The 43,643-nt window shown below is 38.8% G+C and carries 39 protein-coding genes (1 of these 39 running past the window's edge); 12 read left to right on the top strand and 27 right to left on the bottom strand.

Annotation, left to right across the window (positions count from 1 at the left end):
- Positions 1-206: 206 nt before the first annotated feature.
- From GVV19_RS02515 to GVV19_RS02500, 4 genes are all read right to left on the bottom strand, one after another.
- A complete protein-coding gene (locus GVV19_RS02515; protein ID WP_159645259.1) occupies positions 207-3,701 on the bottom strand; it encodes an InlB B-repeat-containing protein in 3,495 nt (1,164 codons plus the stop codon).
- A gap of 267 nt (positions 3,702-3,968) precedes the next feature.
- Positions 3,969-4,256: a hypothetical protein gene (locus GVV19_RS02510; RefSeq protein WP_159645256.1), complete on the bottom strand. Its 288-nt coding sequence runs from the start codon at positions 4,254-4,256 to the stop codon at positions 3,969-3,971.
- Between the two features lie 143 nt (positions 4,257-4,399).
- The gene (locus tag GVV19_RS02505) at positions 4,400-4,939 is read right to left on the bottom strand and encodes a phosphatase PAP2 family protein (RefSeq protein WP_159645253.1); all 540 of its coding nucleotides are present in this window, start codon (positions 4,937-4,939) and stop codon (positions 4,400-4,402) included.
- Positions 4,939-5,586, bottom strand: a complete 648-nt coding sequence (locus tag GVV19_RS02500) for a metal-dependent transcriptional regulator (protein WP_159639861.1) — start codon at positions 5,584-5,586, stop codon at positions 4,939-4,941. Before GVV19_RS02500 ends, GVV19_RS02505 begins: the two co-directional genes overlap by 1 nt.
- 134 nt (positions 5,587-5,720) lie before the next feature.
- Here GVV19_RS02500 and GVV19_RS02495 point away from each other — a divergent pair, with 134 nt between their 5' ends.
- The 4 genes from GVV19_RS02495 to GVV19_RS02480 all read left to right on the top strand — a co-directional run bounded on the left by GVV19_RS02495 (position 5,721) and on the right by GVV19_RS02480 (position 8,808).
- A complete protein-coding gene (locus GVV19_RS02495; protein WP_159645250.1) occupies positions 5,721-6,380 on the top strand; it encodes a metal-dependent hydrolase in 660 nt (219 codons plus the stop codon).
- 12 nt (positions 6,381-6,392) lie between these two features.
- Entirely contained in the window at positions 6,393-6,875 is a 483-nt protein-coding gene (locus GVV19_RS02490) for a hypothetical protein (RefSeq protein WP_159645247.1), read from the top strand.
- A 61-nt stretch (positions 6,876-6,936) separates the two neighbouring features.
- Positions 6,937-8,007, top strand: coding sequence for a 3-phosphoserine/phosphohydroxythreonine transaminase (gene serC, locus GVV19_RS02485; RefSeq protein ID WP_159645244.1), 1,071 nt, complete (start codon positions 6,937-6,939; stop codon positions 8,005-8,007).
- A gap of 249 nt (positions 8,008-8,256) precedes the next feature.
- Positions 8,257-8,808 carry a helix-turn-helix domain-containing protein gene (locus GVV19_RS02480; RefSeq protein ID WP_159645242.1) on the top strand — a complete coding sequence of 184 codons (552 nt, stop codon included), beginning with the start codon at positions 8,257-8,259 and terminating at the stop codon, positions 8,806-8,808.
- Positions 8,809-8,884: 76 nt separating this feature from the next.
- On the opposite strand, the gene GVV19_RS02475 is transcribed toward GVV19_RS02480, so the two are convergent.
- The 7 genes from GVV19_RS02475 to GVV19_RS02445 form a co-directional block, all read right to left on the bottom strand.
- Positions 8,885-9,436 (bottom strand): hypothetical protein, encoded by a 552-nt coding sequence (locus GVV19_RS02475; protein ID WP_159645239.1) that lies wholly within the window; start codon positions 9,434-9,436, stop codon positions 8,885-8,887.
- A 56-nt stretch (positions 9,437-9,492) separates the two neighbouring features.
- On the bottom strand, positions 9,493-10,131 hold the full coding sequence (pyrE, locus tag GVV19_RS02470; protein WP_159639873.1) for an orotate phosphoribosyltransferase: 639 nt from the start codon (positions 10,129-10,131) through the stop codon (positions 9,493-9,495).
- Complete coding sequence (pyrF, locus tag GVV19_RS02465; protein WP_159645236.1) at positions 10,131-10,814, bottom strand: orotidine-5'-phosphate decarboxylase; 684 nt, start codon at positions 10,812-10,814, stop codon at positions 10,131-10,133. Before pyrF ends, pyrE begins: the two co-directional genes overlap by 1 nt.
- A gap of 131 nt (positions 10,815-10,945) precedes the next feature.
- Positions 10,946-11,449 carry a bifunctional pyr operon transcriptional regulator/uracil phosphoribosyltransferase PyrR gene (gene pyrR / locus GVV19_RS02460; protein WP_159634721.1) on the bottom strand — a complete coding sequence of 168 codons (504 nt, stop codon included), beginning with the start codon at positions 11,447-11,449 and terminating at the stop codon, positions 10,946-10,948.
- A 1,017-nt stretch (positions 11,450-12,466) separates the two neighbouring features.
- Complete coding sequence (locus GVV19_RS02455) at positions 12,467-13,807, bottom strand: APC family permease (RefSeq protein ID WP_159645233.1); 1,341 nt, start codon at positions 13,805-13,807, stop codon at positions 12,467-12,469.
- A 14-nt stretch (positions 13,808-13,821) separates the two neighbouring features.
- The gene (locus GVV19_RS02450; protein ID WP_159639879.1) at positions 13,822-14,940 is read right to left on the bottom strand and encodes a cation diffusion facilitator family transporter; all 1,119 of its coding nucleotides are present in this window, start codon (positions 14,938-14,940) and stop codon (positions 13,822-13,824) included.
- Positions 14,941-14,947: 7 nt separating this feature from the next.
- Positions 14,948-15,787 (bottom strand): VOC family protein, encoded by an 840-nt coding sequence (locus GVV19_RS02445; protein ID WP_159645230.1) that lies wholly within the window; start codon positions 15,785-15,787, stop codon positions 14,948-14,950.
- Between the two features lie 169 nt (positions 15,788-15,956).
- Here GVV19_RS02445 and GVV19_RS02440 point away from each other — a divergent pair, with 169 nt between their 5' ends.
- Genes GVV19_RS02440 through GVV19_RS02430 form a run of 3 tightly spaced genes read left to right on the top strand, consistent with a single transcriptional unit; the run spans position 15,957 to position 17,676 of the window.
- Positions 15,957-16,340 carry a hypothetical protein gene (locus GVV19_RS02440; RefSeq protein WP_159634733.1) on the top strand — a complete coding sequence of 128 codons (384 nt, stop codon included), beginning with the start codon at positions 15,957-15,959 and terminating at the stop codon, positions 16,338-16,340.
- Positions 16,337-16,768, top strand: a complete 432-nt coding sequence (locus GVV19_RS02435; RefSeq protein WP_159639883.1) for an NfeD family protein — start codon at positions 16,337-16,339, stop codon at positions 16,766-16,768. Before GVV19_RS02440 ends, GVV19_RS02435 begins: the two co-directional genes overlap by 4 nt.
- Before the next feature lie 5 nt (positions 16,769-16,773).
- Positions 16,774-17,676: an SPFH domain-containing protein gene (locus GVV19_RS02430; RefSeq protein ID WP_166082607.1), complete on the top strand. Its 903-nt coding sequence runs from the start codon at positions 16,774-16,776 to the stop codon at positions 17,674-17,676.
- 42 nt (positions 17,677-17,718) lie between these two features.
- On the opposite strand, the gene GVV19_RS02425 is transcribed toward GVV19_RS02430, so the two are convergent.
- Together GVV19_RS02425 and GVV19_RS02420 are read right to left on the bottom strand one after the other, a co-directional pair.
- Positions 17,719-18,132, bottom strand: a complete 414-nt coding sequence (locus tag GVV19_RS02425; protein WP_159634739.1) for a Fur family transcriptional regulator — start codon at positions 18,130-18,132, stop codon at positions 17,719-17,721.
- 2 nt (positions 18,133-18,134) lie between these two features.
- The gene (locus tag GVV19_RS02420) at positions 18,135-18,755 is read right to left on the bottom strand and encodes an IMPACT family protein (protein WP_236261680.1); all 621 of its coding nucleotides are present in this window, start codon (positions 18,753-18,755) and stop codon (positions 18,135-18,137) included.
- Between the two features lie 107 nt (positions 18,756-18,862).
- Between GVV19_RS02420 and GVV19_RS02415 the strand changes: the two genes are divergently transcribed.
- The 3 genes from GVV19_RS02415 (at position 18,863) to GVV19_RS02405 (ending at position 21,426) form a co-directional block, all read left to right on the top strand.
- Complete coding sequence (locus GVV19_RS02415; RefSeq protein ID WP_159645227.1) at positions 18,863-19,717, top strand: DegV family protein; 855 nt, start codon at positions 18,863-18,865, stop codon at positions 19,715-19,717.
- Between the two features lie 57 nt (positions 19,718-19,774).
- Positions 19,775-20,629 carry a DegV family protein gene (locus GVV19_RS02410; protein ID WP_159645224.1) on the top strand — a complete coding sequence of 285 codons (855 nt, stop codon included), beginning with the start codon at positions 19,775-19,777 and terminating at the stop codon, positions 20,627-20,629.
- 110 nt (positions 20,630-20,739) lie between these two features.
- The gene (locus tag GVV19_RS02405) at positions 20,740-21,426 is read left to right on the top strand and encodes a response regulator transcription factor (RefSeq protein WP_159634751.1); all 687 of its coding nucleotides are present in this window, start codon (positions 20,740-20,742) and stop codon (positions 21,424-21,426) included.
- A 52-nt stretch (positions 21,427-21,478) separates the two neighbouring features.
- Here GVV19_RS02405 and GVV19_RS02400 read toward each other — a convergent pair whose 3' ends face one another.
- Genes GVV19_RS02400 through GVV19_RS02375 form a run of 6 tightly spaced genes read right to left on the bottom strand, consistent with a single transcriptional unit; the run spans position 21,479 to position 29,567 of the window.
- Positions 21,479-22,441 (bottom strand): type I phosphomannose isomerase catalytic subunit, encoded by a 963-nt coding sequence (locus GVV19_RS02400; protein WP_159645222.1) that lies wholly within the window; start codon positions 22,439-22,441, stop codon positions 21,479-21,481.
- On the bottom strand, positions 22,438-23,343 hold the full coding sequence (locus GVV19_RS02395; RefSeq protein WP_159645220.1) for an ROK family protein: 906 nt from the start codon (positions 23,341-23,343) through the stop codon (positions 22,438-22,440). The genes GVV19_RS02400 and GVV19_RS02395 overlap by 4 nt, the downstream gene beginning before the upstream one ends.
- 2 nt (positions 23,344-23,345) lie before the next feature.
- Positions 23,346-24,227 (bottom strand): ROK family protein, encoded by an 882-nt coding sequence (locus tag GVV19_RS02390; protein WP_159645218.1) that lies wholly within the window; start codon positions 24,225-24,227, stop codon positions 23,346-23,348.
- A 4-nt stretch (positions 24,228-24,231) separates the two neighbouring features.
- Positions 24,232-25,608, bottom strand: a complete 1,377-nt coding sequence (locus GVV19_RS02385; RefSeq protein WP_201288183.1) for a glycoside hydrolase family 1 protein — start codon at positions 25,606-25,608, stop codon at positions 24,232-24,234.
- 1 nt (position 25,609) lies between these two features.
- Complete coding sequence (locus GVV19_RS02380; protein WP_159645214.1) at positions 25,610-28,276, bottom strand: alpha-mannosidase; 2,667 nt, start codon at positions 28,274-28,276, stop codon at positions 25,610-25,612.
- Position 28,277: 1 nt separating this feature from the next.
- Positions 28,278-29,567 (bottom strand): glycoside hydrolase family 125 protein, encoded by a 1,290-nt coding sequence (locus tag GVV19_RS02375; RefSeq protein ID WP_159645212.1) that lies wholly within the window; start codon positions 29,565-29,567, stop codon positions 28,278-28,280.
- 173 nt (positions 29,568-29,740) lie between these two features.
- Between GVV19_RS02375 and GVV19_RS02370 the strand changes: the two genes are divergently transcribed.
- On the top strand, positions 29,741-30,796 hold the full coding sequence (locus tag GVV19_RS02370) for a LacI family DNA-binding transcriptional regulator (protein ID WP_159645210.1): 1,056 nt from the start codon (positions 29,741-29,743) through the stop codon (positions 30,794-30,796).
- A gap of 8 nt (positions 30,797-30,804) precedes the next feature.
- The gene (locus tag GVV19_RS02365) at positions 30,805-32,940 is read left to right on the top strand and encodes a GH92 family glycosyl hydrolase (RefSeq protein WP_159645208.1); all 2,136 of its coding nucleotides are present in this window, start codon (positions 30,805-30,807) and stop codon (positions 32,938-32,940) included.
- Positions 32,941-32,978: 38 nt separating this feature from the next.
- On the opposite strand, the gene GVV19_RS02360 is transcribed toward GVV19_RS02365, so the two are convergent.
- From GVV19_RS02360 to GVV19_RS02325, 8 genes are all read right to left on the bottom strand, one after another.
- A complete protein-coding gene (locus GVV19_RS02360) occupies positions 32,979-34,475 on the bottom strand; it encodes a response regulator transcription factor (protein WP_159639905.1) in 1,497 nt (498 codons plus the stop codon).
- Complete coding sequence (locus tag GVV19_RS02355) at positions 34,468-36,150, bottom strand: sensor histidine kinase (RefSeq protein ID WP_236262311.1); 1,683 nt, start codon at positions 36,148-36,150, stop codon at positions 34,468-34,470. Before GVV19_RS02355 ends, GVV19_RS02360 begins: the two co-directional genes overlap by 8 nt.
- A 20-nt stretch (positions 36,151-36,170) precedes the next feature.
- Entirely contained in the window at positions 36,171-36,773 is a 603-nt protein-coding gene (locus GVV19_RS02350; RefSeq protein WP_159639909.1) for a YesL family protein, read from the bottom strand.
- 100 nt (positions 36,774-36,873) lie between these two features.
- On the bottom strand, positions 36,874-38,328 hold the full coding sequence (locus GVV19_RS02345) for an ABC transporter substrate-binding protein (protein WP_159634784.1): 1,455 nt from the start codon (positions 38,326-38,328) through the stop codon (positions 36,874-36,876).
- A gap of 54 nt (positions 38,329-38,382) precedes the next feature.
- On the bottom strand, positions 38,383-39,303 hold the full coding sequence (locus GVV19_RS02340) for a carbohydrate ABC transporter permease (RefSeq protein ID WP_159634787.1): 921 nt from the start codon (positions 39,301-39,303) through the stop codon (positions 38,383-38,385).
- A gap of 9 nt (positions 39,304-39,312) precedes the next feature.
- Positions 39,313-40,245 carry an ABC transporter permease gene (locus GVV19_RS02335; RefSeq protein WP_159634790.1) on the bottom strand — a complete coding sequence of 311 codons (933 nt, stop codon included), beginning with the start codon at positions 40,243-40,245 and terminating at the stop codon, positions 39,313-39,315.
- A gap of 133 nt (positions 40,246-40,378) precedes the next feature.
- Entirely contained in the window at positions 40,379-41,569 is a 1,191-nt protein-coding gene (locus tag GVV19_RS02330) for a family 20 glycosylhydrolase (RefSeq protein ID WP_159645203.1), read from the bottom strand.
- A gap of 348 nt (positions 41,570-41,917) precedes the next feature.
- Positions 41,918-43,643, bottom strand: the 3' portion of a protein-coding gene (locus GVV19_RS02325; RefSeq protein WP_159645201.1) for an ABC transporter ATP-binding protein/permease. It continues 563 nt past the right edge of the window; only the last 1,726 of its 2,289 coding nucleotides appear in the window; its start codon lies off the right edge, out of view; it ends in the stop codon at positions 41,918-41,920.

Below are 43,643 nucleotides of genomic sequence, written 5' to 3'. Positions count from 1 at the left end.
TTTGATAATTTTAGATAGTTTGCAGACTACACTTAAATATTATCAAATGGAGGTTTAAAACAGAATACATCGCTAAAGCTATAATCGAACCCCCAGACTATCTGGGGGTTTTAAAATGCACAAAAAAGCCGGATATTTGCTATCCGGCTTTTCTTTTACTATGATTTATTTTTTTGACATCATCATTCTGTAAGCTTTTTAATCGGTTAAATTTTCTTTTTTTCTTTACGTGTTTTTGCAACATACAATAAAGAACCCAATCCTGCAGCTACAAGAATGTATCCAATTTTGGAACTTTGAACTCCGGTTTTTGGTAGCTCATCCGTCTCGTCAATCGTTGTTACTTTTTCCCATTGTGCGTACAAATTCATGTTATCTTCAATTTTGAAGTTTGAATCTACAGCATAATGTGTTCCTTTTCCATCTGCTTGAGTATTCCAACCTACAAATTTGTAACCTGCTTTCTCAAGCGTATTGAACCCGAGAACCGTAACGGTATCATGTTTAAGATATTCCAGTGTATCAATTGGACTTGTACCATTGGTTTCACCATTTCCATAATAGGTAACAGTATATTTTTCAACAACTGGCGTTACATCCCACTGTGCATACAATTTTGTATTTCCAGTGATTGAGAAACTTGATCCAACAGCATAGTGTGTTCCTTTTCCATCTGCTTGAGTATTCCACCCAGCAAAGGTATGACCTATTTTTTCAAGCGTATTTTTATCTAAAATTGTGACTGTGTCATTTTCAAGATATTCCGTTGTATCTGTTGGCGTTAGTCCTGCTGTCTCACCATTTCCATAATAGGTAACAGTATATTTTTCAACAACTGGCGTTACATCCCACTGTGCATACAATTCTGTATTTCCAGTGATATCAAAAGTAGCCCCAACAGCATAGTGTGTTCCTTTTCCATCTGCTTGAGTATTCCACCCAGCAAAGGTATGACCTGTTTTTTCAAGCGTATTTTTATCTAAAATTGTGACTGTGTCATTTTCAACATATTCCGTTGTATCTGTTGGCGTTAGTCCTGCTGTCTCACCATTTCCATAATAGGTAACAGTATATTTTTCAACAACTGGCGTTACATCCCACTGTGCATACAATTTTGTATTTCCAGTGATTGAGAAACTTGATCCAACAGCATAGTGTGTTCCTTTTCCATCTGCTTGAGTATTCCACCCAGCAAAGGTATGACCTATTTTTTCAAGCGTATTTTTATCTAAAATTGTGACTGTGTCATTTTCAAGATATTCCGTTGTATCTGTTGGCGTTAGTCCTGCTGTCTCACCATTTCCATAATAGGTAACAGTATATTTTTCAACAACTGGCGTTACATCCCACTGTGCATACAATTCTGTATTTCCAGTGATATCAAAAGTAGCCCCAACAGCATAGTGTGTTCCTTTTCCATCTGCTTGTGTATTCCATCCAGAAAAGGTATGACCTGTTTTTTCAAGCGTATTTTTATCTAAAATTGTGACTGTGTCATTTTCAACATATTCAGTTATATCTGTTGGTGTTGCTCCTGCAGTCTCACCATTTCCGTGATATGTAACTGTGTACGTTACAGCATCTGGAATCCAAATTGCATAGACACTTTGGTTTGCACTCGTTAGTTCAACTTCTGTTACTGGAGTACTTCGCGTACCGTCTTCAGTAGGTTCTAATGACCATCCACCAAACGTATAACCGTCTCGCTTCAATCCTAAATCCTGATGATTCATCACCGGAACGACTTTATTTAAGTATCCAACTTGGTAATACTCTTCAATGACGCCATCCTCATTTGGTAAATAGAACTCTGTTCCATCATATTCACCAAGCGGGGCTAAATCAAAGGCTCCATGGTTTGAATTATACAAAATTGAAGCAACTTGAATTGAGCCGTGATCTTTATCACGTGGTAAACCACGTTGACCAATGTCTCCAAGGTTTGCTTGTCCTTGATATGTATTATCAGCAATACTTCCTGGTCTAATCATTACAGTCGGAACGACTTCACGATTCACACCTGCACGTACATTGGATTCGTTTTTTGCGACATGTGGTGTTGTAACACCTAGGACTTCAAACAATGAATCATCAATCGTCGAATCATTCTCTAAGTTGATGACGTTTCTCTTTCCTAAATCCACTGTCGTACTGTTACTGATATCCTTGTATTTACTGGATTCGTTTAAATTTCCATTTTCATCATACACACGGTTTCCAGCAAAGATATTGGCATCTAATGTTGTGGATGGTCCAAGAAATGACGTTTGGCTCAAGCCAATGGCACCACCTTGTTGATTAACAGACGATAAGCCATCACCAGATTGGTTTCCAATAAATGTGGATGTTTTAATAATATTATTAGATGTTGATTTAAGTCCGCCACGGAAGTATTGAATGGCACCACCGGAACGGTTTCCTCCACTCTTTCCATGCGCGACATTATCAATAAATGTTGAGTTCGTAATTGATGTTGCTAATTTTCCATTACCACTTGCCTCAAACAGAATCGCACCACCATCATCGTTTGCTTCATTGCCGATGAATGATGATCCATCGATATTTACTTTTCCATCGCCATTATAGACACGAACATAGAGTGCACCACCATCATCTGCGGCGAATGTTGGTGACGTTGGATCACCCTGAGCTATATTTCCTTCAAAAATTGAGTGGTTAATATTTATGACACCGAAGAGATCATTAACGGTGATGGCACCACCGCTTCCACCCAGTAATCCGGTATTTTTTGTTGTGTTGATATTGTTACGGAAAACCGTATTTTCAATCGTCATGACAGAACGGTAATTTTTAGCAGAAATTGCTCCCGCTTCGTAACCATAGCCTGATCCATGATTGTTCTCAATTGTTGAATTGGTAATTGTAAGTGGGGCACGCTCTGCAACTTTAATTGCGGATGCCGAGTTCATGCTTTTATTGTTGTAGATATGCATGTTATCTAACTTGGACGATACACCAAGATAAATAACTGCTGATCCCGCATTGTAAACAGAAGAATTATAAAATTCTAATGATCCATCACTACGACTATCGTCAAATAAGTACCCAGAGCGTGATTGTCCATCAATCTTTAAATTTTTGATTGTAACGGTACTTGGTTGGTTTCCTTGTAACTTGATGTTTCCACCATCCCAAATAACACCATTACCATCAATTACAAATGATACATTGGGAATCGTAACCGTCATAGGTCCTGATACAAAATCAGGTGCAAGTGTAATAACTTGGCCCTCAGTGGCAGTTGCGATGGCTTCCATCAGTTCATCTACGGTTGCGACTGCGTCAAAATTGACCGCTCTCGTTTCTGTTTCAGGAGTTGGTACTTCTTGGCTTACTGAATCTACATCTTTCGGCTTGTCTTCTGACTCTTGTGTCTCGGACACAACATCTGTTTCAACTTCTTGAGATGCGTCTTGATCTAATTCTGTATCACCTTCTGTAACGTCACCAGTTACATTTTCAGATTCATTGTCTTGCTCAGTCTCAGGTAATTCATCACATGATGAACCTTCATCCTCATCCGCACACACTTCACCGGTCGTATCATTGCCGATTTCTGTTTCAGTTATCGGTGTTGATACTCCTTGGTTAGTGTTTGATTCATCTGCATTGATATTTAAGAAAGGCACCGAAATGAGTACCAAGCTTAATACCATAAAAATCTTTAATTTCTTTTTCATAGCACCACCTCTTTATCTATTCCTAAATTAACAAATTAGGTCTCTATTAAGTTGTAAATGATATTAAAACATCGATTAACGTTACCAACAGACGATTTTTCCGGGAGATACTGTATCTTAAATTATTTGTAATAAGAGCACTTTGATGCTTTGAAGCATGAAAAAAGTAGAACAACGTTCTACCTGTTTTTTATTATTAAGGAGCGATCCTCGAATCAATGAAGTTTCTTAATCGCTCAGCAGCCTGTGGATAACCACACCAACTTATTATTTTTTTGTATCAGGGCGGTAATTAAGATAAACCATTCCCAATCCAGATACAATCACCAACACAGCTAAGATACCACCGTGGACTTGACGTTTTGTCGAGCCTATTTGACCATCTTCTCTTGGCGCTTTCGAAACACCTTTTATGACAGGTACTTCTTCAGCGGAAGTCGCTGTGACGACGGCTGTTGCTTCGGTATCCTTTTCATTTGCAAAGACTCGATACGAGCCAAACAATGCTCCAGATACGATCATCATACAGCACAGTGTTCTTAAGAACTTCTTCATGAATTCCTCCAGACATATGTTAAGACATATAGTTGTACGTTATTTCTTAAACATACGCTTATATATTATGCATAAATAAAACACCTTATGCAAGCAAATGTTTTTAAAAAATTGCTAGCTCAAAGTGTTGCGGTATGATTCGATTATTTCTTAAGAGATTGAAGTGTGCGAGCGGCATATTCACTAATTTTTGTTTGGTTTCGATAAAGGCCATAAGCAATTCCAAAACCAAGCAGCGAGCCTACGAGAACATCACTTGGGTAATGAACAAAGACATACAAGCGTGAGAAGGCCATCAATGCTGCCAACCCAAGAAAGATCCACCGTTTCTTATCTTTTATAAAGAGGAAGAATGTTCCTGCCATTGCAAATGCACTTGCAGCATGTCCTGACGGGAACGAAGAACCACGTGGTACTGGAATCAAAATATCAAAGTTCGCTACTTCAAAGGGGCGAACCCGCATCACAATTGGTTTCAAAATCCCGCTCACAAGGATTAATTCAAGGAGTAATGCTAACAATGCGAAGTAACCAATTTTCCGTGTTTTTTTATTAATCATAAGGATAAGGGCGATAGCTATCCACAGCTCTGCATGATCTCCCAAACGTGTGTATATCGCGAAAAACTGATTAAGAAATGGGGTAGCCCATGTTTGGATCCACTGCAGAATTGCCATATCCATTATTGTGTTACCTCAACTTCAATATCATGTGCTGCACGATAACTAATGGCAACCTCTTTACCATTAACATTAACAACAAACGGTCCTTCATACGGATCAATACGAACAAGTTCAAAGGGTTCACCTAAATTAAAGGATATCGTCTCCAAGTACTTGAGCAGTTCTAAATCATCACGAACACGAGAGAATGTACCCGTATCACCCACTTGTAATGAAGCAAGTGGGGTAACACCATCACGATCTAAACCACCATTTCCATAAATGATGCTTCCGTGAGGACAATACTTAGGATTATTGAGGTATTCACTTAATCTTTGCGCAAGATTGTTGGAGGTAACATGTTCTAAGACCTCCGCATCATCATGAACATCGGTCCATGAGTATCCCAATTGTTCTACCAAGAATACTTCCCAAAGTCGGTGCTTACGGACAAGATTCTGCGCTTCACGGGTTCCTTCGTCACTCAATGTCAAACCCAAATCTTTATGTCTAACTACCAGTCCTGATTCTGTCAGTTTTCGAATCATTTCGCTCGTAGATGCGGCAGATACATCTAAAGTAGCTGCTAATTCTTTGTTTGTAAGTTTAATATTTCTTTGATTCATTGCAAATATAATTTTAATATAGTCTTCGCGATTTGGTGTCATTTCTTACCTCTTTTCTTAGGCGTGCCTAATTAATACCATTATATCACTAAATATCAGTGAAAAACAAGATATGGGATCCGTACGCACAGTCTTTTTCACATGGTATAATAGAATTACACTAAGGAGGTTTTTGTATGAAATTTTCCTGGCATGGACACGCCTGTGTCCAACTTCAAACACTCGATGGAACCAAAATTATTATTGATCCTTTTATCAATGGTAATCCTTATTCCGATCTTGATGTCGAATCGGTTGTTACCGATTATATTATTTTGACACATGGTCATGAAGATCATGTTGGTGATGCTTTAGCCATTGCACGGAATAATGAAGCAACGATCATTGCTGTTGTTGAGTTAGCTGACCATCTGGCGTCTATCGACGTTAAAACTCACGGTATGAATATTGGTGGAAGTTTTAACTTTCCGTTTGGAACTGTTAAATTAACACCCGCAATTCATAGCTCATCATATGATGGTCACTATATGGGACTTGCAGCGGGTGTTATTGTCGATGATGTGAGTTCTACCATTTACCATGCAGGAGATACTGCACGCTTTACAGACATGAGTCTTATTGGACCTGTCACAGCAGCTTTTTTGCCAATTGGTGATAATTTTACGATGGGAATACGCGATGCATTACACGCTGCCCAACTAATTCAGTCTGAACTATACATTCCGATTCACTACAATACATTTCCTGTTATTGAACAAAATCCATACGAATTCACAAACATGCTTCACGACAATCGTGGACTTGTTCCTGAAATTGGCGAAATAATTGAATTATAAAGGAGGCTTTTTATGTTACAAGAACGCATCAATCGTGTCATCAATAATCATCAATTAAGTTGCGGACACACCAATCACTATATTTTTATACTTAAAGGGTTCACCCATGTTTTAAAGAAATACTCAATACCGGTAAAAGACCTAGATGTCGTTAAAATCCCCACAAAAACCAATTTTTATATTACATACGAAGATGCGATGACCCTCGGTGACGGCTTTGTCAGTGCACTTATCGAACATGAGTATGATCCTTGGATTGTTGATTTTAATTTCTTCGAAGGGGGATACCTTGCTGATATTGACTCTGTAGATTATACCAATCGAAAACCATTAGGGAACATGTTACTCGTTAATTACCCTGAAATATCATGGGCTCCAGAACGGAAAACAATCCATATTTTCAACACCAATAATCCGTTAATAGGTATTGTGGACGATCCTGATACACCACGAACCAATGAAGACCGATTAAACATATTTCTAGAATTAGAGTAGAATTTTCTACTCTTTTTTCATAAATTCGTTTTATAATAATATATAAAAGTGGAGGATGTCTATGAGACCTGTATATAATTTTTCAGCCGGGCCAGCTATGTTGCCCGAATCAGTATTACTTAAAATCCAAGATGAACTATTAAGTTATCAAGGATCCAACGTTTCAATGTTAGAAGTGAATCATCGTTCGTCAGAATTCTTCGGAATTATCGATCATGCTAAGGCAACATTGAAAGAACTCATGAATATCCCCGATACATACTCAATTGTATTTCTTCAAGGGGGGACAAGTCAGCAATTTGCAATGATTCCCATGAACTTTGCGAAAGGAAGACGCGTTGCTTATGTCGATACAGGTTTTTGGTCAGCAAAAGCGATTGAAGAAGCCCATATTCTCAACGATACACTGGTTGTAGGATCAAGCAAAGAAGATGGTTACAGTTATCTTCCAATGGATCTTAATGTACCCGAAGATTGTGCCTATGTCCACATCACAACAAACGCAACATCAGAAGGTCTCATGTATCGTGATCTCCCTGATACCAATGGTGTCCCATTGATTGGTGATGCGTGCTCTAATATCTTGGGCTTTCCCTATGATATTAATGACTTTGCAATGCTTTACGCGGGAACGCAAAAGAATTTAGGTATGTCAGGACTTACACTTGCAATCATTCGTAATGATATGCTCCACGATGTGGAAGGACTTCCTTATATCTTCGATTACAAAAAGCATATCCAAGAAAATTCAGTCTATAATACCTCTCCAACGTTCGCCATCTATGTCACCGATTTAATGTTGACATGGGTTAAAGAACAGGGTGGTGTCGAAGCACTCTCTCAACAAAACGAGCGAAAAGCTGCAATGCTGTACGAACTTATCGATCGCTCGGGATTCTATTCCAACTGGGTCAAACCTTCGGATCGTTCATCGATGAACGTTGTCTTTACAACAAATGATGAAACATTGGATACGCTGTTTGTGGAAGAAGCAGCACAGGAGGACATGATTAATTTGGGGGCTCATCGTAGTTCTCGAGGTATGCGCGTCAGCATCTATAATGCGATGCCAGTTGAAGCGGTTGAAAAGCTCGTCGACTTTATGAACCGTTTCCAAGAGAAATATCAATAATAGAACGCCTGTGGAACCGTTTAGCGAATCAACTCTTAAAGGATTCACTAAATGGTTCCATAGTTTTTTATGCAAAACTATAAGAAATTAATACGTTTGTGGAGGTCCTCTTTCGTACTTTAACCTTTGAATAGAGCCTCTGTAAACATCGTCAAACATCTTTTACATACATGCGAGGCACAATGTAAAGAACTTTTAGATTGAACAGTAAACGAAACTCTTTTAATGTGGGGTTAGGAGGAACGGTTAATGGATTTTGGAACAAGACTTAAGGAAGCTCGCAGTCGCATAGAACTTAGACAAGAAGATATTGCGGATGCAATCGGCGTCTCAAGACAAACTGTGTCTAATTGGGAAAACAATCGGAGCCTTCCCGATTTAAGAAGTATTGTTGAGATAAGTGACATTTACCAGATCTCCCTCGATGACTTACTAAAAGGAGACCGAAAAGTTATGGAAAAATTAATTAATGATTCTGACGTCAAAACAATGGAAAGGAAATTGAATATTCTTACTCTAGTTGTTTTGGCAACATCATCCTTGACATTACTCTTTATTGATGGCGATATCCTTTCAAGTACAAATATGCCCGTACTTAATGCTATATCCATTATTCTACGAATGCTACTTATTGGATTACTATTTTATACAATTATAAAATATGTCAAAATGCGTAATGACTATCAGCGCCAAAACGGAGATGAAAACCAACCAAAGTATAACACCACCAAAGTTATCATTGTACTTGCTGGATTATGCGTTGTTGGATTCCTCCTCGGACTCATTGCCGCATTATTATAGTATTTTGCCGCAAAATTCGTAAAAAAAAGCTGAACCCTATTCAATGCGCTCTTGCATCGAAATGGGTCCAGCTTTTTTAGTGTTCGATTTGAACACGTGGATTTAAAACTTTGATGTATTTAAGAATCATTTCTTGAATCTCGGGATGGGTCAGCAGTTTAAATGTCTTTTTCGTTTTGTCCTGATAGGTCAGCGTAAAGATATCATGGTTCTTGCCTGTGTATCGTTGATTGCGATATGCAACGTGGGCAACATCTTCTAATACGACTGCTTTGCCAGTATCAACAAGGATCAAGCGGTCACCATCTATGAGAATCGGAAATTCCGAAACACTATTTTTTATATACAAATTAAAATTAAGTGCAATCGATGGTTTGTCCATTGCATGAATCACTTGATCTATCTTTTGAGTATTCTGATACAATCGAAAGCTTTGAAATGCTACAACTATAGCACATACGGCCGTAAGCATTAGTGCCGTTGTCACGAGCGTCTGCTCTGGAAAGGCTTGACGTGATGCCAAGGTCCCAACAACGATAACCAACACTGACACAATGACCCATGCCGTAATCTTAATTCGAATTGTTTCTTTATTAATCCCCAATAAATATTGCCGTTCACGTTCCATAATATACCTCATATCTTCATTCTATTATACGTGATTTATGAGGGTTTGTCATGACACTACTGATGTGCTTCAGTATATGCCTGCGGATCTTGACGCCAAGCTTTTAGAGAAGCAAGGTCGCTTTGACTTATAGTACCTGAGCTTACTGCTACATCAATGAGTGTTGAGTAGTTAGAAAGTGATTCGTAGGGGATTCCTGCATTTTCGAAATTTTGACGTGCACTATCAAGTTCATAATCAAACACGGAAAGTACCGCAACTACTTCATGACCTGCATCTTCAAGTACTTTACATGCTTTAATACTCGATCCACCTGTTGATATCAAATCTTCAATCACGATAACTTTTGATTTCTCTGGAATGAATCCTTCGATTTGTTTGCTACGGCCATGATCTTTTGCCGCAACACGAACATAGGCCATTGGTAAAGCGAGTGCTTCAGATACCCAGCATGCTTGAGGGATTCCAGCGGTTGCTGTACCAACAATCATATCAACAAATTGGTATTTTTGACGTACGATATCAGCTAAACCTCGTGCAATATTCATGCGTACTTCAGGGTAACTCATCGTGATGCGATTATCACAGTAAATTGGACTTTTTAATCCACTTGCCCATGTGTATGGTTCGAGTGGACTCAAGGTGACGGCTTCGACGTCAAGTAAATATTTAGCGATGCGTTGTGCTGTGTTCATTATGCGTGCTCCCATTCATTCTTAATTGCTATATATGCTTCATATGGATTATCTGCTTTTGTAATTGGACGACCTACCACAATATAAGAAGACCCATTTTGACGTGCTCGAGATGGTGTCATGACGCGCTTTTGGTCACCTACATCACTAGTTGCTGGACGAATTCCCGGTGTTACTCGCAAGAACTCTTCACCACACTCATTCGCAATTTGTTGTGCTTCGAGTGGTGAACATACAACACCATCTAAACCTGCTTTTTGAGCACACGCTGCGTAATGGAGCACTGATTGTTCGAGCGAAACCTCAATTAGTTGATCACTGTGCATTTGTGCTTCAGAAGTAGATGTCAGTTGTGTTACCGCAAGAAGAATTGGACCTTCTCCTAAACCACGACGTGCAGCTTCCATCATTTCAATGCCACCTGCTGCATGAACGTTAGCCATGTCGACACCAAGTTTGCGTAAGCCACGCATTGCACTTTCAACAGTATTGGGGATATCGTGCAATTTCAGGTCAAGGAAAATGCGATGACCGCGCTCCTTAATCTCACGAACCATTTCTGGTCCGGTTTGGTAGTATAGTTCCATACCAATTTTAACGTAAAGGGACTCTTCGAAATGATCTAAGAATTCCATAACTTCTGTTCTTCCTGGAAAGTCCAGTGCAATAATAACTTCTGACATAATAACCTCTTTCTTTTTCTTCATTGAAAAGCAATTCAAATAAAAAGCTTGAACCCATAGAGTTCAAGCGCGTATCTTAAAAGATATGATTCGCTTCGAGAACTCTCTGGTACTCTTTAAAGTGAATTTAATTATGAAATATTTACCGAATCTTCGCCATCAATTTCTTTAATATGAACAAAGATACGTTCTGTTTTGGATGTAGGAACATTTTTACCAATATAATCTGGACGAATTGGAAGTTCTCGATGACCGCGATCAACCAGAACTGCTAGCGAAATTTCTGCAGGACGACCCATATCAATCGTTGCATCCATTGCTGCACGAATTGTTCTTCCTGTAAACAGTACATCATCGACCAATACGACATGTTTCCCTGTTAGCGAATCATTAGATGATGCACTGCTGTGGATTTCTTGATCATCACGATAACCTGAAATGTTTAAGCTTACGACATCAACAGGTCCTTCGATAGATGCAATTTTTTCAGCAATTCTTTTGGCAATCGGCACCCCACGTGTCTCAATACCAACAATCACTAAATTTTCGATGCCTTGATTTCGTTCAACGATCTCATAAGAAAGACGGTTAATTGCACGCATCATTTCCGATTCATTCAGAATTATTTTCGACATACGTTCCTCCATAAAAAAAGAGCCACTCACAGAAAGAGGCTCGTTGATAATGATCATAGTTGCTCTTTCCTTCTTGATCTCTCAGGATCAGTTTAAAGGATTCTTTTTTCGAATAAATCATAATCTAATTCCCACACAATGTCAATCAATGTTCCAAGACATTCTACGAACTCGCTCGTAAGAGAAAAGTAATACGCATCGAATCACATTTGTTCGAAAATGATTGTTTTTGATTGCGTTTTTCGACTAATTATATCGTTTTGTGAAATTTTATTGCGATAATACATTAAATCATTGTATTTATATGCTTTTCTTACATTTTTGTAAGAATTTTGTCCCGTATATCGATGTTATTGAAACCGTACATTTTGTATTATAGTAACAGAGTAAAATTCATCAGTTCAGATGCACTTAATTGTATCAAGTTTTTGATTATTGTTACCTTAATCCTACAATAATCAAATAGCAATTAAGCAATCATAATATCCGCACTCATGAAACTTGATGTCATATACTCTGTCTCGTATAGCACTTGAAGCCAAAAGATGATTTCCTAACATATGTCTAACATACGATGAGTGTTGAATAAGTCCGCATTTCAAATCACATTTGAATTTATCCGCATTCGTTTCATCTTTTTTTAATCCGCCGATATTCTGAGAGGATATCAACGATTCTATTCGCAATTTACACTAATATCCGCAAACTTGATAATTGGTCATTATCAAATCCCGTAAATTGTACGCACATGCTTTTGAAATCCCCGATATACTTCAATCGCTAGTTTCTCCTTGTTATCGACATCAATTATTGATTGTCCTAACATGCCTGCGTTAGCAAGTTCTTACGATTCGTACTTTTTCAAGTACTCTCCTCAGTTTTACTACCTCTCAGATTTGGTATACAGCTTTGTGTGTTTACCCCTCTAATACCAAGCAATGTATATCACACATATTATTGATGTAATAATATTGCATCCCATCAAAAAAGGAGCAGACCTGTAGACTGCTCCTTTTCCTATGCTTCCTTGTTCATAAATACATAACCTAAGGCAATTCCCATAAACGAAATAATGAAATATGCAACTGATTGTGGTTGCGTTAGTCCGCCATACAATACAAACGAAGCACCGAGTAACGCAAGTCCTGGATACACGTATCCTTTGAGAACACCCAAGCGTTTCCGAGTTAGCTCTTCATATAATGTCCGAACATATAACGAACTATAGAAGACATAAGTAATCACGATCGGTAAACTATCAATCTGAAGTCCACTTAACGCTAACGGACCCACAGTGACTTGAAAGACACTCATTGCATGAAGTATCAACCACAACATTACAAGCCCAAATGCAAGCCATGCTGACGCTACCGGTATCCCAAGATGGTCATTCATTGTCTTATATCGCTCCGAATGAGGAAAGCGATTGCGAATTGCTAAAGAATAAGGTAATCGGATGTAACCTAAAATTAAGCCATTCACGGAACCCAAAATTGAAATAATCACCGCAAGGTAGACCAATTTCATTCCGATTGGTCCAAAAATCATTTCGGCAATGTAACCAACAGATCCATCACCCAAGGCCATCACTTGTTCTGGTCCTAGCAAAGCATTAATTCCAATAAAATACGCAAGGTAGATCGCAAGAATGATAATTGGAGCGACAATCAATGCTTTCGATAGATTCTTCTTCGGGTTCTCAATTTCATGTGCTATTGCCGGTGCAACGAACCAACCATCGTAAGAGAATGCGCATGCAATTAGACCGACAAACAGCCCTGAATTTAACCGTGATTCTTCAATTATCGGTGCTGCAAGATTGGAAGGTTCTCCAAAAACTAGCCCCAATAACGCTAATCCTAGCAAAGCACCTATTTTAATAATAAGCGTAATATTTTGGAATAGCCCTGCTTGGTTACGGTTAAATATATTCAAGACAAATGTTGCGACGATAATGGTCAATGTTATGATCCACAGTCTGATGTCTGTTGGATCTGTAATATTAAAGAGTAAGCCAATATAAATAGCACAAATCCACGATAGAATCGCAACAATTGCTGGAAAATAGAAAACAACTTGAAACCATCCGGAAAGGTATCCCATTGTTTTTCCCCATGCGAGTTCCGCATAGGCTATGAGTCCACCAGCTTCTGATGTTCGTTTAGCATACTCGGCAACACAGAGGCCTCCAAAGATAATGCCGAATGCTCCGACGACCCAAAGTACGACTCCCAGAAGGACACTTCCTTGGGTGGCAAATAGAATATCATCAGTTTTGAAAAAGATGCCAGACCCTACCACAATTCCGACAATCATGGCTATGGTTGTAAACAGTCCAAATTTTTTAGTTTCTTTCACAGGTGTTCCTCATTCTATATTAATTGCTGAGTATCAACGGTAACTTTTAGGGGATAGGTAAAACCATTACGCGCGAGCTCTTCTTTAAGTGTGGTTTTGATTGTGTCTACTACATTGAGTTTATCTGGTTCAATCACGAGATCAAACATCAGCGTGTCGTGAATAATTCGAACATCATGAAAATCAACACCACCATAGAACGTTCGTATGTGTTTTTTTATAATTTGATAAATCTCTTTCATTTCGGGACTCTCGATATCTAATGGGTCCATATGGATCGCCAACGAAATCCCTGTTTTGTTAAGAATTGTATTCTCCAAAGTATCGACAATCGTATGTGCGTCAATCAAAGACATTGTTTGATTAATCTCAACATGAACACTTCCGTATGTCGTATTTGATCCGTAATTATGAACCATTAAATCGTGATAACCTAGAATTTCGGAATTCGTATCCAAGATAGTTTTTATTTCGTCAAGAACTGATGCATCAGGGCGTTCTCCAAGAAGACTGTTCATGAATTCACGGACCATTTTCAAAGCTGACCAAAGAATAAACAAGGATAAGCCCAGTCCTAAGTAGGCATCAATTGTATAACCCGTCCAAAATTGAAAGCCAACACCAATCAGAACGCCTGCGGTGGTCATCATGTCATTGAGACTATCTTGCCGCGATGCTAGCAACATGTCTGATTTGAGTTTACGTGCTTGGACATCGTACATATATGCCATGAATCCTTTAGCAACAATTGAAAATATCAGAATAAAGATGGCAAGCATCGAGAATGTTGTAGTTTGTGGTTCAATAATATTAGCGATCGATGTTTTGAGAACTTCTAATCCTAAAACACCCATAATTAAAGCCATTACAAATCCCGCTATATATTCAAAGCGTTGATGTCCATACGGATGTTCGCGGTCTGCTGGTTTACCAGTGACAATAAAGCCGACCACTGTAATAACTGACGACATAGAGTCCGAAAAGTTATTAATACCATCAGCCATGATAGATTGTGAGTTCGCAATAATTCCAATCGTTATCTTAAAGACAGACAAAAGTAGGTTTATCGCGAGTCCCGCTAAACCTACTTTAATACCTTCTTTGTTTCTGTTTTTTTCGTTTAAGTTTTCCATGTATTTATTATAACACAGTCAGTTTTAGATGAATCCCTGCTTTATCAACTATTTCGACCGTATCGTCTGAAACTGTATAACTATAATTTTCGAGTGCTTGAATATCTGCTTTAATTGTCTCGAGATTGTCAACAAAGATTGTTACTGAAGCAAGTCCAGTTGTATCTTCAGGGAGTGGTGTTAATGATGGTCCTGACCAAACGTTCAAGGCGATATCATGGTGATAACCACGTTTGGAAATAAAAATAGCATGTTGCATATCAGTAATCAAATCATAGCCAAGTATATCTAAATATAAAGCACGTGCATCACGAATCGCATTCACTTGAAGATGAGCATGACCCAGAATTGTTCCTGCTGGCATACCATACCATGTTGGGTCCGTTACCAATGAAACCAAACGTTGAATATCTACCGGTTCGGTGGCAGCTTCCATTGTCCCATCTTCATTCACAAGCCACTCTGAGCGTGGACGATCGGCATAGATTTCAATACCATTTCCCTCTGGATCATTCATATATAGTGCTTGGCTATAAATGTGGTCACCAGCACCCCCAATATCAAATCCAACTGCGTCAAAGTGATACAGAATTTGACCTAGATATCGTTCATCTGGCAATAAGATTGCGAGATGGTAGAGGCCATTGTAAGCTTTGGTTGCTTGTTTTACATCTTTCGATGTTATCAACTCTACAATTTTTCGATTATCAACCCCAAGCATCGTAGTCGATTCTGTTTCATTGATAATTTGTAGACCAATTGTTTCATGATAGAATTGCGTCATCATTTTTAAATCTTTGACACGGAGCGTGACGTATCCAAGTAGCGCTTCATTATTTAATAGCATAAGTAGTCCTCGTTTCTTTTCAATAACATAGTATCACAGTATGTTTAATATTTCTATTTTGAAACACTCAAAATTTCGAAAATTCAAAAAGAAAAAGTTTTCGAAGAAAAAGAAGAACTTGAAATATTCGAAAATAAGGCGTATGATTGAAACATAAAGGAGGGACGCTATGTTTAATTGGGTAACTGGTAATGCACAACTCGAGATTGTGACATTAAACAGTAACAACATAACACTAAACCAAAATGCTGCATCTCACTTTCAGTCAAGTCAGTATGTTTTGGTTGGTTTTTCACAAAATTCAGAGATTGGAATTAAACCGGTCTCAAAACGTGATATGGATTTAAATGCATATCCAAAAGAGAACCTACATAAGATATCAATTGGTAAAGGATATGCTAAAATAAATAATAAGGCACTGTGTGATTTAATTTCTGCTAAAGTTGGAAAACCGTTAACAGGACAAAAGATCTATGCTCGATTTGATGAAACAGAAAATGTTCTTATCTTCGACATTGATGCTTTATCAAATGGGGAGGAGGTACTTGTATGACAGTGTTTTGGATTGTAGTGGTTATTGCGATGATTGTCATCGAATTACTAACTGCAGGGAATTTAGTTTCTATATGGTTTGCGATTGGGGCAATTGCAGCAACTGCTGTGGCATTCTTTACAGATAGCGTTCTCATCCAAGTCATTATATTTGCGTTAGTTTCGATTGTTTCTCTAATCTTAATTCGTCCATTTACGACGCGTTTATTACGAGGAAATGTTATCGCAACAAATGCCGACAGTCTTATTGGTCGGAAAGCAATCTTGTCAGAAGCAATTGATGAAGACAAGTGGGGAATGATACGTCTCAACGGTACTGAGTGGTCCGCAACAACATCGGATTATTCAGAGCTTCCAAAAGGAACGCGTGTTGAGATTATAGCAATAGAGGGTGTTAAATTAATTGTTAGAGAGATCAAGGAGAACTAGAAACAATGGAAATTTCAACAATGATTATTATTGGACTTATTTTGGTTATTGCGTTACTCATTATTGGGTACTGTATCCGAGTAATTCCGCAATCCAATGCGTATGTCATTGAGCGCTTAGGGGCATACTCACATACATTAGATAAAGGGATGCATTTGATTCTACCATTCGTAGACCGTGTCGCTAATCGTGTTTCATTGAAAGAGCGTGTCCAAGACTTCGCGCCACAACCTGTTATTACTAAAGATAACGTCACGATGCAAATCGATACAGTTATTTACTTCCAGATTACAGATCCAGTCTTGTTTACATATGGTATTCACAATCCAATTAATGCGATTGAGAACCTTACAGCAACTACACTTCGTAATATTATCGGGGACCTAGAACTCGACCAGACCCTAACATCACGTGATATCATCAACTCACAAATGCGTGCAATTCTTGATGAAGCAACTGATCCATGGGGTATTCGTGTTCAACGTGTTGAAGTTAAAAATATTATTCCACCACGTGATATTCAAGAGGCGATGGAAAAACAAATGCGTGCTGAACGTGAACGTCGTGAATCCATTCTTCGTGCTGAAGGGGAAAAACGTTCTGCAATCCTAATCGCTGAAGGGGAAAATGAAGCTGCTATCTTACGTGCACAAGCTAAGAAAGCTGCAATGATCGCCGAAGCGGAAGGGGAAGCAGAAGCAATCGACAAGATTCTTACAGCTCAAGCAAGTGCAGCATTGAAACTTGAAGCTATATCTGCAGATAATGCCTATATCAAATTGAAGAGCCTTGAAGCCTTAGAAAAAGTCGCCGATGGTAAAGCAACAAAGATTATCGTTCCTTCGGAACTTCAAAATATGGCCTCACTCCTTGCAAGTGCAAAAGAAATCATGACATCAGACAAATAAAAAATAAAAAGAGCATTCATCGTGTAGATGAATGCTCTTTTATTATGCATTGGCCATCAATAATTGACATGCAGGACAAATTCCATACAATTCCAATTGATGTCGTGCGATGATGAAGCCGGTGCTTTCCTCGACACGATCTTCGTAATTATGCAGTGGGCACCCTTCAATAATTTGAAAGAGACCACATTCGGTACAAATAAGATGATGTTTATGACCATGGTGTTTAAATTCATAGACAGTTTGGCTGGGTTCACTCACCAATAGTTTGGATACTAATCCCTTTTCAACAAACAAATCAAGGGTGCGGTAAATCGTCGAAAGATCTAACGTACTCTTTAATGATTCAAAAATTTGATTAATGGTCAGTGGTTGGTTACTCTCTTTTAAAAGCGATAACAGTTCATCGCGTTGCTTTGTGTACTTAATTTTATGATTCTTGAGCTCTTCTCGCATCTCTACGACACCTCCTTAATAAGTTCAATTGATTCCTGTATCAGCTCTTTGTGACCCATGCCTCGTGTCACATCGCTAAGCTTGTCTAGAGCGTCTGGTGAAAGGACCCGGACATCATAGACTGCTAGTGTATCATATTGGCGTTCTATAACTGTACCTACTGATCCTGCATAGACTTCCACATCATTGGTAAACTCATATGGGAATGACACACGGAATAGAAAGACACGTTGAGGCACTAAGACTTCCGCTTCTTGGATTCCAAGCGTGACACTTGAACCGTATGCACGGATAAGACCACCAACACCCAACAAGATTCCACCATAATAACGCACGACTACTGCAATGACATAGTTCATCTTATTTCCACGTAAGACCTGAAGCATTGGAAGTCCTGCACTTGAAGACGGTTCGCCATCATCATTCGATCGTTCAATCTCACCAACAACATATGCACTACAATGGTGTGTTGCTTTCGGATGTTCCTTTTTTATCGCACGCAGGTACTCTTTTGCTTCAGCTTCTGTTTGTACTGGTGCCAAATAGGTGATAAATTTCGATTTTTGGATTTCTTGCTCCGTAATTACTGATTCTTTAATTGTTTTGTAGTCTATTGGTTCCATGTATACATTATAAAGCATTTTGATTTCAGTTGAAAGACTGGCGACTTTAGGAGATAGTTTGACAATCAAAGTATTTAATTATATAATGCTCGCATTGGAGGATTACCATGAAAAATTATGCAATTGTCTGTGACACATCAGTCTCATTAACACCCGAACAAGCGGCTGCAATGAATGTCACAATCACACCACTTACACTTATTCACAACAATAAAGAATATCTCGATCAAGTTGAAATGGGCTACGATGCTGTCAACGATTTACTACGTAACAAAGAGCATCTTCAAACATCTCAACCAAATCTCGGACTCCTTATTACAACATTTGAAACTTTGAAAGCTCAAAACTACGATCATATTTTCGTATTAGCGCTGACATCATCATTATCTGGAACTTACAATTCCATGAATCAAGCCATCCAAGAAGTTGGTTTAGATAATGTTTCACTCGTGGATACCCGTTCACTTGCTGGGGCAGTACAACATCTTGTTCGCTTCGTAAACGAACAAGCAGCCGTCAACAGTTCTGTCGAAGCAATACTTTCAGGAATCGATGCCATGATTCCAAAAATTACTTCTTTTGTCTACCCACAAACATTAGATCAATTAAAAATTAGTGGTCGGATTTCAAAAAGTGCGGCAACTTTAGCGTCTCTACTCAAAGTGAAACCAATCCTATACTTAAAGAGTGACTTGGATACGATTGAAAAATTTGGGACAGCTCGTACTGAAACAAAAGTCTTCGACATTATTATCAAAGCGATGCGTGATGACAACGTAACACCGGAAACTCATGTTATTTATTACTTAGACAATGAGGGTGAAGAAATTGTTGAACGGGCTAATACTGCAATTACCGAAGCGTTAGGAACGTTTGAAACACATGCCTCTAAATTACCGGCTGTTGTCGCTGCCCATGCAGGGCTTGGAACGATTGCAATTCAATGGGCACCAAAGTTCTAAATATGAGCACAACATGCGTTTATGGTATATAATATTAGGATACTAGGAGGTTGAATTATGAAAACTGCAGTAGTCGTTGACAGCGGAAGCAACTATTACAACGAAGTAGATCGTAAGGAAGGACTCTTTGCTATTCCACTACAAATAATAGATGGAGATCACGCTTACTTAGAAAGCGTTGAAATATCAATAGATGAAGTAAACCAGAAACTCGCATCTGGTAAACTTCTTCAAACATCGTTACCATCTTTGGGGAAAATTGAGGAACTTTTTACAGAAATTAAAGAAATGGGCTACGAGCAAATCTTAGCCGTTCCAATTACAAGCGGAATCTCAGGAACAATCAATGCAATGGTTACAGCTGCACAATTTGCAGATATTAAATTTGAATATATCGACTGCTTTACCGCAGCGCGTATTGAATTGGACTTAGCATTGACGGCACGTGATTTATTGGATGAAGGCAAATCAATCGAAGCAATTCGCGAAATCTTAGATGATTCCATTAAGAATAGTGATACCTATATTATTCCTGATGATTTGAAACATCTCTCACGTGGTGGTCGTCTATCGCCGCTTGCAGCAACACTGGGTGGATTCCTTAAAATCAAACCTATCTTGCATTTAAACCACACAACAAATGGTGTCATTGATCCATTCGGTAAGGTTCGCACAATGTCTAAAGCGATTGATACTGTCATCGCTCATATGCAAGATGTCGGCGTTGGTGCTGGTTATACGATAACGATTGTTGATGTTGATGCACCCGAGGCATTAGAAACAACGATTGAGAAGTTGAAGACAGCTTTCCCAGAAGCAAAACTTCATACAGGACCTCTAATTTCTACAGTTAGTGTTCATGTTGGAATCGGATCTATCGCTTTCCAATACATGAAAAACCCTATAATTTAGACCGCGGAATGCGGTTTTTTTGTTTTCTATAACACCAATTCATACTTTAATGACAGATTGCATAACTTTATAATCTGTTTATATATGATGATGTTAGGAGGTTAGTCATTATGATAACAACATTAATTATTGATAGCGATTCAAAATATTTAGAAACATTAAGTAAAGGGCTTGAAGCAAACAACTACAAAGTGCTAACCGCATCGTCTGCCATGGAAGGCATTGAGCAATTTGCGATGAAAAATTCATTACTCGTCATTTCCGAATATGATCTTGATGATACAAACGGAATCAAACTTTTAGCATCAGTGAAACGCATGGTACCAACAGCACGTACTGTACTTATGACAGCATCACTTACAGATGCAATTGAAATTGAAGCACTTGCTGAAGATATCGATGTCGTTTGGGAAAAAAATAAATCCATTAATGTTCTACTTGCATATATGGAACGCATGTTCGATTCTTACTTCGATAAATCAACACAACTTTCATTGTTCTCTATTTCAGAGAATATGTTGATGGATGTTGATAATCAAGTCATCACAAAAGATGGTGTTGATATTCCAATGACACCGATTGAACTTGGCATTATTGGCCATTTCTTAGCAAACCGTGGTGATGTCGTTTCACGGCGTCAAATTATTGATAACATCTGGAACGAGCCCTATTCTGAAGAGCTCGAACGTAAAGTTGATGTACATATTCGGAATATCCGAAAGAAATTAAATCTTTCTTCAATCTACACTGTACGTGGTAAGGGTTATCGCTGGAGCGAAAACCCACACCGCGTATAATTGTGTAGGAAGCACAAAAGAAGACACCGCATTAATGCGTGTGTCTTCTTTTTTATACTCTTATTGATAAGTAACGGGCAACACCACTTATTTTAATGTTTGGCGTATTAGCATCAATGAAAGCTGATTCGCCTTTTTTAAGCTCAACGACTGTGCCATTTTGAGTGATGGTGAGATAGCCATCAACAACTACAATTCCTTCAAATGATGTATCATCAAGATAATAGTTTTTGAAGTCATCGAGAATGACTTCCGTAGTTGTAAAGTAGTCACAACTTACAAGAATTCGACTTTGGTAGCCATCGGAAACAACGAAGGGTTCCTGAGCTTCAAATGATGTATCTTTGGGTTCTAGATTTGATACGTCGATTGCTTGTTGAATATGCAATTCGCGTAAATTACCATTTGCGTCTTTACGATTAAAATCGTAGACACGATACGTTGTATTTGAATTTTGTTGGATTTCACAGATAACGATTCCGGCACCAATTGCATGAATCGTACCCGCTTCAACGAAAATTACGTCACCTTTGCTTACTGGAACTTTATTGAGAACATCGAGGATGGTGTTCGTTTCAATCGCTTCCTTGTATGCTTCTTTGCTTAGTGATGTCTTTGTACCATAGTAGATGGATGCACCGGGTTCTGCTTCCAAGATATACCACATTTCTGTTTTACCATACTCATTTTCATGAACTTTAGCATACGCGTCCTCAGGATGGACTTGAATGGATAAGTCTTGTTTAGCATCAATAAATTTAACGAGGATTGGAAAGTATTCAAATGCTTGTCCTTTGGTACCAAGAACGTGGCGACCTTGGACAGCAATGTATTCTGGTAATGTCTTCTCTACACCTGGATAGTCCACAAGATAACTGGGTCCATCTTTATGGGTCGATATTTCCCAGCTTTCGGCAAGTGGCGTTAATAATGTTTCTTTGCGATAGAATTCTTTGAGTTTACTACCACCCCAAAGATAGTCTTTATAAGATGGTGATAGCTTGATTACGCTCATATCATACCTCCAGCAAATACATTGAAGGCATATAAACCACCGCCGATTAGACCATTGTCGTCGCCTAGTTCCGCGCGTTTAATATTTACATTTTCAACTTGGACAGCATAGACTTTGGTTTGAACACGTTCAGTGACTTTTTCTACAAAGTTTGGAATTTTCAACGCAACACCACCACCCAACACAACAACACCGGGATCGATGACTCCAATCACAATCGCAATCATGTTCGCAAGATATTCAATTGCATCATCAATGATAGCTTCTGCGACCATATTGCCTGATTGTGCAAGTTGATAAACATCCCCAGCATGTTGGGCATCGAGTCCTTGTTGTTTGGCACGTTGTGTAATTGCGGTCCCACTGCAAATCGATTCTACGGACCCGGGTTTTAAATCACCCAACTGTGGGCCGTCTTTCCATAAAATAGCATTGGCCACCTCTTGCGCAAAACCGTGTGATCCTAGAAAGATATTTTCGTTGATGACCAAGCCACCACCCAGTCCTGTACTTATGGTAAAGTACTGAACTACATCTTCACCAACACCAGCACCTTTCATGGCTTCGGCATACCCCGCTAAGTTTGCATCATTTTCTAAAATTACGGGTAAATTCCAAAGCTTTTCAGCTTCTTCTTTAAATTTAAAGTAATGCCATCCTGTTAAGTTTGGCGGCGTGAGGACGATTCCCTTCTTTAAATCTAAAGGGCCCGGGCAGGACACACCAACACCAACACAGGGCTCACTAAAACCTTGAATAATATCGTAAATTCCTTCAAGTGTCGCGTGTGGATTGTCGCCCAACGTGGTGAAGGACTGACGTTCAATAATTTCGCCTGTTTGACTTATTAGAGCAACACGAGTGGATGTTCCTCCAATATCAACGCTTGCAGCATATTTCATAATTATTGTGCTCCCTTCTGTGTTTGAAATGCAGCCACTGCTCCGACTAAATTAGCATCATTGAGGAAATGACACGCCTTAATCGATACATCGACACTTTCAAGACCTGCATTGCTTAACATATCTTGTATTCGTGTTGTAACTGCAGGTATTAAATCTGGGTTTTGGCTAACACCGCCACCAATAATGATGGAGCTTGGGTCTGTCGTAAATTGTAAATTATAGAGACCTAACGAGAGATAATCGTAGAAATTATTAACCTCGTCTATAGCGAGTGCATCTCCTGCTTTTGCGCGGTCAAATACTTCTGCACCCGTTATGCTATCTTCGGGAATTTTGAGACGACGTGCGTAGCGTTCAGCCATATGGACAGCGGTCCCAAGCATACTAAACGATTGTTTTCCGTCAAGGATCATGCAGCCAAATTCACCACCAAAAAGATTATGACCTCTTTGGATTTCGCCATCGACGATGACCGCACCTCCAATTCCTGTTCCAACAACTACAAATAGTACGTTTGATTCACCACGTGCAACACCTTTCCATGTTTCCGCAAGGGCGGCACAGTTGGCATCGTTATCGATACTTACCGGTAAACCAAAAACGGATTCAAGATCTTCCACAATTGGGAAATGGTGAATATATTCGATTGCTGAAATCCCGCCGATAACCCCTTTCGCAACATCAACACTTCCTGGAGCTGAAAGGGCGATACCTGAAATATCAAAAGTTGCTTTGAGATTCTGATAAGTTTGCTTGAGGATTTCTTTCATTTCATCCCATGTTGCCGGTGTTTTGAACTGATCTGTCATTTCGAGCGTATCATTATTCCAGATACCGTACTTGACTGCACTTCCTCCCATATCAAATGCTAGTATTGCCATGTTCCTATTCCCCTTCCTGTTGAAATTGAATAAAGTCACGCATCCAGAAGCTACTTGCTTTAGGTGTTCGTTTTTGTGTTTCTAGGTCGACACTGTAGAATCCATAACGGTTACGGTAGCCATTGAGCCATGACCAACAATCCACAAATGTCCACATGTGATAGCCAAAGCAGTTTGCGCCATCAGCAATTGCTTCAGATAGGTAATGTAGGTGTTCTTCAACGAATTCAATTCGATAGGCATCTTGAATCATGCCATCTTCATCCTTAAAGCGGGCCTCATCTGCGACACCCATGCCATTTTCTGATACATACCACGGCATGTTGTCATACTTCGTTGTGATGAGGTTAGCGATATCTTTAATCGCTTCAGGATATATCTCCCAACCGCGATATGGATTCATACGACGTTCTGGCCAAGCATAGGCTTCGTAGAAATCTTCTGGCATTGTTGCAAGACCCACGAGTTTCTTCGAAGGTGCTTGAACACGGCGTGGTTGATAATAGTTAACGCCTAAGAATTCAGCTGTATTTTCCCGAATAATTTCTAAATCTTTTGCATCAGTTTCGGGAAGTAGTTCATGTTCTTTTAGAAGATTGACCATGAAGGGATCAAACGTTCCTTTGACCATTGCATCCATAAAACTCGTGATGTTTAAAGCATTCGCAATCCGAGTTGCTTGGATATCATCTTCTGAATCAGAGCGACCATAGACCGGGGTTAAGTTTAAAATGGTTCCAATACGAATGTCTGAACGAACATTACGCATTGCCTTGATAGCTTTCGCATGGGCTAAAATCGTGTTGTATCCCGCCAAAATAGCAAGTTTGAAATCAACAATCGCGGGATAATGAAATTCATACAAATAACTGCATTCAACGTGAACAATGGGTTCGTTAAATGTTGTCCAGTCTTTGACTAAATCTCCAAATTCTTCGATACATGTTTGGGCATAGAAGGCAAAATGGTCCGTAACTTCTGCATTGGTCCATCCACCCTTTTCCATCATCCACCACGGCATATCGAAGTGAAATAAGTTAATAATTGGATGAATGCCTTTATCAATCATTGTTTGGAAGTAATCACGATAGTATGTGACTGCTTCTTGATTCAGTGTTTTGCCATCCGGCAATAATCGGGTCCACGAAATCGATGTTCGATACGAGTTTAGATTCATATCGCGCATGCGCTGGACATCTTCTTTGTAAAGTTTGTAGACGTCTGAAGTTGTTTGCGGACCCACGTTTTGATCAAACCGCTCAGGGCTCAATTCAAACCATTTATCCCATGTATTTAATGACTTCCCACCACTTAGGTTAGACCCTTCTGTTTGAGGTGCAGAAGCCGCTGCACCCCACAGAAAGTCTTTTGGAAATTTCATTTTATTTGACATCTGGAATACGAATTGTACGAATCTCAGCGGCTTTGAGCGTTGTATCGTATGGTTTGTCCGTGACGATTTCAAGGAGACTGGAATCATAAAGTTGTGTGCCTTCAAAATCGACATGAATTGTTGTAGCATCGTCATTACTCAAGTTGAACAGGCGAACCATGATATCAGTTTCGTGTTCTTTACGTTTGAGTGATGTTACATATGCGTCTGGTGCATCGACAACAAGGTATTGATGTTTACTTGCGAATGTTCCTGAATGAACAGCAGCCTGTGTAGTGATGAATGGAACCTGAATTCCTTTCATCGCACGGTAGTAATCATGTTTGTCATCACGACCATGGAAACTTACAGCATAAGACACCGTTGTTTCACCAAGAACTTGTGCTTCCGGTGTTGGGAAATATCCCCAATCGCCCATTTCGCCAGTACCGCGGTGAATTGTGACTGCAAGATACTGATTATCCAATACCTCATATTCATGCAATCCTGTATTTCCAACAATCATTCCTTTTTCGTCTGTTGTAATGGCGGAGAAAGCTTGTTGGTGTTGTGGGTTTGTTGGATTTTGCCATGATTTTGAGACTGCATTGGGACGTGTTACAACTTCATAAATACTTTCAGATTCATGTGTTGGTACCGACATTGAACTGTTGAAAATTGCGCGCACACGATGATCCTTCGCTTGATTATTAAAGCGTGTCTCAAATTTTAGAATTGGGCTGTCTGCCTCAAGTGTCATCATTGTTTCGAGTGTCAATGGGATAAGTTTTGTTGAGCGTTTTGATAAGCGCTCACGCATTTCCGTCACTGATTCTTGTTCAATTTTGAGCAGATCCTCAGCCGCTTCAGGAATCATCATCGTTTGGGTCATCTTCACGCGTTTCACTAAAGCAGTATCATCAAGTACCGTTACTGTTGCATCCAGTCCTTTAGAAGTGATGAATGTTCCGTCATGCGACTGCTTAAAGATATACTCATTGCCGATATCACCAGCATCATCAAAATAAAGAACATCTTCATAAGTATGACCGTGTACTTTATCTTCAATATCGATTTGTCCAGTATTCGAGATGGATACGCGTAATGATGCGTTTTCCAATCCTTCGAATGATGATGTGAGTGGTTCAGGTTTTCCTTCAACTAGTGCAAATGTCTCCCATGAGAAAGACGGCATCATTGTCATATTTAGACGTACGGTGATGTAGCGTGCAAAATGAGGTTTACGGAAAGCATCCTTTGGTAAATCGTAGTTGTACTTCACATCTGAACTTACGATTTCAAAAGGTACCGATTTCCCACTTTCATTGATTACGAGGACATCTGGCGTCCCTTTTTCGACAAGTTCATAGTAGTTTTCCTGCGGTTTACGATCATTAAATGGGATTCGTTCCCACTCTACTTCAACTTCGACTAAACCGGACTTTTCTTGACCTTCTGTATTGAAAACAACAAAGGGACGTGATGCTTCCGGGAAAACGTCTGTATTTAAAGCAGTTTCAATATGGCGAAGTGCTTCGTCACGCACAAAATTACCAACTTGTTTTGCATCTTCAAAACGAGTCATCATGCCACGGTGAATACTATCAACACCACATCCGCAAATTGAATCATGAGGATGGTTTTGCATTAGCTTTTTCCAAGCATAACGCAACATTTCATGTGGATAGTGACCTGTTACATCGGTCGCAATTGTAGCTAAAGGTTCGGTTATACGTTCTAGAAGATTTTGAACCGCAACGTTTTCTTGTTTTAAGTAAATTCGTGATGATGATGTATTCGCTAACGTATACCAACCATCTGTTTCTTGACTTGTTAATTCACCTTTAACGGTCCCGATATCTTCAGGAAGTGTCGCTTTGACAGCTTCGATATAATCCGGAAAGTTACTATGAACGAATTCGTAGTCTGGATACAGTTCATTGGCAAGAGCGATGGCTTTTGCCACGTCCTTTTGAATTGGTTGATGGTCAACACCATTCATCATGAGAAGGTGTGGTGTTGATGCATAACGTTCTGCATCAGCAAGTTTCTTATCCCAAAATGCAATTGCCGCTTCTCGTTCAGCTGGGATTTCATTACCATTGCTATACCAGTTGGCAAATAAGATACTGAAGATTTCAGTACCATCAGCACCTTCCCAGTTAATTTCAGAGTACTTTGATGTGTAATCTTCATCGACAACAACGTTATTGAATCCTGTCGTTTTGACCCCGCGGCCATATGCAACTGCATCCATATTTCCTTGTTTCATCATTTGTGGTGCTTGTCCCATGTTTCCAAATGTATCTGGGAAATAACCAAGTTTTACGGGTTCACCCCATTTATAGCTCTCATCGAGACCAACAAGCATGTTTCGTGCATTTGCCTCAGCACTAATCAAGAAATCATCTTGTAGAATATAGAATGGTCCAATGAAGAGTTTTTTGTCACGAACAAGTTTTTCTAGTTTTTCACGGTTTTCTGGACGCACTTCAAGATAGTCATCCAATGATATTGTTTGACCATCGAGGTGATAGCTTTTATATCCTGGATCATTTTCAAAAACGTCGAATAAGTCATCGAAGAGTTCGATTAAGCGCATATGATGTTGCTCATATGGCATGTACCACTCACGATCCCAGTGGCTATGTGAAATGATATGTACTGTTTTTTTCATATTATCGTTTAACCTTTATATCGAAGAAATCCATGACAAGTTCACAGAACATCATGTTTGCCCATGAGAACCACTCACGAGTGAAGTTGGTAGGATTATTGACATCGAAACTTTCGTGCATCATTTTTGTTCCACCATCGGTGGCTACTAGTGTATTTAGGATTGCTGCTTTTGCATCTTTATCATTGGTTGTTAAGCCTTCGATTGATAATGCGATTGGCCAAATGTAACCTTCTGGGGTATGTGAACTACCACATCCACGTGCAAATTGTCCTTCATAGAAATATTTATTTTTAGGACTTAATATGTGATCACGCGTATTTTGATACAGAACATCATCGACATCACAGAATCCCAAGTATGGAGCTGCAAGAAGGCTTGGTACGTTTGGATCATCAATTAATAGGGCATTACCTAAGCCGTCAACTTCATAGGCATAAATATCTTTTTCACCATTTGAGAATACGGCAAAGTCTTCGATACCTTTCTTAATTTCAAGTTTGAGTTGTTGTGCTTGATTTGCTAAGTTTGCATCAACATTTATGGTCGTAAAGATCGTTTCCATATATTCTAGAACAACAACCGCAAACATATTTGATGGTACTAAGTAGTTGTATTCACACGCATCATCACTTGGTCTAAATCCTGACCAAGTCATACCCGTGCGGGCAACTTCACCACCACGACCACCATTGGTTAATGTGTCTTCTTTTCGGTCTGTTGGACGTTCAAAGTTGTATGGGGATTGCGTATGGTCTTGCTCGACTACCCATAAATCAATGACTGTTTGTGCGACTTGTTTGAAGCGATCGTCAAAGATTGTTGCATCTTGAGTATGTTGATAGTAAAGATAAGAAAGTTGAATTGGGTAGCATAATGAATCGATTTCATATTTGCGTTCCCAAATGAGAGGGGTCATGGTTGTATCATCAGTTTGATGACCTGCACCATTCGCATCTTCGTTAAATGCATTGGCATAAGGATCATGTAGAATCATGTCAAATTGACGCGAGATAACACCACGAATCATGGCTTGAATATCTGCATCACGTTCAGCAATAGGAAGATATGGACGTACTTGGGCTGTTGAATCACGAAGCCACATTGCCGGAATATCTCCTGTCAGTACATATGTATCGTCTTCACTGATACGTTTGATTGTTGTAAGCAGTGTATTTGAATACACGTTTTCAAATATTTCTGACCACCCTTTGTGTTCTTCACCACAAAGTTCAGCAATTTCATTCATAAAATCACGTACGGATTTTGGCATTTCTTTATAGACTGTCATAGTTCCTCCTAAAGTTGATATACCAAGATATAGTTACCAGTTACACTTCAATTTTATTCTTTATACAATAGGTTTTTAATGGACAAACTATAGGTCTTTGTGTACGAATTATTGGATTGATTTTTCTTGATATAACAAGTAAAATGTAGATGATATACCAACCAGGAGGCATTATGACCAAACCTCTATACCAAACAATTAAAGAGCACATAAAAAACGACATTTACCATGGCAAATACCACGCTCACGACCAGTTACCAAGTGAGAATGATATTGCTGCCACATTCAATGTCAGTCGTATTACATCAAAACGTGTTTTAAACGACCTTGAGCAAGAAGGCCTTATTTACCGCAAACGTGGTCTTGGAAGTTTTGTAAGTCCAATAGAAAAAATTACGTCTACGCGTGATTTAACCGATATTCTATTTATTATGCCTTTCCCCGATACTTACAGTTTCGGGAATTATACGCAAGGCATTCTTCAAGCACTTCAAGATACACCCTATCGTCTGCAAGTTCAGCAAAACAGCAAAATTTCAGCCGAACAACTTCAAGATATTGCGACAAATTATGCTGGTATTATCTTCTATCCATTCAATAACAATGATATTTTAGAATATGCTTACCCTCTCTATTTGCTCAATGTTCCAACCGTAATCTTAGATAAAGAAGTATCCGGTGTTCCCTTTTCAAGTGTTATTTCCAACAACTTTCAAGGGGGATATCTTGCAACACAACACCTGATTGATCAAGAATTAAAAAATATTGCTTACATAAGTACCACACGCATCGAAGATGTTTCATCAGTTCGCGAGCGCTATTTCGGATATCTTAAGGCTCTAAGTGATTCGGGATTGAATCATAATGCCAAACCGATCTATTGTAACTTAACGAAGCATGCAGATGACTTTAAAGATTTGATCCACGATCTGATTGCATCAGAGATCAATGGTATTGTGTGTGAAAACGATATTCTCGCAATTTCTATTATGAATGCCTTAACACATCTGAATTATTCGATTCCACAAGATTTCAAGATTGTTGGTTTCGACAATACCCAGGCTTCACAATTCGTCAATCCGCCACTTACAACCCTTGAACAGAACTTTAAGCAAATTGGGATGCGTGCAATGCAACACTTACTTAAAATTATCCAAGATCCAAACACACCACAAGAACGACTGATTATTGATGTTTCACTCATCAAACGCGAATCTACGCACAATTAGGAGACTTTATGACACACGATACAATTGATACACGCGTCGGGACACAAAACTATCCCGGTTATTCAAACGGTAACACCCTCCCTTTCACCGGAGTTCCCTTTGGCATGAACTACTTTGCACCTCAAAATGATGAAGGGTCATGGTGGTTTAATCCAAGCAAACCGTTATTTGCAGGTTTTCGCTGTACTCACCAACCGAGTCCTTGGATGGGTGACTTCAGTAGTTTTTTAATAACTCCCTTTACAACTGATCCACTTATCCGAAGTGTATTTCACCTTCAAAGCAGTTATCGTATTGAAGAAGCTGTATACAATCCAGGATATCTCAAACTTACGAGCCAACGCTATGCCCTTGAATCAGAACTTACTGCATCAACTTACGGAATGAAACTTAAGAACACGAGTTTACGTTCTGAAGCAGTCGGCTTCGTGATATCAGCAATCAAAGGCATCCATGATATACGTATTGACGCAGACACCATTTCATATGCTGTCGTGAATGCTTCGGGATCAGAAGACCCAAACTTCACAATGTATGTGCACATGACGTTAGATGTTCCATTTACTGCTGAAGCAAGTACTTTTGAAGATGGTACTGACATTATCATTATTCGTACAACTTCATCACATCCAACCATTACCGTTGCGACCTCTTTTATCAATTCGCAACAAGCAAAAATCAATGCATCGCGCTTACCCTCAACCTTTGAAAGCATGCTAACAAATGCGAAAGATGCATGGGAACAAAAACTATCCAAAGTTGAAGTAACTCACACTGACCAAGAAGCCGTCAAAATGTTTTATGCGGCACTTTATCGTTGTTTCCTTTTCCCTCAAACATTCTATGAATTGGATGCTAACAACGAACCTATCCACTACAATACAATTACGCAATCGAGTGCACCTGGAGTTTTATTTACTAATAACGGATTCTGGGATACTTATAAATCACTTTTCCCACTCTTTTCTCTTATTGAACCTGAACACTATGAGCTGATGCTTGAAGGTTTCCTCAACAGTTTCCGTGAAGCCGGATACCTTCCAAAATGGCTTTCACCCGATGAACGTGGACTTATGCCTGGCACTCTTGTCGATGCAGTTATCAGTGATGCGCTCACAAAAGGTCTCGCTCACGATAACATTGAGCCATTGTATGAGGCAATGAAACAATCTGCAACAGTCGAGTCTGAGAATCCACAGTATGGCCGTCGTGCTGTTAATGATTATTGGAAATATGGTTACGTTCCATCATCCTACCATGAAAGTGTCAACCAATCATTAGATAACAGTTACAGTGATTTTTGTATCGCACAAGTTGCAAAAATGCTTGGACGTACCGATGATTACCAAAAATTCATGGATAGTTCAAAAAATTATGCACAGCTCTTTGATTCAAACTCAGGATTGATGCGCGCGAAAGATACAGAAGGCAACTTCAGTGATTCATTTAGCGATATAGAATGGGGACATGCGTATACCGAAGGTTCCTCTTGGCAAAACTCTTGGGCTGTCTATCACGACTTTGCCGGTCTAATTAAGTTATATGATTCAAAACAAGCATATCTTGATAAAATCACCCATCTTGTGAACCAAAAACCGTACTTCACATCAGGAAGTTATGGCTTTGAAATTCACGAAATGAGCGAAGTCGCTGCGATTGATTTTGGCCAAATGGCAATCTCAAATCAACCAAGTTTCCATATTCCTTATCTGTTCACGTATGGTGGCGAACCGGCTTCAACACAAGTACTTTTACGAAGCCTCATGCGCGAAACATTCAAGCCTACATTCACAGGTTACCCCGGCGACGAAGACAATGGCAGTATGTCCGCATGGTATGTCTTCAACGCTATGGGATTCTATCCAGTTAGTCCCGGAACACAAGAATATGTCGTAGGTATTCCTTTCTTTGATACTGTTACAGTAAATCTACCCAATAGTGAAGCATTACAAATCAATACTGAAAATAACACGTGTCATCATAATTTCGTTTCCAAGATGATGAAAGATGGTACTGAGTATACACCACTCTATCTCAAACACAGTGACCTTATCCAAGGTACGCGGCTTGATTTCGAGTTAGGAATTGTTCCTCGTCAACATCAATACACGGATGATGAACTTCCGTACTCAATGTCAAAATAAACCAAAAAAGGAAGAACAATGATTGTTCTTCCTTTTTGTTAGTCTAAGTGAAGGACGTCGCCGTTTTTGTGCCACCGTTCACGGAACTCTCGAGGAGAGATTCCGCATTCCTTCTTAAAGTTTTTGTAGAAATATCCAGAGCTTGTATATCCAACAAGTTCCGCTATTTCATTGACATTGTGACTTGATTGCATCAATAGATTCTGTGCTTTCTTAATACGATGTTGATTTAAATATTGTGAGAAGCTAAGTCCCGTTTCCTTTTTAAAAATTTGTCCGAGATACATCGCATTTAAATGCAATGAGTCTGCGATTGTTCCGATTGTTAAATCATCAGTGTAATTTTGATGAATCATTTGCAGTGCTTTTTGCACATTTACATTGTATTGTTTGACATCAGTTTGCGCATGATTAACTTCAATTGATGACTCAAGGACATCTAAAATTTCACCGATTGAATTTGCGCCATGTAGCAATTTAAGATTTGAATAGTAATGCTCTGACGACATGCGATTATAATGACGGTAAATGTCTGAAAAAACAATAAACGCAATATAGCGTATATACTCTGGTTGTGGATTGGTTGCAATCGCCTCATCGATAAGACCCTTCATCTCTTCACGAATTCCTGCACCATCGCCTAAAGCAAGTGACTGATGAAATTTCTCAAACGATATCTTGGCATTCATTTCGATACTCGTACTATCTTTAATACTTTGATCACGCAAGTACGAATCATCGTCATAAAACTCAACAATTTCCAAAAGTGCTGAGGCGTGGTCATAACTACGATGAATTTGATCAAACTTTACAAACAAATCGCCAATCGCAATCTTTTCATCTTCTTTTATAATGAGATGAATGATTCCCTTACGAACCTGATCAAAACGTAGGTTAGATCCCTCAACAACAATGTACAGTTCCTCCCCCATATAAGCATAGTATGGAATCATCATCTCTTTCATGAAGTGATTCCAAACTGCTTTACGGGCTTCAGTTACGCCACCAATTGCAATCACCGAATACAAATCTGTTAATTCAAGACGATGTCCCAATTGTTTTAAGATACGACGTAAATCAACGGAATCAATCTCCCCCGTTAACCAACGAATAATTGTATTCCTAAAGAGAATTTCATCGCCTTGCTCGTGATACTTTTCTTCATCGAGCTTTTGAACTATTTTACGAATCGATCCATTCAACTCAACCGTATCAATCGGTTTAAGGATGAAATTTTCAGCACCAAGGCGAATCCCCTCTTTGACATACTCAAACTCTTGATACCCTGACAAAATAATAAAGTTAAAGTTGATGTCTTCCTCCTGCGATTGTGCGACAAACTCAATACCCGTCATTACGGGCATACTCACATCCGTAATAACAATATCTACAGGATTTTCGCGAACATAATCCAAAGCATCGATGCCATCATCAAAGGTCCCTACTAATTCAATACCAAGTTGCTCCCATTGAATTAGCTTTTGTAACCCCTGTAAAATCATATACTCATCATCAATTAAGATTACTTTATACATCCGATTCCTCCTCTATAAAACTAATTAAAACCTCAAATCCTCCATTATCACTATGTGCGACTTCCATACGATAGTCATTGTCTTTGTAGAATACTTTCAATCGTTCATGAACATTCACAAGCCCTACTGACTTGTCATTATCCAAATCAAATTCCGATTCTTGCAAGCGTCGACGAATTGTCGTTAAGACTTCATCCGCGACCCCTCGACCATTATCCGATACTTTAATATGAATTCGTTTATTGTCTTTGTAGACTGCAACTTTAATGGCGTTATCAACTCGACGATAGTTTACACCGTGTACAAAATAGTTTTCAATCAAAGGTTGCAGCGTAAATTTAGGAATACTAATCATTTCAAAATTTTCTGCAACATCAAATTTATAAGCAATTTTATTGGGATATCGCATTTGATGAAGATAGACGTACTTTTCAACAAATTCCAGTTCTTTCGCTAACGTCGTTGTCTTCTCTAACGAAATGTTGTTGCGAAGCAATGTAGAGAATGTGTAGACAATATCCGCTAACTCATTAACACCTTCTGAGACAGCATACATACGAATAAATTCTAATGTATTGTATAAGAAATGAGGATTGATTTGTGATTGTAAGGCACGCATATTAATATCCTGTTGGCGAATCTCCATCTGATAAATTTGTTTAACATATCGATTCATACTGTCCAACGTCTCATTAATTGCCTGGGAAATCGTAAGAAGCTCATCCTCTTTATTTTGAATTTCAATACGATCTGAAACATTACCACGACGCACGCGTTCCATGGTTCCCAACACATCGTTCACTTGTGTATCATAACGTCCAAATGTCCTGAACAAGACAAACAGTAGAATCACAATTAAGAACGTCCCTCCCGCAGTAATCAACGCATATGTAGAGAATGACTTCATAAAGATATCGTGCTTATCAGCAGCTACAATGAGTACCGAACCATCTGATAACTCAACACGATTATAGACATACTGTTCAAATATCGCTGAATCTAAGGGTGAACGGGTTTCATACTGCGTTTTGATGTGTTCTTGTAAGACATCACCATTCCCCGTATTGTATTGATATTGAATATTTCCCGTACTCGAAAGTAGGAATACAATGGGTTCTACAAAGCGTTGCTCCTGTTGTACAATCGAATCAAATACCGAGTAATCAATGTATAGATAGATATTTCCTAGCGGTAGGTATGCATCATAATTAATAATCGGTCTGGAAAAGACCATGTAATCGGAGATATCAGGTAATTGCTCCGGTTTACTCCCCATTTTGTTCTCTCGGCTTGAATGATATATATCATTGGTTGCCTCAAGCGAAATTACAAACCCTTCAATCGCATCGTAGCGTTCGTAGAGTTTTTCGACATCACGCGGAAAAAGTTGGAACTGTGGACGTCCCAACTGTTGCGTATAATACTTACTAAAATCCATATAAAAGTAATCACGCATACTATCAAGACGCGCCTGATCGGGAAAGAGATCATTGATCATACGTCGTAAATCTGTTTGATATCCCCCTGTTACTGCTGATACTTTTTTCGTTATTTGATCCACTTGATTCTGTACTGCCGTTCGATCGGATTGTGTTGTTGCATAACTCACCATCAACGAAAAGATGAGTATAACGACAATCAGTATCGCGGCATAGGTATGAATCAAACGTTTCATCAGGCTTTTCTTTTGCATAACTATCCGATGTGCTCATCAATGGTTACAATCATTGGCTTCCCAATTCGGGACACTAATACTGTAATCATACCGATTGTTAAGAATGGTAAAAGACCCATATATTTCGACGTAATAAACCCTACCACAATCATTGCTAGCAATAATTTTAAGACACTAAAGAAGTTCCCCATGACTGCGATTGCACTTAGCTTCAATAAGTTTTTATATGAAATTTCAAAATTATTATCAATTAAGACCGCATATAAATATGCACAGACTGTTAGTACAAATGCGGCAGCAATCAAGAATTGAACGAATAAAATTGCGATACCTCTAATTTGTACTGCAAGGTACATATTGTATGCCAAAACTGCGATAATCAAGAAATATGTATAGAATATCATATTTCCTCTTTTAAAATTACTTACAAAGAGTGTACCAATCTGCTTCCAACGCATATCACGATGCGTCCATTCATGATCGGTGTACAACTGAATAACACTTGAGAACGCAGGACCAATGCCTAGAACGACTCCACCCATCATCGTCATAATCCAAAACATTAACGATAATTTGATCAATACATATATTCGGTCAAAAAAATCACTTACATAGGTTCCCATAATCATCATCTTCCTTACTTCTATAATTATATACTATTTTTGATGATAGCGCTTTACGAAGAAAAAGGAGAGGGTCAATGCCCCCTCCTTCATTTGATCATTAAGCTTTTTTGCTAAATTCGTCAAATTGTTTTTGCATTTCTTTTTGAATCGTTTCGTATCCTGCTTCTTTTAATTTAGCAATGAATGTTGGAACGACTTCATCAGGGTTAACTGTACCTGTGTGTAATACTGCATAGTATTCATCAACAACGTTTGTAACGTTACTGATTTCTGTCTTAACTGAATCTGTAACAAAGTTGAATCCTAAGATTGGTGAAACTGTAGCTGCTTTAGTATCTGCTTCACGTTTTTCAATCATTTCTGTTGTTACATTTTCTGGTTGAAGTAATAATTCTGAGTTTCCTGTATTCCATGCTGCCATGTGGAAACCTTCTTTATATCCATCTAAGAATTTGAGGTGTTTATCCCCTACTTTTTCCCATGATTCGCCTTCAATACCGTATACTAATGTATTCATCATTTCAGCATTTGTGTTCAAGAGGTTTAACCATTTAACTGCTGCTTCTTTATTTTTTGAGTTTTGAGCAACAACGAAGTTAGCCATTTGAGCTTGAGCTGTTGATTTTAAGTTATTGTTTAATGGACGTGATACGATTTTCTTACCAGCAACTTGTGTTAATAAGTTATCACCGTAGTCAGCAGCACCTTGAGTTTCTTGACGCATGAACCATGTGTTGTTGTTCAAGTCGTATGATGTATCGTTTGTTGCTGCATCAGTAGGAATTAATCCTTTGTTGTATAGATCGTGTAATTCACGAAGACGTTGCATACCAACTTCTGTTTCGAATGGGTTGATAATTTGTGTTTGATCACCATCGATGTTTACTGCGAATGGTAGTGCATCACCTAAGATGTAGTCAAAGTTACCTAAGTTAGCTTTGAATGTTTTACCAATTGCGAATGGTACAGTTTGTTGTTCGTTGTCTTTAATTGTTTGTAACATTGGCTCAGCATCTGCATATGTTTTAACATTTGAGATATCTAAGTTATATTTGTCTAAAAGCTCTCCGTTGAATGATAACATTTGAGCCGCAAATACGTTACCGTTTACTGGGAAACCGTATAGTTTTCCGTTAACAACGTTACCGTCGTAGTAAATTGGGTCTACTGAATCAAAGAATTCTTTTGCATGTGTTTTTGCAAGATCTGTTAAGTCAGCATATGCTCCTTTTTGAGCATTAACTGTATAGTTTTGAGCAAATGCGATATCAAATTCATCACCTGCTGTAACCATTACAGACATTTTTTGGTCATAGTCTCCCCAACCAATATATGTGAAGTTAACTTTAACGCCGATTTCTTTCTCTGAAATTGTGTTAATTTTGTCTGTTAACTCTTTAATGTTTTTTGGTGCGTCCCCAATTTGGTAAACTTGTAAAGTTACAGTTTCTCCTGAACCTGTTCCTTCAGCACCTTTCTTTGAACCACAGCCTGTCAACACTAACAAGAATGCTAATGCTACTACTGCAAATTTTAATGCGCCTTTTTTCATGATAGTCCTCCTCTTCCTCTAAAACTTCATAAATAGGCAATATTTTATATCCTCTTATTCCTTAACGCCACCGATAGTCAATCCTGAGACGAAGTATTTTTGGAAGAACGGATATGTAAGTGCAATTGGTAATGTCGAAATTACGACCATTGCCATTCGTGTAGCTTCACGTGGGATTGACATCCCAGCACTGATTCCCGCGTTTCCAACATTCTTCGCGATGTAATCCAAGTTTGATTGGATCTGCATCAACAGATATTGAAGTGGGTATAAGTTATCAGAAGTGATATACAAGAGTGCGTTAAACCAGTCATTCCAGAATCCTAATGCGGCAAATAAGCTGATTGTCGCAATTCCTGGAACTGCAAGTGGCACAACAATCTGTACAAAGATTCGAAGTTCACTTGCACCGTCAATACGGGCTGATTCAATAATGGCATCTGGTACTGTCTTTTTAAAGAAAGTACGCATAACCATAATGTTGAATGGGCTCAGTGCCATTGGCAAAATTAAGGCCCAAATCGAGTTACGAAGTCCCAGCATCTTGGTAACAACCAAGTAGTTTGGAATCATCCCTGCTGAGAATAACATCGTAAGTAATGCAAATTTCGTAAAGAATTTTCGATATTTAAAGTTTTGTCTTGAAATTGCGTATGCATATGTAGAGGTAAATGTTGTATTGATAATTGTACCCACTACAGTAATAAATACGGTAACACCTAATGACGATAGAAGTTGTCCTTTGAATTCATACAAGTATTTATATCCATCTAAACTAAATTCTCCAGGTATCAATCGATACCCTTGAATCGCTAATGCTGACTCACTGGTAAAGGATACTGCGATAATAAAGAAGAACGGGAATAAACACGATAATGCAATGATTCCAAGGAAGATTGAGAAGAATAGGTCTGTTTTTCTACCAAAACTTCGAACTTCTACACTTGCAATTCGTTTCTTAGTTTTTTTATCCATAATGTCCTCCTAGAATAAGCTTGAATCAGGGTCGAGTTTTCGAACAATTGCGTTCGCTCCTACCAAGATCACCAAACCGACGACAGATTGATAAAGTCCCGCCGCGGACGACATTCCTAAGTCACCCGATGCAGCTAATCCTTTATAGACGAATGTATCGAGAACTTGTGTTACTGGTGTTAATGGTCCTGAATTTCGAGGTACGTTATAGAAGAGACCGAAGTCTGCTCGCATGATATTACCAACTGCGAGAATCATCAAGATACTAATTAATGGGACAATTTGTGGAATTGTAACATGTCGAATTTGTTGCCAACGGTTAGCACCGTCAATTTTAGCTGCTTCATAATATGTTGGATCAATTCCCATGATTGATGCAAAGTAGATAACACTTTGATAACCAAGGTTCTTCCAAATCCCAATAAAGATAATAATAAACGGCCAGTAGGTTGGATCTGTATACCAATTAATTGGCGACGATCCCATATTTACCATCACGCGGTTTACAATACCCTTGTCAGGGCTAAGGAAGGAATATACGAAGGATGAAATTATGATCCATGAGATAAAATATGGGAACATCATTGCCGTTTGGTACGTTTTCACGCGGCGTTTATTCCGTAACATACTCATGACTATAGCAAGGGCAACAGCACAGGCTGTACCAATCACTATGAATCCCAGGTTGTAGAGTACGGTATTACGGGTTATGATCCATGCATTATCGGAACTAAATAGGAACTCAAAGTTCTTAAGTCCTACCCATTCACTTTCGTAAAGACTTCGTAAGAATCCACCATCGCTGGAGAATCGGAAGTCTTTGAATGCGACTACGTTTCCGAATACCGGAATGTAGAAGAAGAAAATCATCCAAAGCGCACCAGGTAATGCCATTAGTAGCAAGACCCAATTCTTGCGCATGTCTTTTATAAACTGTTTCATCATCTATCACCCCAGTTGTTATACAGTTTGCCTTGTGACATCCTAATTGTACCGCTTACATTTTGTTTAATATAGGGACAAAATATATGTAAAAAAGCACAAACTATAGATTTTACACGTAGAATACATATATTTAGTCGCTCCATAATTTACCTCCAAACGCTTCAATTAATGGTGTAATCATGGCTAATACAGCTGTCTGTGACAGTGCATTAGGGTCATCACACCAGACCGCAAAGAAACTTCCTAAGTATTGCTCTGATGTGTCTAGCATGACTTGATCACGCTGCTCAGAAGCAAGTTCATGGCGTAATGGAAATACATGTGGCTCAAATGAAGCCTGTATTTTATCTACCGTTGGATACGTATATCCTGCTTTTTCACCCAATACAAAATAGAGATATTGGTCCATAAAATTAAGTACTTTATGCTTATGTTTGATAAACGTTTCTACCGGTGCCATGTATTGATTCCAACTCGTCCAATATGTGACTTGAACATGTTTATCCAGCTTAACAATGGGTTTCTGATTCGTTCGATACAAACCGTCATTCCAAACACGAACTTCTTTTTTATATTCGTAGACGTAGTTTGCAATATCGTTGATGTAATCAATGTAGGTATCAACACCCGTCGCATCAGGACTAATGTGAGCTTTTGCATAGGCTTCAAGCTGCGGATAATCACCATAATTTTCAAATGGAATAAACTCATCACCACCGATATGAATAATTTGGGATGTATAGAAACACTCCATAACACTCCCTAACATCCCCTTGATGAATCGACGTGCTTTAGGATTCGTAATATCTAAAGCTGTTTCGTTTCCCTTTAATTGGTACTGTGGATAATCTTTAAGGATGTATTTTAAATGTCCAGGTGTATCAAAGGACGGAATTACTTTAATATAAAAGAAATTAGCATAGCGAATGATATCGCGCATCTCAAATGTGGTTAAATGCTCTGGAGAACATAATGATTCATAACCATCCAATGCAAGACGAAAACCTTCATTTTCTGATATATGAATTTGCAAGGTATTCAGTTTTTGTTTGGCCATGACTTCAATCAAATCAAAAAACCACGTTTTCGAGAAATATTTACGTCCCATATCAATATGAACGCCACGTTCTTGAATCCACGGTTTTTGGTGAATTGCTTCAACGCCTTGAATACGATCCAGTGCGCCATAAAAAGCCATCACGTCAGATGATCCGCGTATCGTGTTACCATTAATGATATATCCTGTTACTGTCGGGTCGATGGCAACATCGAGTACTTCCCGATAATGAGGATATAGTATTTTTATTTTGTCTTCTAACATACTTGACTCCTTTTCTTTTAGTTTAGGTTTTTATGGCGATATCTAACAGTCATAGATTATAGGAATTTCGATACGAATTAGTGTTCTCTTTTTGAATGCACACAAAAAACCCTCTAGCTCTGTTGAAGCTTGAGGGTTTCTATTTTAGCAATTTGTTTCGACTCTAAATCCTTATTTCTGGTGATCGCACTTATCAGGTTACCTTAAAGTATACTTTCAAATCTGTGCATATTTATGCTTGTCGGACACCGTTTTAGATCAACTGTTATTCAACATTAATGATTGATATCTAAGTCATTAAAAAACCTTGAATTTGCTATGAAACTCAAGGTTTGATCACAATCACAATTATTCGCTACGAAGTGCGACAACTGGATCTTTTTTAGCTGCCATTTTTGAAGGAATGAATCCTGCAATAAAGGTCAATGTAATACTTATTGCAATCAGAATTAATGCGTGGTTAATACTTAGGTTGGCGATATTTTGTGCTCCCGTTAAGTCATAAACGACTGCATTAATTGGGAACTGGAGTAAGTATGTTACTACGATTCCGAACGTACCGGATACAAGTCCAATGAGGAATGTTTCCGCATTAAAGACACGTGAGATATCTTTTTTACGAGCTCCTAAACTACGGAGGACGCCAATTTCTTTTGTACGTTCGATAACCGATACATAAGTAATAATACCGATCATGAATGATGATACAACTAATGAAATTGATGAGAAACCAATTAATACGTAAGAAATCGTATTAACCATTGTATCCATAATATTTGTCATAATTTCTGACATATCTGTATACGTAATTTGATCAGGTTTTTCGTGACCTTGATTGTATGCATCAAGATAATCGCGAATTTGTGACTTCGTTTCAAAATCTTTGGGAATAATTGCGAGTTTCGTTGCTACATCTGAACCACCCAATGATGCTAGAACTTCATTGTAAACTTGTTCTGAGTCCATGAATGGATTTGCATTCGCAATGGGTTGTCCAGACACAACCGAGTAAAGATCTTTAACCTCTAATTGTTTTGCCACAACATTCGATTGACGTGCACGTGTTGCGAAATCTTTAGAAAGTGCCTCAGTGTAATAAAGTCCTGGATTATACATTGAAACTGACGATGCTTCACTCTTACGTAAAACTCCTGACACTGTTAATGTTGTTGCAGCATCACTGTAAAAGAGTGTTTCGTATTGTGATGTATTTGCCGGTGGGAAAATGCCCATAGCCGTTTCTTGATAGAAATCATTATGTTCAATAAGTTTGTATTCTTTACCAACAATGGAAGTTGCATCAAACGATTCCCCTTCAATCCCTAAAATACGTTGCGATTGTTTAGGGATTCGGTTGTATTCATCGACGACAACTACAATTTCATTTTGATTGGTAGGCATCTTTCCAGCAATCACATCGTATTGGCGATTATTAAAATCATCGTTGTTTAGAAGTTCCCCAACACCATCTTGGCCCGTTTGAACTAATTCATAGTTTGACCCTTTTTGTGTAATCCAATTCATGGAAACACCTGTTGACTCTTGAATGGAAATATAGAGGTTTTGATCAAGTTTTCGTACATACTCAATGTAGTCTGCAGTGATGACATTCTTCTTCGCTTCGTAACCTTCCATTGGGTCATAGACATTGATTGATGTAGAATCTGGATAAGATTCACCAGGGTTCGATATGTTTGGATTCATCGCCATGCCATAATCCATCGCCGTTTGTTCGATTGTGATTGGCGATGATGCCAATGTTTCTTCTTGCATCGTTTTGATCGTATTCGACAATCCCGTTGAAAGTGCTAATACCAAGGCAATTCCAATGATTCCGATACTTCCAGCAATGCTTGTTAGAATGGTACGACCCTTTTTAGCCCATAGATTTCGTCCGCTCAATGTTAATGCTGTACGATATGGCATTGCTGTCATAACTTGTTTATGATTGCTTTCTTCTTCAATATCATTACTTACAGGATTGCTATCAGAAACCATTTCTCCATCGAGAAATTCAACGATTCGTGAACTATAGGTATGCGCAAGTTCCGCATTGTGCGTTACCATAATAACT

The sequence above is a fragment of the Erysipelothrix anatis genome, assembly GCF_009828745.1.
In the GTDB taxonomy this organism is placed as follows: Bacteria; Bacillota_I; Bacilli_A; order Erysipelotrichales; family Erysipelotrichaceae; genus Erysipelothrix; species Erysipelothrix anatis.
This window is presented reverse-complemented; position numbering and strand designations above follow the sequence as displayed.

Excerpts from the sequence above, each read along its gene's own strand:
- GVV19_RS02500 (WP_159639861.1), bottom strand. The coding sequence starts at position 5,586 with ATGACACCAAATCGCGAAGACTATATTAAAATTATATTTGCAATGAAT.
- GVV19_RS02390 (WP_159645218.1), bottom strand. The coding sequence starts at position 24,227 with ATGGCAATACTAGCATTTGATATGGGAGGAAGTGCAGTCAAGTACGGT.
- GVV19_RS02440 (WP_159634733.1), top strand. The coding sequence starts at position 15,957 with ATGTTTAATTGGGTAACTGGTAATGCACAACTCGAGATTGTGACATTA.
- GVV19_RS02355 (WP_236262311.1), bottom strand. The coding sequence starts at position 36,150 with ATGAAACGTTTGATTCATACCTATGCCGCGATACTGATTGTCGTTATA.
- GVV19_RS02510 (WP_159645256.1), bottom strand. The coding sequence starts at position 4,256 with ATGAAGAAGTTCTTAAGAACACTGTGCTGTATGATGATCGTATCTGGA.
- GVV19_RS02410 (WP_159645224.1), top strand. The coding sequence starts at position 19,775 with ATGAAAACTGCAGTAGTCGTTGACAGCGGAAGCAACTATTACAACGAA.
- GVV19_RS02385 (WP_201288183.1), bottom strand. The coding sequence starts at position 25,608 with ATGAAATTTCCAAAAGACTTTCTGTGGGGTGCAGCGGCTTCTGCACCT.
- GVV19_RS02375 (WP_159645212.1), bottom strand. The coding sequence starts at position 29,567 with ATGACAGTCTATAAAGAAATGCCAAAATCCGTACGTGATTTTATGAAT.
- GVV19_RS02365 (WP_159645208.1), top strand. The coding sequence starts at position 30,805 with ATGACACACGATACAATTGATACACGCGTCGGGACACAAAACTATCCC.
- GVV19_RS02330 (WP_159645203.1), bottom strand. The coding sequence starts at position 41,569 with ATGTTAGAAGACAAAATAAAAATACTATATCCTCATTATCGGGAAGTA.
- pyrE (WP_159639873.1), bottom strand. The coding sequence starts at position 10,131 with ATGAACACAGCACAACGCATCGCTAAATATTTACTTGACGTCGAAGCC.
- pyrR (WP_159634721.1), bottom strand. The coding sequence starts at position 11,449 with ATGTCGAAAATAATTCTGAATGAATCGGAAATGATGCGTGCAATTAAC.
- GVV19_RS02340 (WP_159634787.1), bottom strand. The coding sequence starts at position 39,303 with ATGGATAAAAAAACTAAGAAACGAATTGCAAGTGTAGAAGTTCGAAGT.
- GVV19_RS02425 (WP_159634739.1), bottom strand. The coding sequence starts at position 18,132 with ATGCGAGAAGAGCTCAAGAATCATAAAATTAAGTACACAAAGCAACGC.
- GVV19_RS02450 (WP_159639879.1), bottom strand. The coding sequence starts at position 14,940 with ATGGAAAACTTAAACGAAAAAAACAGAAACAAAGAAGGTATTAAAGTA.
- GVV19_RS02400 (WP_159645222.1), bottom strand. The coding sequence starts at position 22,441 with ATGAGCGTAATCAAGCTATCACCATCTTATAAAGACTATCTTTGGGGT.
- GVV19_RS02475 (WP_159645239.1), bottom strand. The coding sequence starts at position 9,436 with ATGGAACGTGAACGGCAATATTTATTGGGGATTAATAAAGAAACAATT.
- GVV19_RS02415 (WP_159645227.1), top strand. The coding sequence starts at position 18,863 with ATGAAAAATTATGCAATTGTCTGTGACACATCAGTCTCATTAACACCC.
- GVV19_RS02370 (WP_159645210.1), top strand. The coding sequence starts at position 29,741 with ATGACCAAACCTCTATACCAAACAATTAAAGAGCACATAAAAAACGAC.
- GVV19_RS02495 (WP_159645250.1), top strand. The coding sequence starts at position 5,721 with ATGAAATTTTCCTGGCATGGACACGCCTGTGTCCAACTTCAAACACTC.
- GVV19_RS02420 (WP_236261680.1), bottom strand. The coding sequence starts at position 18,755 with ATGGAACCAATAGACTACAAAACAATTAAAGAATCAGTAATTACGGAG.
- GVV19_RS02350 (WP_159639909.1), bottom strand. The coding sequence starts at position 36,773 with ATGGGAACCTATGTAAGTGATTTTTTTGACCGAATATATGTATTGATC.
- GVV19_RS02445 (WP_159645230.1), bottom strand. The coding sequence starts at position 15,787 with ATGCTATTAAATAATGAAGCGCTACTTGGATACGTCACGCTCCGTGTC.
- GVV19_RS02345 (WP_159634784.1), bottom strand. The coding sequence starts at position 38,328 with ATGAAAAAAGGCGCATTAAAATTTGCAGTAGTAGCATTAGCATTCTTG.
- GVV19_RS02360 (WP_159639905.1), bottom strand. The coding sequence starts at position 34,475 with ATGTATAAAGTAATCTTAATTGATGATGAGTATATGATTTTACAGGGG.
- GVV19_RS02480 (WP_159645242.1), top strand. The coding sequence starts at position 8,257 with ATGGATTTTGGAACAAGACTTAAGGAAGCTCGCAGTCGCATAGAACTT.
- GVV19_RS02515 (WP_159645259.1), bottom strand. The coding sequence starts at position 3,701 with ATGAAAAAGAAATTAAAGATTTTTATGGTATTAAGCTTGGTACTCATT.
- pyrF (WP_159645236.1), bottom strand. The coding sequence starts at position 10,814 with ATGTCAGAAGTTATTATTGCACTGGACTTTCCAGGAAGAACAGAAGTT.
- GVV19_RS02380 (WP_159645214.1), bottom strand. The coding sequence starts at position 28,276 with ATGAAAAAAACAGTACATATCATTTCACATAGCCACTGGGATCGTGAG.
- GVV19_RS02395 (WP_159645220.1), bottom strand. The coding sequence starts at position 23,343 with ATGAAATATGCTGCAAGCGTTGATATTGGAGGAACATCCACTCGTGTT.
- GVV19_RS02405 (WP_159634751.1), top strand. The coding sequence starts at position 20,740 with ATGATAACAACATTAATTATTGATAGCGATTCAAAATATTTAGAAACA.
- GVV19_RS02505 (WP_159645253.1), bottom strand. The coding sequence starts at position 4,939 with ATGGATATGGCAATTCTGCAGTGGATCCAAACATGGGCTACCCCATTT.
- GVV19_RS02490 (WP_159645247.1), top strand. The coding sequence starts at position 6,393 with ATGTTACAAGAACGCATCAATCGTGTCATCAATAATCATCAATTAAGT.
- GVV19_RS02435 (WP_159639883.1), top strand. The coding sequence starts at position 16,337 with ATGACAGTGTTTTGGATTGTAGTGGTTATTGCGATGATTGTCATCGAA.
- GVV19_RS02430 (WP_166082607.1), top strand. The coding sequence starts at position 16,774 with ATGGAAATTTCAACAATGATTATTATTGGACTTATTTTGGTTATTGCG.
- GVV19_RS02335 (WP_159634790.1), bottom strand. The coding sequence starts at position 40,245 with ATGAAACAGTTTATAAAAGACATGCGCAAGAATTGGGTCTTGCTACTA.
- serC (WP_159645244.1), top strand. The coding sequence starts at position 6,937 with ATGAGACCTGTATATAATTTTTCAGCCGGGCCAGCTATGTTGCCCGAA.